Origin of the sequence: Neorhizobium galegae, from assembly GCF_017877055.1 — a bacterium.
Lineage (GTDB): Bacteria > Pseudomonadota > Alphaproteobacteria > Rhizobiales > Rhizobiaceae > Neorhizobium > Neorhizobium galegae_D.
In genome coordinates this window covers 341,534-397,452 of sequence record NZ_JAGIPG010000005.1, presented here as the reverse complement: position 1 = coordinate 397,452, position 55,919 = coordinate 341,534, and the positions used below count along the sequence as shown (strand labels likewise).

Here is a 55,919-nt window from a genome sequence, read left to right as displayed (position 1 = left end):
GAACCGCCGCGACGGCCGGCTGTTCCGGACGATTTTCGCGGCGGGGGCGTTCGCGCTGCTGGTCACGCTGTTCGCGGGGCTCCCGTTGTTCACGGGGTTCCCGCTGCTCGCGAGGCTCGCGCTGTTCCCGGCGAGGCTGCTGGTGCTGAGCCTGCGGCTGGGGTTGCGGCGCTTCGTCCATGGACGGCTGTTGCGAGTAACCGCTGTCCTCGCCCTCATTATTGTCCATGTCGTCCTGATCCTGAACGTTGCCGTCCCGATCCTGATAGTCGCCACGATTGTCGTGCTGGAACCTGTCCTGCATCTGCGCCTGTGCGGCGGCAATGATGCGGTTGTAGTGTTCGGCGTGCTGGAGATAGTTCTCCGCAATCACGCGGTCGCCGGAGCTTTGGGCATCACGGGCGAGCTGACTATACTTCTCGGCGATATGCTGGGCGGTTCCGCGGATCTTCACATCCGGTCCGGAGCTATCATAGGTGCGGCTAAGAGGATTGCCGCCCTTGCGGTTGAAGTTGTTATTTCCGCCGCCGCCGCTATTGTTATTATTGTTACTGCCGCGACCTCGACCGCGTTTGTTCTGCTGTCCTGGCCTCATCTATCTTTCACCAATTCTCTGTCTTCGCTGATAAGGGGCCACGCGGCCTGTCGGACAGAGCCGAACAAGACTTCGCGTGCCGCGCACAGGCCGATCAAAGCGTCCTGCCGCTTGTGAAAGTCAAATTAACTGATTCACGCACCGGGAATTGTTCAACCTTCGCAACTCTTCGAAAAGAGATGGATCAAAGGGTTGCCCTGTAACCCGAACGAATCGCTGTTCATTCCCAGCCGTCCCAGTGCGTATCTGCAAGCTATCCCGCTTCCTCCGGGAATCCAAGCCTTTTCTTTTGCCTGCAAAATCAAGGATGATTCACGGTAAATACGAGAACCCGATCATTATCGCCGTAGTCGCGCACCGCTTCCGCCAGCGTAAAGCCGGCGACACGGAAAATCGCGCTCACGGTTTCCTTCTGATCGAACCCGATCTCGACGCCGATAACGCCGTCTTTTTCGAGGAAATCTCCCGCACTCGCTGCAATCGCGCGATAGGCTTCGAGCCCATCCGGACCTCCATCTAGCGCTGCCAGCGGATCAAAATCCCGGACTTCCGGTTCCAGTGCGGGGATAACATCGCTTCGTATATAGGGCGGATTTGACACGATTATGTCGAAACACCCTGAAATTGCGTCGAACCAATGGCTGCGGATCGCCTGAAATCTTTCGGACATTCCCAACCGGGCGGCATTTTCTGTCGCCGTCAGCAGGGCATCCTCCGAGATATCGCTGCCGATCCCTTGAGCCTCCGGGCTCTCCTTGAGGAGCGCGAGAACGATCGCGCCGGTGCCGGTCCCAAGATCGAGAATACGCGCAAAACCCTTGTCTGCGACAATCTGCCTCACATAGGCAAGCATCGAATCCACCAGGATTTCGGTGTCCGGGCGCGGCTCCAGCGTTTCCTTCGAAATGAGGAGCTCCATGCCGTGGAATTCACGTGATCCTAATATGCGGTGCACCGGCTCCCGTTTCAAGCGGCGCTCGACCGCTTTCGAAATCCGGAAGGTTTCTTCCTCCGTCAGCAGCCGGTCGCCGCCGGTAAAGACTTCGGTGCTCGAAAGCCCGAGCAGCCCGCCGATCAGCAGCCGCGCCTCGATGGCCGCATCCGGCAGGCCCACCGCCGAAAACCTGGATCTGGCATCCGCGACGGCTGCGGAAAGTATCGTCATCCCTGTTGCTCGCCGAGCTGCGCCAGCTGGCCGGCCTGGTAGTCGGAAATCAGCGCATCGACCACTTCGTCGATATCGCCTTCCATCATCCGGTCGAGCTTGTAGAGCGTCAGGTTGATGCGGTGATCGGTTACCCGCCCCTGCGGAAAATTGTAGGTGCGGATGCGCTCGGAACGGTCGCCGGAACCGACCTGGCTCTTGCGGTCGGCGGATCGTTCGTTGTCTGCCTTCTGGCGCTCCATGTCGTAGAGACGGGTCCGCAGTACCTGCATCGCCTTGGCGCGGTTCTGGTGCTGCGATTTTTCCGAGCTGGTCACCACGATGCCGCTCGGCATGTGGGTGATGCGCACGGCCGAGTCCGTGGTGTTGACGTGCTGGCCGCCGGCGCCCGACGAGCGCATCGTATCGATGCGGATATCTTCCGGCCTGATTTCGATGTCGATCTCTTCGGCTTCCGGCATTACGGCGACGGTCGCAGCCGACGTGTGGATGCGGCCGCTCGCCTCCGTATCGGGCACGCGCTGCACCCGGTGCACGCCGGATTCGAACTTCAGCTTGGAGAAGACGCCGCGCCCGGTGACCGTCGCGATGATTTCCTTGTAACCGCCCGCTTCGCCTTCGCTGGCCGACAGCACCTCCACCTTCCAGCCCTTGGTCGACGCATAACGCTCATACATACGGAACAGGTCGCCGGCGAAAAGTGCGGCCTCGTTGCCGCCGGTGCCGGCCCGGATTTCGAGAATCGCACTCCTCTCGTCGGCCGCGTCCTTCGGCAGCAGCAGAAGCTGCATGTCCTTTTCGAGCCCCTCGAGCCGCTCCTCGGCCTCCGGCAGCTCCATTTCCGCAAGCTCGTGCATCTCGCGGTCGGTCGCCTTGTCGGAGAGCATGGCTCTGAGATCGGCCACTTCGTCGACCGTCTTCTGGTATTCGCGGATCTTGCGCACCACCGGCTGCAGTTCGGAATATTCGGATGCCAGCTTCACATAGACATCGGCGGCAGGGCCTTCCGCCATGCGCGCCTCGATCTCGCCGAACCGGCGTTCCAGCTCGCGCATCTTTTCGACAGGAAGCTTCGCCAATTATAAAACTCCAACTATGCCGTTCGTCATCCTCGGGCCTGTCCCGGGGATCTATCCACGCCGATAGGTAGCAGATCCTGGAGAAATCCTCGGACGTGATCCGTGGACCGAGGATGACGGTGAGAGCACATAGCTCGACCAATAGCCATCATTCAATCATCAAACCGGAATATTGTTGGCCGCGGCGAACCGCACAAGCAGCGCGCGGATCGGCTCCGACGACCTTGTATCGTCGAGCGCCGCGTTCAATTCTGCCGACAGCTGGTCGATGTCAAGCCCGAGCAGCATTGCCTTGACCGGCCCGATCGAGGTCGGGGACATGGAAACCGAGCGGAAGCCGACCCCGAGCAGTGCCATGGCCGAAAGCGGTTTGCCCGCCATCTCGCCGCACAGCGTCACCACCGTCTTGTTGCGTTCGCCGGCCCGCGCGATATCGCGCAGAATGCGCAGGAACGGCTTGCCGAGATTGTCGAAACGGTCGGAAACCCGAGCGTTGCCGCGGTCGGCCGCCATCGTGAACTGGAACAGGTCGTTCGAGCCAACCGAGACGAAATCCACTTCCGCCATCAGTTCGTCGAGCTGCCACATCAGCGCCGGCACTTCGAGCATCGCCCCGAACTGCAGCTTGCGCGGCAGGCTGTGGCCGAATTTCGAAAGATGCTGCACTTCCTTCTGCATGAGCTCGCGCACCGCATGGATTTCCGAAACCTCGGTCACCATCGGCAGCATCATCTTGAGCTCGGCGCCGGCGGCTGCCCTGAGCAGCGCCCGAAGCTGGGTGCGCAGAAGCCCGGGCCGGTCGAGCGACAGGCGGATCGCCCGCCAGCCGAGCGCCGGATTTTCTTCTTCCTGGGCCCGGAAATAGGAGACGACCTTGTCGCCGCCGATGTCGAGCGTCCGGAACGTCACCGGCCGGCCCGCCGCTTGCTTGATCACGTTGCGGTAGAAGCTCTCCTGCTCCTCGAGCTTCGGCATGGTCGAGGCGATCATGAACTGCAGTTCGGTGCGGAACAGGCCGATGCCATCCGCGCCGGATTCGACAAGCTGCGGCAGATCGACCAGCAGGCCGGCATTCATCTGCAGGCTGATGCGCTTGCCGTCCTTGGTCAGCGGCTCGACGTCTCGGAGCGCCCTGAACTGTTCCTGGCGACGGGCCCGCAGGCGTACCTTTTCCTCGTAGGCCTTCTGCAGGTCGAGGACCGGCCGCAGGTGAAGCTGGCCGTCGTCGCCATCGATGATGATCGCATCACCGTTTTCGGCAAGCGCCACCACGCCCGCCGCCTGTCCCACGACCGGAATGCCCATCGCGCGCGCGACGATCACCACATGGCTCGTCACTGCGCCGTCTTCGAGCACCAGGCCGCGCAGGCTGGCGCGCGGATAGTCGAGCAGCTCGGCGGCACCCATGGCGCGGGCGAGAATGATGGCGTCCGTCGGGAAACCTTCGTCGAAAGCGCGGCCGGAAAAGCCCGTCAACTGGCGCAGAAGCCGGTTGGCCAGATCGTCGAAATCATGCATCCGCTCGCGCAGATAGGGATCGGTCAGGCGCATCATCCGCGCCTTGGTGTCGCTCTGGACCTTCTCGACCGCGGCTTCCGCCGTCAGCCCGTTGTGGATCGCCTCTTCCATGCGGCGGACCCAGCCCTGGTCGTGGGCGAACATCCGGTAGGTTTCGAGCACCTCGCGATGCTCGCCTTCCTGGGAGACTTCCCGACGCGACAGCATGTCGTCGATCGAGATGCGCAGGGACCCGAGCGCTTCCGCCAGCCGCGTGACTTCCTTCTCCGCATCTTCATTCAGGAGATTGGTGACGACGATACGCGGTTCGTGCAGAACCACATGGCCGAGGCCGATGCCCTCGTTATAGGCGTCGGCCTCGATCGTGATGGCACGCGTCAGGTCCAGTTCGAGGCCGGGCCTGGTGATCTTCTTGAGCTCGCCGGTGGCGATCATCTCGGCGATCACCATCGCCGTGGTTTCAAGCGCCTCGACCTCATCCTCGCGATAGTTGCGGCTCGCCTTGTTCTGGACGACGAGAACGCCAAGCGTGCGGCCAGCCCGCAGGATCGGCACGCCGAGGAAGGAATGGTAGATCTCTTCGCCGGTTTCGGGGAGATAGCGGAAGGCCGGATGCGCCTGCGCATCCGAAAGATTGAGCGGCTGGGCGGAGGCGGCGATCGTGCCGACGAGGCCCTGGCCCATCTTCAGCTGCGAGGTGTGGACCGCCTCCTTGTTGAGACCTTCGGTCGCGTAGAGTTCGAGAACGCCGTCGGAGCGGAGCACATAGACCGAGCAGACTTCGGCCACCATGTTGCTGGCGATCTGGCGGACGATCCGGTCAAGGCGCTCCTGTGGCTCGAGCGGCTCCGCCATCAATTCGCGCAGCCGCTTCAACAGAACGCGCGGACCTGCCGACAGGTCTCTCATCGCCTATGTTCTCCCGAAACGAGGTCACCCCAGCCGCAAGACGGCGCCCATGACTGCCGGCGCGTCTAAACGGTTCATTCTCAACTCTTATCGAGACCGTAAGCGGAATGCAAAGTCCGAACAGCGAGTTCCGAATAAGCACCGTCGATCAGGATCGAAATCTTGATTTCCGAGGTGGTGATCGCCTTGATGTTGATGGATTTTTCGGCAAGTGCCTTGAAAGCGTGCGCGGCAACGCCGGCATGGCTGCGCATGCCGATGCCGATCACCGACACTTTCGCCAGGCCTGATTCGGTCTGGACGACATCGAAGCCGATCTTTTCCTTGTTGTCGTCGAGCACCTTCATGGCCTTCTGCACGTCGCCGGACGGCACCGTGAAGGTCATGTCGGTGCGCGAGCCGTCTTCCGACGTGTTCTGCACGATCATGTCGACATTGATATGCGCTTCGGCAAGCGGGCCGAAGATCGCAGCCGATACGCCCGGCCGGTCGGCAAGGCGCCGGAGCGAGATCTGCGCTTCATCCTTGGCATAGGCGATGCCGGTGACGACTTCCTGTTCCACGATTTCTTCCTCGTCGCAAATCAAAGTACCGGGCGGGTTCAAAAGGTCGCCCATGCCCGGTGCATCGGGATCCTCGAAACTGGAGCGCACGAAGGTGCGGACCTTGTGGACCATGGCGAGCTCGACCGAGCGCACCTGCAGAACCTTCGAGCCGAGCGATGCCATTTCGAGCATTTCCTCGAAGGAGACCTTCTTCATGCGCCGCGCCTGGGGCACGATGCGCGGGTCGGTCGTGTAGACGCCGTCGACATCCGTGTAGATATCGCAGCGGTCGGCCTTGACCGCGGCCGCGATCGCCACCGCCGACGTGTCGGAACCGCCGCGGCCGAGCGTCGCGATCCGGTTGTCGGGGCCGAGCCCCTGGAAACCCGCGACCACGGCCACCTGGCCCTCGCCCATCCGCTTGACGATCTCGGAACCGTCGATCTCCATGATCCTTGCTGCGCCATGGGCGCTGTCGGTGCGGATCGGGATCTGCCAGCCCTGCCAGGACCGGGCATTGATGCCCATCGACTGCAGCGCAATGGCAAGGATGCCGGACGTCACCTGTTCGCCGGATGCGACGACAGCGTCATATTCGCGCGCATCGTAAAAAGGCGAATTGGCGCCGGAAACCTTCGGCATGTCCTGGACCCAGCCGACAAGCTCGTTGGTCTTGCCGGACATGGCGGAGACGACGACTGCGACCTCGTGCCCGGCCTCTACCTCACGTTTCACATGGCGCGCGACGTTGTGAATGCGTTCGAGATTGGCGACCGAAGTGCCGCCGAATTTCATGACGATGCGAGCCATACCGACAAAAACCACTGTTTCGCCAAGAGGCTCGGGAGCCTTGGGCGCCTGCTTTCAAACCGCCTCGCAATCCCGTCGTTTATGACAGGATTATCGAGTTGCGGGGTCTCTTATCGAAAAGGCTGAAAAGGCGCAATGGTCAGAACATGGCCGAACGGTACGCTTCGGCGGCAGCGTGTCGCAATGCGGATACAAAAAAGGCCACCCGAAGGCGGCCTTTTGAATTCCTGAATGGGCCAGCGGTCGAACCACTGCAGCGGGCTAGGTCAACCGGGGTCCCGGTAGAAACGGTCACGGTCGCCGCGCCAGACCGGCGGACGGGGCGGCTGGGGGTCTCCCGGGCTCCAGCTGCGATCCCGATCCCAACGCGGGTCACCGTAACGATCCCAGCGTGGCGGCGCAGGCGGAGGCGGCGGAAGCCGCGCGTCGCGCCTCCAGTCGTAGCGGTCCCAACGATCGCGATCACGATAGAAGTCGCGGTTGCGATAGTAACGCCCCCAATAGTTGCCGACGTCAAACGTGACCATCGGAATGCCGAGGCCCTCGTAATAGTCGGGGGCAACATAGACTCGGTTGGAACGATAGGTCGCCTGCACGTAATTGCCCGACACCCAACCGCGTCCGCCGACGAAGGCGACGTCGCACCAGTTGACGCTGCTCATGCAGCCATAGATCGTGACCGGCGCGCCGACCGGAATGACGTCGACGGCCGGATAGCCGGTGCTTGGCCCGGACCGCATGTTGACATTGGTCGTGGCAACCCCGCGCACGGCCGCATCCGCAATCGACGGCGCCACGAACAGGGCGCAAAGTGCCGCAACGGACACCAGAACTTTCTTCACGGGCTTCCTCCTGAGAAACCGAATAACATGAACCGGACTTGACCATTTGCCGGGCGGATTTCGCCGGATGTCAATGTTCGAGACATCCGCATTGTTCCAGCACGGCGCTGAATGGTGCATGAATAACCGATTGTGCGGTGTCAACCTCTGGCCGGCCCGGTCGATTGGCGCTCGGCGATATGACAGGCAAGCTCTACCCGCCGCGCCGGATTTGCAAATCCCGTCATCCCGTCCCGCAGAAGATCGAGCGCCACGGCGCCGAGCTCGCGCATCGGAACATGCACGGTCGTCAGCGGCGGATTGAGGAAGGCGGCCTGCGGCAGGTCGTCCATGCCCATCACCGAAACGTCGCCCGGTACGGTATACCCCATCTGCTGCACGCCCATCATCGCACCGACTGCGAGACTGTCGCCCGCCGTCAGCACAGCCGTGAAATCGAGCCCGTTCCTGCGCAACCGCTCGCTGACCGCCTGGGCAGCAAGCTCCGGCAGCCAGTCCTCGACCGGCACGACGAGATCCGGAGGACAAGGCAGACCGTGATGTTGGAAGGCATCCTGCCAACCTTCGCGCCGCCGGTCGATCGTCCGCCGGCCGGGGCGCATCAGGAACAGGATGCGTCTGTGGCCCAGCCGGATGAGATAGTCGGTCGCAAGATGCGCGGCCGAGCGATTGCAGGGGGTTACGCTCGACAGCCGCATCATCGGATCGTCGCCGTTGATCAGCACCACCGGCTTGCCGAAACCGCGGGTGGCCTCGAGCATTCCTTCGTCATCGACGGTCAAGAACAGCAATCCCGCGACGTCGGGATCGACCAGCGCCTCCTCCAGAACCACCTTCTCCTCCGACTGGTCGGCGACCGCGCGGGTGACGATTTCAAACCCGAGAGCCTGCGCACGATCCCGCAGCCCTTCCAGCACATAGAGCGTGAACTGATTGCGCACGTAGTCGATCATCGCCGCGCTGGAGGCCGCCAGGATCACCTTCTTGCCGGCGACCGGCGTCGGCATTGCGTAATTGGCGTCTTTCGCTGCCTCCATGATCCGCTGGCGGATGTCCGCGCGCACGCCCTTCTCGCCGGCCAGCGCCCGCGATACGGTGGAGAGCGACACGCCCACCTTTCCCGCAATATCCTCCAGCCGCACCCGCCGGCTTTTCTTGCCGCGCTTGCCCGGCACGATCGTCGCTGCCATGGCATCCTCCGTTCATGAATGCGCACACTGCAAAAAATTTTCAGATTGCGCAATCAATTTTCAGATGTTTTCATAGAACTGCCGCTCGGGAGATGCGGATCGAAATGCTGCGCAGCAAATGCTGCTGCAAAGGGAGGAATTGAGACATGGGCCTTTCAGCCCGGGAGATCCGTGAAAAGCTTGACCGCCTCGTGACCGGCATGACCGGGCTTCGTGACGACGGTCGTTTCCACGAACCCAATCTCGACGGAACCGCCGGCGACTATATCTCTTTCGAAAGCTGGGAATGGCCGCAGGGCGTCGGCCTCTACGGTCTGATCCGGCTGTGGCTGTTCACTGGCCGCGACGATCTGAAGGCGCTGATCGAGAACTGGTACGTGGCCCGCATCGAAGCCGGCCTTCCCTCGCTCAACGTCAATACGACGGCGCCGATGCTCGGCCTGTCCGTTCTCTGGCGCGAAACCCGCGACCCGCGCTGGCAGCCGGTGCTGGACGCCTGGGCCGACCGGGTCATGAGCCAGATGGGCCGCACCGAGGAAGGCGCCTTCGAGCATCACGTCTCCGACAAGGTGAACGACGACGAACTCTGGGACGACACGCTTTACATGGTCGCTCTCTTCCTCGCCTCCTACGGCGAGGCGAGCGGCCGCCGCGAACTGGTCGATGAAGCGGCCCGCCAGTTCCTCGTCCACTCTCGTTATCTCGCCGACACCAAGACTGGCCTCTGGTTCCATGGCTGGACCTTCCAGGGCCGGCACAATTTTGCGCAAGCCCGCTGGGCGCGCGGCAACGCCTGGATCACCGCCGGCATGCTCGACCTTTTCGACCTCGCCGAGGTTTCGAAGCCGATAAAGGACTTCCTGCTCGGCGTGTTGACAGCGCAGGTCAACGCGCTGCTGCCGCTGCAGGCCGCTTCCGGCGCCTGGCGCACCTTGCTCGACGATCCGTCGTCCTACGAGGAAATCTCGGCGACGGCCGGCTTCGGTTACGGCCTGCTCAAGGGCTATCGCCTCGGGCTTGGCACCCACGAATGGCGCGTCGCCGGCCTCAAGGCTGTCGAAGCGGTGCTCGCCAATATCGACGAAACCGGCACCGTGCTCAACGTTTCCTATGGAACGCGTATGGGCCATGATCTGCAATTCTACAGGGACATTCCCATCCAGCCGACCGGCTACGGGCAGGCGCTTTCGATCCTCTGCCTCTCCGAAGCCATCCGGCATGTGGAAACGGGAGGCGAGACGGCATGACGATGAAAGTTCTCTACGGGGCCGGCCCCAACGACATCAAGGCTTACGACACCGCGCGCCTGCGCGCCGAATTCCTGATGGAAGATCTGTTCCAGGCCGACAAGGTCAGCTTCACCTATACCCATGTCGACCGCCTCATCGTCGGCGGCGCAGTCCCGGTATCGTCGACGCTGCGCTTCGGCTCCGGCGAAGACATCGGCACGCCCTTCCTGCTCTCGGCCCGCGAAATGGGCATCGCCAATCTCGGCGGCACCGGCGTCGTCTCGGTCGACGGCAAGAGTTTCACGCTCGAAAACCGCGACGTGCTTTATGTCGGCCGCGGCGCCCAGGACATCTCTGTCGCCAGCGCCTCGGCCGAAAAGCCGGCCCGGTTCTACATGAACTCCGTTCCCGCCGGCGCCGATATCCCCCACCGCCTCATCAAGCGGGCGGAATCCAAGATGCTGACGTTCGGCGATGCCAAGCGCGCCAACCTGCGGAACCTCAGGATGTACATCCATCCGGAAGTCACGCCGTCCTGCCTGCTTCTGCTCGGCATTACCGATCTCGCCGACGGCAGCATCTGGAACACCATGCCGCCACACCTGCATGAGCGCCGCATGGAAGCCTACTGCTATTTCGACCTGCCCGAGGAAGAGCGCGTCATCCACCTGATGGGCCGCCCGGAAGAAACGCGCCACCTCGTGGTCAAGAACCTCGACGCGGTTCTGTCGCCTGCCTGGTCGATCCATATGGGCGCCGGCACGGCGCAATACGCCTTCGTCTGGGGCATGACCGGCGAAAACCAGGAATATAACGACGTGGCCCCCGTGGCCCTTAGCGAACTGAAGTGAAGACGACCATGAATCCCGAAGCAAACTGGATGCGGAAAACCTTGAAGCCGGGCGAAGCCGTCCGCTACTGGCAGCTCGGCAGCATCGCGCAAGAGCGTTTCGACGTGCCCGACGCCCCGATGAAGGGCGAGATGGACCCGTTCTTCTTCCTGACCAAGGTCAAGAACTTCATCCCGCACGAATATCCCTGCCGCACCATCTTTGCCGAAACCTACCGCGGCAAGCGCCCGGATGTCCGCGGCTCTTTCGACGCGACCCGCTGGTGGCTGCCCTTCGGTTCGCCGCGGCTCGATCTGTCGGGCTTCTGGTTCCGCCCGACCCGTCTCGCCACCTGGACCCGCACCTATATCGAGGCGGAGACCGCCGGCACCGCGAAGATCCGCCTCGGCACCTGCGGCGGCGCGGTCATCTGGGTCAACGGCACGGAAGCCGGCTGGATGGCGCCCTATAGCCGCAATCTCGAAGCCAAGCAGGAATTCGAACTGCCGCTGGTCGCCGGTTTGAACGAGATCACCCTGTTCTTCGACGACCTCGCCGAGCGCGATGCCCGTTATTTCTACCAGTTCGACTATCTCTCCGGCCCGGCTGCCAGTGTCGCCCTGCCGGTCCCGGTCACAAGTGCCGTCGCCGCAAGCCTCGAAAAGGCGCTCGACACCATGTATTTCGACCGCCAGCATTATTTCGGCGGCGACATCACCTTGGCTCTCTCCGCGCCCCTGCCGGTCGAGGTTAAGGTCAATGTCGCGGTCGAGGGCGACTTCATGTCGCGCGAGCGCTTCGATTACGACTTCACCCTGGCAGCCGGCGCCACGAGCCTCAATATCGGCCCGTCGGAAAAGGCGCCCGCCGACTTCCGCCACTTCCGCATCACCCTCAATGCCGGCGGCTTCGTCGTGTCCCGTTCACTCGGCGTCGAGATCTGCCATGCCGAAAGCCAGGGTCAGGCTCCCGCGTCGCTGGGCGACCGCATCACCGAGACCCTGGCGCAAATTTCGGAAAATTCCGAGCGCGACACCGTGCGCGCCTTCGCCCGTCTCGCAAGCGGCCGTTCCGGTCCCGATACGGATGCGATGATCGAGGAAATCCTGCCCTCGATCGAAGACTGCCACGACTGCGCCGACTTCTCGCTGGTGCCGCTCATCTGGTCGCGCACCGTCTGGGGCAAGGACATCAACGAAAAGACCAGGAACCGCATCGACGGCGCCATCCTCAACTATCGTTACTGGATGGATGAGCCGGGCAATGACGTGCAGTGGTATTTCTCCGAAAACCACGCCCTGCTGTTCCATACTTCCGCCTATCTCGCGGGCAGCCTCCTCCCAGACGCCACCTTCGTCCGTTCCGGCCGCAAAGGTTCGGAGCAGGCGAAGGTCGGTGCCGCCCGCGTCCGCGCCTGGCTCGACCATTTCGAGCACTGGGAAATGGCCGAGTTCAACTCGGCGCCCTATTTCCCGATCGACCTCAAGGGGCTGACGGCGCTTGCCGCGCTCTCCCCGGACAAGGATATCGCCGACCGCGCCAAGGCGGGCATCGTCCGCCTCTGCGAAATCATCGCCCGCTCCGCCCATCATGGCATGGTCACCGCAGCGCAGGGCCGCTCCTACGAGCACACGCTCTGCGCCGGCCGCTCGCTGGAACTGTCCGGCGTCGCCCGCCTGCTCTGGGGCAAGGGCTGGTATGGCCGCCGCGTCCATTGCCTGCCGCAGATGGCCGTCTGCCTGCGCGATCATGGTCTCGAAATCCCGGCCGAGTTCGCCGCGATTGCCGATCACCGCGGCAGCCAGCACCAGGAATGGCGTTTCGCCCAGGGCGAAAACTCCTTCGCCGCTCTTTATCACTACAAGGGCGAGCACTTCGCCATGGGCTCGACGGTCCATTACCGCTGGGACGAATGGGGTTACCAGGAAACCGTCCTGCACCTGCGCCTCGGCGACAAGCCGGAAGCGGCGATCTGGATCAACCATCCGGGCGAAACCATCCAGTTCGGCTACGGCCGCCCGTCCTATTGGGGCGGCTGCGGCACCATCCCGCGCGCCCAGCAATATCGCGGCCTCGCCGTCCTCGAATTCACCACCTACGAGGAACAGCCGGATTTCACCCACGCCTGGTTCCCCAAGGCCGAGTTCGACGAAACACTCGTTTCCGGCGGCGTGGCGCTTGCCCGCTCCGGCAAGGGCGCCGTCATGCTGCTCAGCCCCTCGAAGCTGGAGGCCGTGACCGATGGACCGTCGGCAGGGGCTGAACTGCGCCAGTACGGCCGCAAGACCCGCTGGATCGTCCGCGTCTGCGAATCGGACAATCTCACGGCCGTAGAATACCGTTTCAGCGGGCTCGCCCCGAGGCAGGAATCCGACGGCGCCGTCGTTGTCGAGGACCCGGAATATGGTACCGTCCGCTTCAGGAAGGACGGCTCCGTGGAGGCCGAAGGCCGCGTGATCGCGCGGGCGGACTATACAGTAAAAGGCGAAGCAACAATGCTGAGCGCTTCGTGATCTAAAAACCGGACGGGTGGAGGCCCGTCCATTCAGAGGAGGAAATGACCATGAAAACCAAATCGCTTCTGGCGGGCGCAGCGCTCGCCCTTCTGATGTCGACGGCAGCCCATGCCGGCGACGTGCGGATTATGTGGTATTCGGACGGCGTCGAAGGCGACGTCATGAAGGACCTCGTTGGTCGTTTCATGAAGGAAAACCCGGGCATCAACGTCATCCTCGACAACGTTGCCTACAGCGTCATCAAGGACCAGCTGCCCGTCCAGCTCGAAGCCGGCAACGGCCCGGACATCGCCCGCGTCACGGCGATCAAGGACCTTTCCAGGCATTGGCTCGACCTGCGCCCGCTGGTCAAGGATGCCAAGTATTGGGACGACAATTTCGGCGCCCAGGCCGACTGGATGCGTCCGGACGGCTCCAAGCAGATCTCCGGCTTCATGACGCAGATCACGCTCACCGGCGGTTATGCCAACAAGACCCTGTTCGATCAGGCCGGCGTCCCGCTGCCGGGCCCGAAGGCCACCTGGGAAGAATGGGCGGCAGCGTCCAAGAAGGTGAAGGATAGCCAGAAGCTTCCGTTCGCCATGGCGATCGACCGTTCCGGCCACCGCCTCACCGCTCCGCTCCTGTCTTACGGCGCCAACTATGTCGGCCAGGACGGCAAGCCCGCTCCGCTCGACAAGGGCGCCAAGGACTTCCTGACCAAGTTCGTCGGTTGGGTCGGTGAAGGCTCCTTCGCCAAGGACGTCTGGGTCTCGGCGGCCGGCTCGACCTACCGCGCCGCGGCCGAAGACTTCATCAATGGCCAGCTCGCCTTCTATTATTCCGGTTCCTGGCAGGTGGCGAACCTCACCACCAAGATCGGCAACAGCTTTGACTGGGTCGCGACCGGCAGCCCCTGCGGCCCCGCTGCCTGCACCGGCATGCCCGGCGGCGCGGCACTCGTCGCTGTGAAATACACCAAGAACCCGAAGGACGTCGCAGCCGTCATGGACTGGTTCGCCCAGGAGAAGATCGTCAAGGAATTCTCCGAGCGCACCCTCTTCCTGCCCGGCCACAAGGGCGTCGTCGACAAGGGCGGCCTCGACTTCAAGACCGACAACGCCTTCGCCAAGGCGGCGTTGACCAAATATGTCGAGGCATCCAAGACCACCGCCGACACAGCCTTGAAGCTGCCCGGCTGGCGCTGGTCCGACACGGTCTATGCCGCGATCGTCACCCGCGTCGGTCAGACCCTTGCCGGCGAACTGAAGCTCGAAGACGCGTTCACCCGTATCGACGCCGACATCGCCCAGAAGGTCAAGGACAGCGGCCTCTGATGACAGCGTGGGTGAGAAACCTTCACCCCGCCTCTGCTCCGCTCGGCGCACCCTCTCCCCGCAAGCCGGGCGAGGGTGGACGGCGACGGCGCAGCATATCCCTTCTCCCCGCCTGCGGGGAGAAGGTTCCGGCAGGCGGATGACGGGCGAGCCTCGCCATCCGGACAAGAAGACAAGGAGGGATGGAATACCAACATGAGCACGACGTCTCTCACCGACCGCCTCGGCAGCCTCCTCATGGCGCCTGTACACCTCCTGATGCGCATCATCGACATACCGCTCCGCGCCGTCCAGAAGACGACCGGCATCGGCGGCATGGCGGCCGTATTCCTTGCCCCGAACATGCTGATCTTCGGCATTTTCGTGCTGCTGCCCCTCGTCATCAACTTCGTCTACTCGATGACCGGCGGCACCGCCTTTTTCCTCTCCGAGCGCCAGTTCGTCGGCACCGACCAATATGCCCGCCTGTTCCAGTGCGCCAACTACCTCGACCCGATGTCCTGCCAGGAGGATGCCTTCTGGACCGCCGTCGGCAACACGTTCTGGTTCGTGATCCTGCAGGTGGCGCTGATGATCGGCGTTTCGCTGATCACGGCATTGATCCTCAACCGCGATCTCGCCGCCCGCTCCTTCTGGCGCGCCGTGTTCTTCTTCCCGGTCCTGCTGTCGCCGGTTGTCGTCGGCCTGATCTGGAAATGGATCCTGCAGCGCCAGGGCCTCCTGAATTTCGGCCTCTACCAGTTCGGCATCGAGCCCTATACCTGGCTCACCGACCGCAACTGGACCTTCATCGCGACGATCGGCGTATCGATCTGGGCGCATATGGGCCTCTACACGCTGATCCTGCTCGCCGGCCTTCAGGCGATCCCCAAAGATCTCTATGAAGCCGCCGAAATGGACGGCACCAAGCCGGCGCGCGTCTTCCGGCGCATCACGCTGCCGCTTCTCATGCCCAATCTCCTGGTCGTCGTTGTCCTCGCACTGATCAAGGCCGTGCAGATCTTCGACGAGGTCTTCGTGCTGACCGGCGGCGGTCCCGGCACCAGCACGCTCTACCTCACGCAATATATCTACGAGACCGGCTTTGCTTCGGCGCTCCGCAATCCGGGCCTTGCCGCTGCCGCCTCGATCCTGATGGGCCTCGTGCTCGTGGTGCTTACTCTGGTCCAACTCGGTATTGGCCAGCGTAGCGAAAAGAAGGGGAAACGCTAATGGGTGTCGCCTCCCGCTTCATTCTGCGCCGCCGCGGCGGCAAAAGCTGGCACTGGACGGATATCGTCACCTGGGTCTGGCTCATCGGCGGACTGATCATCATGTTCGGCCCGGCCGTCTGGCTCGCCTTCTCGTCCTTCAAGACGCCGGCAGCGCTTGCCGAATTCCCGCCGTCGATCCTGCCCTATGTCACCAGCCAGGCGACCGTCCAGGGCTACGACAAGCCGCTGCAGCTCTTCGACGCCAAGATGCCGGATGGTTCGACCAAGGTGCTGGCCGAGGTGCGCCGCATCGGCCTCGTCGCCCAGATGGTCGATCCGAAGACGCCAGGCGAGATCGTCCGCGTCAACATCAACGATCGCACCCCGGTACGTTCGGTCTCGTTTGCCACGGAAAACTATACGACGCCCTTCACCCAGTTCGATTTCCTGCGCTACCTATGGAACTCGGTCTTCGTGACGGTGACGGCAACGCTGATCACCCTGATCGTCAATTCCATGGCCGCCTTCGCGCTGTCGAAATACGAGTTCAAGGGCCGCAGCCTCGCGATGCTGATCATCCTTGCGACGCTGATGGTGCCGCTTTCGGTCATCATGGTGCCGCTCTATTCGATCATCTCGTCGCTCGGGCTTTTCAACAGCCTCTGGGGTGTCATCCTGCCGACGGTGGCGACCCCGACCGGCGTCTTCATCCTGCGTCAGTACATGCTGACCATTCCCGACGAATTGATCGATGCGGCGCGCATGGACAAGGCGTCCGAATGGCAGATCTACTGGCGCATCGTCCTGCCGCTGACGGCACCGGCGCTCGCCGTGCTGGCGATCTTTTCGGTCGTCTGGCGCTGGAACGACTTCCTGTGGCCGCTGATCGTGCTGTCGCGCCGCGAGCTCTACACCCTGCAGGTGGGCCTCAGCATCTATTCCGGCGAGCTCAACGTCCAGTGGCACTTCATCCTGGCGATGACGGTCGTGACCATGATCCCGGTCGTGCTTGTCTTCATCTTCCTGCAGCGTTTCATCACCACCGGCATTGCCGGCACCGGCCTGAAGTAAGGATCCCCGATGGGCGAGATCACACTCACCAAAATCAAGAAATCCTTCGGCGCAGTCGACGTCCTGAAGGACATCGACCTCGATATCAAGGACGGCGAGTTCATCGTTTTCGTCGGCCCGTCCGGCTGCGGAAAGTCGACCTTGCTGCGCACCATCGCCGGCCTTGAAAAGGTCACCGGCGGCCAGATCGAAATCGACGGCAAGCGTGTCAACGAAGTCTCCGCCGCCGATCGCGGCCTTGCCATGGTCTTCCAGTCCTACGCGCTCTACCCGCATATGAGCGTGCGCCAGAACCTCGCCTTCGGCCTCGAAAACTCCAATATGCCCAAGGCCGAAGTGGCAGATCGCATTAACGAAGCCGCCCGCATGCTGGAGATCGAGCCCTATCTCGAGCGCCGGCCCGGCCAGCTTTCCGGCGGCCAGCGCCAGCGTGTCGCAATCGGCCGCGCCATCGTGCGTCGCCCGACCGCCTTCCTGCTCGACGAGCCGCTGTCGAACCTCGACGCCGAACTGCGCGTCTCGACCCGCGCCGAACTTGCGGCACTCCACGCCCGCCTCGGCTCGACGATGATCTACGTCACCCATGACCAGGTGGAGGCGATGACGCTTGCCCATCGCATCGTCGTCATGCGCGCCGGCAAGATCGAACAGGTCGGCACCCCGCTCGACCTCTACAACACGCCCGCCAACCGCTTCGTCGCCGGTTTCATCGGCGCGCCCCACATGAACTTCCTCGCCGGCGAGGTCGCCGAGTTGCAGACCGGCACGGTGACATTGGTGACATCGGGTGATCATCGCATGCTCGTACCATTCTCGGGCCATTCCCTGTCTGTCGGCGACAAGCTGACGATCGGCATCCGCCCGCAGCACATCACGATCGCCAACGATCCCGGCAGCCTCAAGGTCAAGGTCCGGCTGGTCGAAGCCCTCGGCTCCGAAACGGTCATCCACGCGGATCTGAACGGCGAAAAACTTCTCGCCGTCGTTCCCGGCCAGAAGCAGCTTTCTCCGGGAGACGAAGCCCATTTCTCCGTCGCCGGCGCCCCCTTGCACCTGTTCGACCGGAATGGACTGAGGGTGAAGGGGAGCTAGTCCCACCCCCCATTTCATCGAGCCCGCCTCAACCGGACGATGGAATGGCCGGCCGATTGCGCGAACGTTACAATCCCTCACCAACCGCAGCGGGAGGGGAGGTTCTGATGTTCCGTATTCTTGTGATTCTATTGTTGGCCGTGGTCTTCGTCGGACCGGCCACGGTGTCGCCGGCCAATGCCCAGACCAGAATGGTCAAGACCAAGCCGACGCCGGCGACGATGGCGGCCGGCGAGTCCGTCCTGTTCGACGACAAGAGCTGCCCCGCCGGCATGATCGCGCGATACACCAAGTCGCAGCGCAAGGAACAGATCGGCAAGAGGTGCGTGCATCTGAACGGCACGCGGTAGCTCCGGCGATCGCTGGAGAGATGGTTGCTGCCCGAAAAGACGCGGCCCGAAAGACGCTGTTCGTCTGAGAGATATCTTCAGAGATAGCTTTTGAAAAAGGCCAGCATCGCCCGTCGCATCGCCACTGTCTCGCGATGGCCGACGCCTGCCTCCGGCAGGAACACCAGCGCGCCGAGCGCTTCGGCCTTCAGATAAGCCGCCTCGGTCTCGGCAAAGGCGCGCTCCACCGCGTCAGGCGGCGTCAACGGGTCGTCCCAGCCGATGCAGATCAGCTGCGGCCGCGGCGCCGCCAGTCCGGCGATCTCGCCGACCGAGGTTTCCCTGAGCAGCCCCGGCACGGTCAGGTAATGGCCGTGCAGGTCGTGGGCGCCGGTTTCGACCAGGGTCGCGAAATCCGCGTAACAGCATAAGTGCGCATTCGCCTTCGCCCGCGAATCGAGCGCCGCGAGGAAATAGGCAAGCGTCGCGCCCATCGACAGCCCCGCGACGCCGATCCTTTGCGGATCGACCTCCGGCCGCCCTGCAAGCCAGGTCAGCGCCGCAGCCTGTTCGGACAGCATCTGCCCGAACAGCGTTTTCCCGTGCCAGAGCGCCGCCTTGGTCGCCGCATCTTCCGTTACCCCTGCGCGTTCGCCGAAGGTTGGCATGTCGATGCACAGAACCACATATCCCTCGCGCGCCAGCGCCGGCCCCGGCGCATCGAGCAGAGCCGGCCGGCCGTCGATCAGTTCGGAGGCGCCGATATCCCACCGGGCGCCATGCGCATGGGCATGCAGGATCGCCGGACCTGTGGTCAGGAAGCCTTCGCTCGGCCTGGTCAGGAAGCCGCGCACTTCCGTCCCGTCGCCCAAGCGAAACCGCAGCCTCTCGAGAATATAGCCGTCCCGGAATTCCGTGGAACTGTCCGTAAGCGTCAGGACGACCTCCTCGAAGGCAAGCAACTCCTTCAATCGCTCAACCGTGATCGCCATCGTCCCTCCTCCCGGCTCGCCATCCTGCCCTCCAAGCGAGGATGACTGCCTTTTGTGCCCTACGGCTTTTCAAAGACATAGACGAAAACTCCTTCCCTCGCATCCCCGCCTTACGATCCATGCCTACAATCGACCCGTCCCGTCTCGGCTACACCGGTCCGCATAACCGGCGAGATGGGACCGGTGATCTGGCGAACCCCCGTTATGCAAGCGGGTTGCCAGGGGCTGCGCAGAAAATGGTCCCCTCTCGCCTTAAGGCGGGGCGTGCGTGTGTCGCACACAACCCGGTATGGCATCCGTGCTCATTTCCACGGAGTTAAATTCCATATCGCCGCAGAGGGACCGGAATTGCGCGGAAAAACACACCGAACGGGACACGTCGCGTGTCACTATTAAAATTTCAATCGAGGCACACGACGTGTCCCGGCCGATCCTCGGGTTCGACCCGAAACTGAAATGACTGGCATCACCAAGAACGGACTCCGTCTTGCAGGAGGTTCACGGAAGGACATGGATAAATCGGGTTTGAGCGACTACGAAAAGCTTCGCGCCGAACAGCATGAGGAATTATGCCGCGCCACGGCGTCGCTCGGCTTTCTGGGCAACGGCTTCTGCCGTTTGCGCGCCTGCCGCCGCCGGCGTGTCTGCAGCGGCCCGATGCTGCCGTCGATCCATAAGATCCGGAAAGTCCGCGCCCAGCAGGAAATCGGCCTGAGCGGCAAGGCTTGCGCCGATCTTCCGCTTTGTATCGCCAATCGCGACCCGGAATATTATGAACTTTTCAGACAGACCATGCAGGAGCTTCAACAGGCCGCGACGGAAGAACCGAATGTCGACCTGCTGCGCGTCTGCATCTGGACTGCGGCAAGGCGGCGCCCTGCGAGAAACATCTCTTGACTTCTCGTCAGCTCCATCCGACTTCAACGATAGAACAAGGAGCAGGACCATGACAGAAGTCGCCCGCAGCACGATCGACCAGAGCGAAGTGGATCGGTTTTCCGCCATGGCCGCGGAGTGGTGGGACCCGACCGGCAAGTTCAAGCCACTCCACAAGTTCAACCCCGTGCGGCTCGCCTATCTCCGCGACCGAATCTGCGAAAATTTTGGCCGCGATCCCCATAGCCACCTTCCCCTTTCCGGCCTGCGCATCCTCGATATCGGCTGCGGCGGCGGCCTGCTCTCCGAGCCGATCGCGCGCATGGGCGCGACTGTCGTCGGCGCCGACCCGTCGGAAAAGAACATCGGCATCGCCTCGACCCATGCGGCGGAAACCGGAACCTCGGTGGACTACCGCGCCGTCACCGCCGAACAGCTCGCCGAAGCCGGCGAGACTTTCGATGTCGTGCTGAACATGGAAGTGGTGGAACACGTCGCGGACGTCAATTTCTTCATCACCACCTGCGCCAACATGGTCCGCCCCGGCGGCCTGATGTTCGTCGCCACCATCAACCGCACCTTCAAGGCCGGCGCGCTCGCAATTTTTGCCGCCGAAAACATCCTGCGCTGGCTGCCCCGCGGCACCCATCAATACGAAAAGCTGGTCCGCCCGGACGAGCTCGAAAGACCGATCTCCTCAGCCGGCATGGACATCATCCACCGCACCGGCGTCTTCTTCAACCCTCTCCAGGACCGCTGGAACCTGTCGCCGGACATGGACGTCAACTACATGATGCTGGCCAAGCGCCCGGCGTGAGGAACTTCCGCGGCCTGCCGTTTCTGTGATAAGCTTTGGAGCTTTCTTCTGGAGAGACCAATGGCCGAGGCCGTGAAAATCACCGTGACACGGGAGCCGGACATCCAGGATTTCGTTCGCGATCAAATGGAGCGCGGCTCCTTCACGTCCTCTGGCGAATATATCGAGACGGTACTGCGCGAGCGTTACGAGCGCGAACGTGCCCGCGAACGGCTGGACGCAAAGTTGCAGAAGGGGCTCGACGATGTTCGGGCCGGCCGCGTAGTCCCGATCGACGAAGCATTTGCGGAAGTCCGTAAACGGCTAGGCATAGCCAAAAGCGGGCACAGTACCAGCGCCGGCCACTAGCTCAGGCCGCCAGCCGTTTCGCCGCCCCGATCATTCAGTTCGTGTCTTCGGGGATGACCGGCAGCGGTGCGACCTCGATGCCTTCGTCGAGAAGGTCGCGCACCTCGCCGAGGCTCGCCTGGCCGATGATGCCGCGGGCATCCGCCTCGCCGTAATGGATCTTGCGGGCTTCCTCGGGGAATTTTTCGCCCACGTCCTCGGCATTGGCCTTGATCGCTGCAACCGCTTCCTTGAGCTTGGCGATCGCTTCCTGGCGGGCCAGGTCCATCACCATCGCCTGCTTCTCTTCCTTTTTTCGGGCGGTCGAAACAGAAGGCGTCATCAGCGTTTTGGAGACCGAGGCGGAATTGCAGACCGGACAGGTGAGGAACCCGCTCGCTACCTGCCGGTCGAAATCGGCGCTTTCCGAAAACCAGCCTTCGAACGTGTGGGCATTGTCGCAGATGAGCGAATACTTGATCAAGCGGCCACCTCTCCCGCCGCGTCGGGAACCGCATCGAGCGAGAACTCGCGGGCGTTCTTCAGGTTCGGGATCTTTCCCCGTGCCGCAGCGACTGCGGCGATGTCGATATCGGCCAGCACGACGCCCTCGCCGTTGCCGCCGGCGGATGCCAAGACCTTGCCCCAGGGATCGACGATCATCGAATGGCCAAATGTCTCGCGGCCGTCCTCATGCACGCCGGCCTGGGCGGCGGCAATCACGAAGGCGCCGTTCTCGATCGCCCGGGCACGCAGCAGGATCTCCCAATGAGCCTCGCCGGTCTGGCGGGTAAAGGCGGCCGGCACGGTCAGGATCTCGGCCCCGGCCAAGGCTTCCGTGCGGAAAAGCTGCGGGAAACGCACATCGTAGCAGATCGCGAACCCAAGCTTGCCGAAGGGCAGGTCCGCGACACGGGCTTCGCTGCCCGGCTCATAGGCCGAGCTCTCGCGCCAGCTCTCGCCATTGTCCAGATCGACATCGAACATATGGATCTTGTCATAGGTGCAGATCTGCCGGCCGCACGGCGCGAACAGGAAGGCGCGGTTGGCGATCTTGCCGCCATCGACGGCAATCGCCGTCGAGCCGATATGCAGATGGATGCCGAGTTCGCTCGCGAGGCTCCGGGCGGTCGAAACGATGATGTCTCCCGCCTCGTCGCGCAGCACGGCGCGCATGGCCTTGCGGTCCCGCTGCAGGAAGCCGGTCATCTCCGGGGTCTGAATATAGACCGCACCGTGCGCCGCGGCTTCACGCACCAGCCGGGCCATGTCGGCGGCGTTCCTTTCCGGATCGACGCCGGAACACATCTGGATGGCAGCAACCTTGAAAGCCATGCAAGATACCTCTCAGTTCGCCAGCATCGGGTCCAGCTTGCCCGCTCTGTCAAGTGCGTGCAGATCGTCGCAGCCGCCGACATGCGCGCCGTCGATGAAGATCTGCGGGAAGGTCGAACGACCGTTCGCCTTGCCGATCATCTCCTGGCGCAATTCCTGCGAATAGGTCGCGTCATGCTCGGTATAGGAAACGCCTTTCGTCTCCAGCAGTGCCTTGGCGCGTGCGCAGTAACCGCAATATTCGCGGGTATAGATAGTGACCTCTGCCATGATCGTCTCCGGGCGCGGCCCAGGGGGAAGGAAGTCGGAGATAGGCCGCGCGCAATAATGTCTTCTTCTGTCATATAGGCGCGGCAACAGCCATTGCAAAGGTCAAAACCGTGACCTCCGCGGCGCCTGCTTTCTTCAATGCGCGGGTGGCGGATGAAACTGTCGCACCGGTCGTATAGACATCGTCGATCAGCACCAGCCGCTTACCGAATATGCGATCCTCATGGCCCGGAGCGATCGCGAAAGCCGCCCGCACGTTGTCCTCGCGAGCCCGCGCCGAAAGCCCCACCTGCCGGTTCGTGCGCTTGACGCGGATGAGGGTGGAGGCGAGGAACGGCCGCCCGGATTTCTGTGACAGATGCCGGGCGAGCTCCGCCGCCTGGTTGAATTTCCGTGAGGCGAAACGGGAGCGATGCAGCGGTACGGGCAGGATGGCGTCGCAGGCGGCAACATGCCCGTCCGAGGCGCGCAGCATCCAGCCGGCCATCATGCCCGCAAGATCGGTGCGGTCGCGGTATTTCAGCGAATGGACGAGGTCACGGGCCGCGCCCTCGAAGATTGCTGCCGAACGCAGGCGGTCGAAGACCGGTGGTTCGGCAATGGCTTGGGCCGACAGGATGCCGGGCCCCGGATCATACGAAAACGGCAGACCAAGCTTTTCGCAATAAGGCCGCTCGATGAAACGGATCTCCCGCCAGCAGGTGGGGCAAAAACCCTGATGCGCCCCAGTCCGCACCCCGCAGCCCGGACAGATCGGCGGATAGACGAGATCGCCCACCCATCTCGTCCACCCCACGGTAAACGATGTTAAAAGTCGCAGGGCATTGACGTAGGGCTCGGCGGACATGACTTGACAATAGCGGACGGAGCGCGCCTTTGCGACGGCAGAATACGAGTGGACGGCCATGGAAATTCTTTTCGACGAACAGCTGGTGAGCGCACGGCGCAGACGCGCGATAACCACCCGGGACAGCAACGCCGCCTTCCTCCTCGACATCGCCGGACGCGAGCTTGCAGACCGGCTGTCGGTCGTCGAACGGAAGTTCGAGACAGCGGTCGAACTCCACGGCGGAACCGGCATCGCCGCCCGCGAGGCGCTCGCCACCGGCAAGATCGGCACCTTAAGCCGCGTCGAGACGGATGCCGCCTTTGCCCGACCTGGAGATGCCTTCACAGCGGCGCCATTGGAAGATGTGCCCTTGGAACCCGGTTCCGTCAATCTGGTCCTGTCGCCGCTGTCGCTGCATCTGGTCAACGACACGCCCGGCACGCTGATCCGCATCCGCCGGGCGCTGAAGCCCGATGGGCTTTTTCTGGCGGCGATCCCCGGCTCCGGCACGCTCCAGGAAATGCGCGACGTCCTTCTGTCCGCAGAGGCTGAACTAACGGGCGGCGCGAGCCCTCGCGTCATTCCGTTCGCCGATGTGCGCGATGTCGGCGCCCTCTTGCAACGGGCCGGCTTCTCTTTGCCGGTCGTCGACGCCGAGACCTATACGGTGCGTTACGACTCGCTTTTCCCGCTGATGCGGGACCTGCGCGCCATGGGCATGACCAATCCCCTCGCCGGCCGCAGCCGCGTGCCGGTCGCAAGGCGTTTCTTCGTAAGGGCTGCAGAGCTTTATGCGGAACGTTATTCCGATCCGGACGGCCGCATCCGCGCCACGTTCTCGATCATCTACGCATCCGGCTGGGCGCCGCACGAAAGCCAGCAGAAGCCGTTGAAGCCGGGCTCCGCCAAGATGCGGCTGGCCGACGCGTTGCGCAGGGAAACGGAATAACAGCGTTAGCGGGTAGCGTCCTCGTAGGTATTCGCGATACCGCCGAACATGTTGTTCATCAGGTCGTAATAGCCACCGAGCGCCGTAAACAGCGTTACCGCCAGAATGGAAACGATGAGGCCATATTCCACGGCCGTTGCGCCGCTGTTATCATTCAGAAGGAATCTGAAAAGGCGCATGGAAAATCCTTCAAACCAAAATATGCGGTCCTAAAAGGCCCGGGTATCAGCAGTCGCTGCCGACGCCGTAGCCCTGCACGATGCAGACAGAGCCGGGCGTTTCCTGCAGCACGCTGCGCCGGATCGTATAATGTCTTGCGCCCTTTTCGCCGGGCTTGATGGAGCCCGTACTGATCAGGTCGAAATCTTCCTGGACATGCGCCAGTCGGCGCTCATCATTGCGGCTGGCAAGCATCGGCGTCACGATCAGCGAAAGCGCGATTGCGGCCGTCCCGAACAGGAGTGCGATATTGAGCGCGCCGGTTTTGCCGGAGCCATGCGTCGTCCGCTGACGGACCCGCACAGTTTTCCAGAATTCCTCGTCCATGCCTTCTAAAGCCTCATCAACGCGTTACCGGATAAGCCTTGAAGGTGCCACAATCGGCTAAACGATCCCTTAACGCCGTATAAATCCGACGGCTCCAATTTTACCGATCAGAGCAGGTCCTGCAGGATCGGGATCAGCGGCTCGTCGGCCGGCGGCATCGGGTAATCCCTGAGTGCGTTCGGCCGCACCCACTTGATCGCCTGCCCTTCCCTGCCCGTCGGAATGCCTTCGAAGCGACGGCAGATATAGAGCGGCATCAGCAGGTGGAAGGTTTCGTAGGTGTGGCTGGCGAAGGTGAGCGGCGCAAGGCAGGGAATCCTGGTGACAATGCCCAATTCTTCCTCGAGCTCGCGCACCAGCGTCTCCTCGGGCGTCTCACCGGACTCGACCTTGCCGCCGGGAAACTCCCAGAGGCCGGCCAGCGACTTGCCTTCGGGACGCTGGGCCAGAAGGATGCGGCCGTCGGTATCGATCAGCGCGCAGGCGGCGACGAGCAGGATCTTGCGGGGGGTGTCGCTCATGCCCGGCTTTCCTGCCGCCAGTAACGGTACTCGTAGGCCTTGCGGAAGCCGAACTTCCGATAAAGCGCCATCGCCGGTTCGTTGGTCGAAACCACTTGCAGCCAGGCCGAACGCGCACCGCTGATGCGAGCCCAGCGCAGCGCCGAGGAGAGGATTTCGGTGCCCACACCCTCGCGCCGATGCTCTTTGGCCACGGCAAAGGAGATGATGCCGGCAAGATCGTTGTCCTGGACGCAGAGCGCCACGGCGGCGGCCCCTTCCTGCGGATTCTCCTTGATGAAGAAGCCGGAAGTCGGCTTGATCGAACTCAGAATCTCGGCAAGCGCCGGCTTTAGAGCCGGATCCTCGCTATCAACCGCAAGGCTCGCATCGCAGAACCGGCCGATATCGTGGCTCGGCAGGTGATCGAGCGTGTCCGGCAGTTCCAGTTCGGTGAGGTTGACGCTCAGGACGTCGACGGTTTCGAACACCCGCCAGCCGGCGGCATCGAGATGGTCGATGAGCTTGGGAGGAGCGAGCGGCGTCTCCCGGACGACCAGCTGACGGCCGTAATTCTCGAACCGCTTGCGCGCCTTCTCGAGCCGCATCGCCATGTCGCGGTGATCGGAGGGATCAAGCGGCACGATGCAGTTCAATCGCTTGGAAGGGTGGCCGCCCGTCAGCCGCACCTGCCAGCTTCCGTCATAAACGACGGACGCCGCCGGCCAGGCCCGAAAGCCCACGGCTTCGAGCCGCCTGACCAATGGCAGATCGTTCTGAGGAGAAGATGCTTCGTTCAATTCCTGTCAGCTCCGGTAGTCGCCGTTGATGGCAACATATTCCTTGGTGAGGTCGCAGGTCCAGACGGTCGCCCGGCCGTTGCCAAGACCGATATCGACCTTCACCGGAATGTCCTGTTCCTTCATGACGGCGGTGGTCGCGGCTTCGGAATAGGCCGGATCACGCTCGCCGTCGACGGCAACGCGCACGTCGCCGAACCAGATCGCCAGCCGGTCGCGGTCGGCCATTTCGCCCGACTTGCCGACGGCCATGACGATGCGGCCCCAATTGGCGTCTTCGCCGGCGATCGCGGTCTTGACCAGCGGCGAGTTGGCGATCGAAAGAGCGATCGTCTTCGCTGCTGCATCGCTTTCGGCACCGGTGACGGTGATTTCGACCATCTTGCGGGCGCCTTCGCCGTCGCGGACGACCTGCAGCGCCAGATCCTTGAGCAGATCGTTGAGCGCCGCGCGGAAGCTCGTCAGACGCGGGTCGTCGGCGGTTTCGACGCGGGCCTGGCCGTCCGCGGCGGCAGCACTGGTCGCAAACAGCATCAGCGTGTCGGAGGTAGACGTGTCGCTGTCGACGGTGACCGAATTGAAACTCGGGCCGACGCCGGCGGAAAGCAGGCTCTGCAGAACCGGCGACGCGATGTCGGCATCGGTCGCCACGAAGGACAGCATCGTCGCCATGTCGGGCGCGATCATGCCCGCACCCTTGGAGATGCCGTTGATCGTCACCTTGACGCCACCGATCTCGGCGGTGCGGGTCGCGACCTTCGGATAGGTGTCGGTGGTCATGATCGCTCGTGCCGCTTCCAGCCAGAAGTCGCCGGTGGCGCCGGTGTTCATGTCGCCGAGCACGCCCGCGAATTTCGTCGCGTCCAGTGGTTCGCCGATCACGCCGGTCGATGCCAGATAAACCTCGTTTTCGCCGCAGCCGACCGCTTCGGAGGCCGATTTCGCGGTAAGCGCCGTCGCAGCCTTGCCCTTGATGCCGGTAAAGGCATTCGCGTTGCCGGAATTGACGACCACGGCGCGGGCGACCCCGTGCGACAGATTGGCGCGGCAGAAATCGACCGGCGCCGAAGGGCATTTGGAGCGGGTGAAGACGCCGGCGACGGTCGCCGGCTCGTCGAACACCATCAGCAGCACGTCGGTGCGGTTCTTGTACTTGATCCCGGCGGCGGCGGTCGCCATCCGCACGCCGCGGATCGCCGGCATGTCGGGATAGGATTTCGGAGCAAGCGGCGAAACGGAATCGGACATCGGAAAACTACCTGGCTCAAATAGGAAAAGGGCCTGGAAGAACCAGGCCCGTTGTCAAAGCTTACTTCTGGACCGGCGCGTCGCCCGCGTCCTGCATCTTGCTGACATCGTCATAACCCTTCCTGAGGGCCTCATCCTTGATGTCGATCTTCTGTTCGCTCTTGGCCTTGGTGATGAGAGCGACATACTTGTCGCGCATCACCAGCTGCTTGACCTGGTCCTCGACCTGCTCGAAAGCCGGTGCCGGAGCATCGCGCTTGTCTTCGAGCTTGATGACGTGATAGCCGAACTGTGACTTGACCGGGGTCTTGGTGTATTCGCCCTTCTTCAGCGCGAAAGCGGCTTCCTCGAATTCCGGAACCATGCGGCCGCGGCCGAACCAGCCGAGGTCGCCGCCTTCGTCCTTGTTGCTGTCCTGCGACTTTTCCTTGGCGATCGCGGCGAAATCCTTGCCCTTGTCGAGATCGGCGATGACCGCCTTGGCCTCGTCCTCGGTCTTCACGAGGATGTGGCGGGCATGCACTTCTTCCTGCTTCGGCAGGGAAGCGATTTCCTTGTCGTAACGGGCCTTGATCTCTGCAGGGGTGGTGGCGTCGATCACATGCTTGCGGAAATAGGCGTTATGCAGTTCGCGGTCGGCGATATAGTCCATCCGCTTTTTGAAGTCGGGGGTGTCCTTGATGCCTTCGGCGAGAGCGCCCTTGGCGAGCAGCTTGACGTCGATGGCGCCGGAAAGGGCTGCGACCTTCTTCTGGTCGTCGGGAAGCTGGGCGAGCTGCGGGTCGAGGTTCTGGACCGCAATATCCAGTTCCGACTGGTGGATTTCCAGCTCACCGACCTTGGCAACGACCGGATCTTCCGCCGCAAAGGCAGGAGCCTGGCAGAGGATCGCAGCGGCCAGCGCGGCCGTCATGAGAAATTTGTGGCGCAACATCGATAAAGACCTTTCGATAAGGGAACCGGTTTCAGAACGTCTGATTCCGGCCAGAAAACCTTCACAAACACCGGATTGTGGCCATTCTGTATCGGCCGCCACCGTTGACATCATTCGACCCCCCTCTTATCTGTCACGCAACTTGGCGTCCAGCAGAGTTTCCGGGCGTGACGGGTCATTTTATCGGCATCAGAAACCGATGGTTCGACCGGTCCCACGCCCCCATGGGACAGATTTCAGAAAGGACCATTCGTATGGTCAGCCTTGGCGGCATCGCCCGCAAATTGTTCGGTTCGGCAAACGATCGCCGCGTGCGCAGCTATCAGCCGAGCATCGACGCTATCAATGCGATCGAGGAGAAGACCAAGGCTCTCTCCGACGAACAGCTTGCAGCCCAGACCGTGGAGTTCAGGAAACTGCTCGCCGACGGCAAGACGCTCGACGACCTCCTGATCCCGGCCTTTGCGGTCGTGCGCGAGGCGTCCCGCCGCGTGCTCGGCATGCGCCCGTTCGACGTGCAGCTGACCGGCGGCATGATCCTCCACGATGGCGCGATCGCCGAGATGAAGACCGGTGAAGGCAAGACGCTGGTGGCGACCCTGCCCGTCTATTTGAACGCGCTCGCCGGCAAGGGCGTGCATGTGGTCACCGTCAACGACTACCTCGCCCAGCGCGACGCCCACACGATGGGCAAGCTCTACGGCTTCCTGGGCCTGACCACCGGCGTCATCGTCCATGGCCTCGACGACGACCAGCGCCGCGCCAACTACGCCTGCGACATCACCTACGCCACCAACAACGAACTCGGCTTCGATTATCTGCGCGATAACATGAAGTACGAGCGCAGCCAGATGGTCCAGCGCGGACACAATTACGCGATCGTCGACGAAGTGGACTCGATCCTGGTCGACGAGGCGCGCACGCCGCTGATCATCTCCGGCCCGCTCGACGACCGTTCGGAACTCTACAACACGATCGACGCCTTCATCCCGGTCCTGACGCCGGAAGACTACGAGATCGACGAAAAGCAGCGCTCCGCCAACTTCTCCGAAGCCGGCACCGAGAAGCTCGAAAACCTGCTGCGCCAGGCGGGCCTGCTGAAGGGCGAATCCCTCTACGACGTCGAGAACGTCGCGATCGTCCACCACATCAACAACGCGCTGAAGGCCCACAAGCTCTTCACCCGCGACAAGGATTATATCGTCCGCAACGACGAGATCGTCATCATCGACGAATTCACGGGCCGCATGATGCCCGGCCGCCGGTATTCGGAAGGCCAGCATCAGGCGCTCGAAGCCAAGGAAAAGGTGCAGATCCAGCCGGAGAACCAGACGCTCTCCTCGATCACCTTCCAGAACTATTTCCGCATGTACGGAAAGCTCGCCGGGATGACCGGTACGGCGCAGACCGAGGCGGAAGAGTTCGGCAACATCTACAAGCTCGAAGTGGTCGAAGTGCCGACCAACCTGCCGATCCAGCGTATCGACGAGGACGACGAGGTCTACCGGACCTTCGACGAAAAGTTCAAGGCGATCATCGCCGAGATCAAGGACGCCCATGAGCGCGGCCAGCCGGTTCTCGTCGGTACCACCTCGATCGAGAAGTCGGAATTGCTGGCGACCATGCTTCGCCAGTCCGGGTTCACCAACTTCCAGGTCCTGAACGCCCGTTACCACGAGCAGGAAGCCTATATCGTGTCGCAGGCCGGCGTGCCGGGCGCCGTCACGATCGCCACCAACATGGCTGGCCGCGGCACCGACATCCAGCTCGGCGGCAATATCGACATGCGCCTCGAGCGCGAGCTCGAAGGCATGGAGCCGGGTCCGGAGCGCGATGCCAAGGAAGCGGCAAGCCGCGAAGAAGTCAGGCAGCTCAAGGAAAAGGCGCTTGCCGCCGGGGGCCTCTACGTCATCGCCACGGAACGCCACGAAAGCCGCCGCATCGACAACCAGCTGCGCGGCCGTTCCGGCCGTCAGGGCGACCCGGGCCGCTCGAAATTCTACCTGTCGCTCCAGGACGACCTGATGCGCATCTTCGGCTCCGACCGCATGGACAGCATGCTGCAGAAGCTGGGCTTGAAGGAAGGCGAGGCGATCGTCCACCCCTGGATCAACAAGGCACTCGAACGCGCCCAGAAGAAGGTCGAAGCCCGCAACTTCGACATCCGCAAGAACCTTCTGAAATACGACGACGTCACCAACGATCAGCGCAAGGTGATCTTCGAGCAGCGCATCGAGATGATGGACTCGGAAGACGTATCCGAGACCGTCGAGGACATGCGCAACGAGGTGATCGAAGTTCTCGTCGCCAAGCATATTCCCGAACGCGCCTATGCCGAACAGTGGAATGCCGCAGGCCTTCGCGAAGACGTCGGCCGTATGCTCAACCTCGACCTGCCGATCGAGGACTGGGTCAAGGAAGAAGGCATCGGCGAGACCGATATCCGCGAACGCATCACCGAGGCTGCCGACAAGGCTGCCGCCGATCGCAAGGAGCGTTTCGGTGCCGAGATCATGACCTATGTCGAGCGCTCGGTGCTGCTCCAGACGCTCGACCATCTGTGGCGCGAGCATATCGTCAATCTCGACCATCTTCGCTCGGTCATCGGCTTCCGCGGTTACGCCCAGCGTGACCCGCTGCAGGAATACAAGGCGGAAGCCTTCGAGCTGTTCCAGGCCCTGCTCGCCAACCTGCGCGAGGCGGTCACCGCCCAGCTCATGCGCGTCGAGTTGGTGCAGAACCCCGAGCCGCCGCAGCCGCCGGCGATCTACGACGAACAGCATGTTGATCCGACGACCGGCCTCAATCAGGTGACCGGCTTCGACAGCGAGAACTTCATTGCCGCCCCGGAAGACCGCCGTCCGGAAGACCAGTCCACCTGGGGCAAGATCGGCCGCAACGAGGCCTGCCCATGCGGATCCGGCAAGAAATACAAGCATTGCCACGGCGCTTTCGAACAGGCCTGAGGCATCTGCTAGAACTTGATGATACGAACGCCGCCCTGCGGGCGGCGTTTTCGTTTCCGCCTTCCGGAAGGAACGGATCAGCCGCCGGCTGGAAATCCGGCGCAGACTTCCCGAACACATGTCCGCAGCCACCGGTGAGCCGGATCGGCATCCAGCCGCGGATGCCATAGCAATGACACAGTGATCTCGGGCACCGCGACCGGCAGGGAGAAACTGAACATTCCGGCACGCAGGTTGCCGCTGTGTCGCTCGGGAATGCTGGCGATCAGATCCGAGGACCGGGCGAGAACCAGCGCCGTGGCAAAACCATCGACGATCGTCACGATCCGCCGTTCCAAGCCCGACGCAGCCAGGGTCTCGTCGATCGCCCCTTTTTCCAGCCCCCTTCGCGAAACCAGGATATGACCGCCCGCCGCGTATCGCCGAGCCGATATCTCGCCCTCGCTCAGCGGATGCCCGCTGCGCACGACGCCGATGAAACGGTCCCGGAACAGCGCCTGAGCCCGCACTTCTGGACCGATCGTCCCGCTGACGACCCCGGTTTCCAGATCGACGCTTCCGTCGCGAAGCGAGGCGCTGTCCTTGTCCGACTTGCGGATGAACCGCAGCCGCACGCCGGGCGCCTGAGCGCTGACGCGGACGATGAGGCCAGGCCCGAAATTCTCGACGAAACCCTCGCTGGTGCGCAGCGTGAACGTCCGGACAAGCTTACCGAGATCGAGCAACTCGAGCGGCCGCAGGACCGCTTCCGCGTCCTGCACGAGGCCGCCAACCCGTTCGCGTAGCTCGATCGCCCGTGGCGTTGGCACCAGACTTCGGCCGGCCCTCACCAGCAACGGGTCACCGGTCGTCTCGCGCAATCGCGCCAGCGCCCGGCTCATGGCGGATTGGCTGAGCTGCAGCCGTTTGGCCGCCCGCGCCACGCTGCCTTCCGCCAGCAGGACGTCGAGAGTGAAAAGCAGGTTGAGATCGGGTCTGGACATGCGCGCAGGATAACACAGGCTCTTCGATATGACATGGCGTTCAACGCATTAAATTGATGCAAATGATGCGCCTTCCGCCATGTCTGTCCGTGAGATAGCCATCGAACAGCAATTTCTGGAGGTTTTCCCATGATACCCGCACGACGAATGCCCGTCATTTTCAGCCGTGTTCCTTCCAGCCCGATGTCCTCGCTTGTCTCCGGCGTCTCCACACTCCGAAACGCAGGGCTGACAGACGGCTTCTTCGGGATCTGGATGGGAGCATGGCTCCCCTCCAGCATCATCGCTGTTCCGGTCGCGCTGGCTGTCGCGCCGCCTGCGGGCCGCATCGCAAACAACCTCGCGAAGCCGGCCGTGAAACCGGCGGAGGGCGAAAAACGATGACCTCTGCTGCCCACGATCCGGTTCCGCGATCGGCAGAACGGACGAGTACCTTCCGTGGGGCGCTCGCCGGCCTTTCGCTCTCGATGCTGCTCTCTTCCCTCGGCACCAGCGTCGCCAATGTCAGCTTGCCGACATTGGCGCAGGCATTCGGCGCCCCCTTCCAGCAGGTCCAATGGGTGGTCATTGCCTATCTTCTCGCAATCACCACCCTGATCGTCAGTGTCGGGCGGCTTGGCGACATTTCCGGGCGTCGCCGGCTCCTGCTCGCCGGGATCACCCTTTTCACGGTAGCCTCGCTCGCCTGCGGAATTGCACCGACGCTGGGGTTCCTGATTGCCGCACGGGCGGCGCAAGGTCTCGGAGCCGCCACCATGATGGCGCTCACCATGGCTTTTGTCGCCGACTTATTTCCCAAGGCACGTACGGGCGCCGCCATGGGATTGCTCGGAACCATGTCGGCAATCGGCACCGCGCTCGGCCCTTCCCTGGGCGGCCTTCTGATTGCCGGCGCCGGCTGGCGGACGATCTTCCTGATCAACGTGCCGCTGGGCCTGCTGGCGCTCCTTCTCGCCTTTCGTTATCTGCCTGCCGATCTTCGGCGTGAAAAACCGGACCAGAGACCGAGCTTCGACATTGCAGGCACGCTGCTGCTTGCCATGGTGCTTGCAGCCTATGCACTCGCCATGACGGTCGGCCGCGGCAGTCTTGGCCAGATCAACGCCGCTCTGCTGCTGCTGGCTGCCGTCGGAGCCGGCCTGTTCATTCTTGTCGAAGCGAGAGCGGCGTCGCCTCTGATCCGATTTGCGATGTTGCGCGACCCAACCTTGAGCACGGGGTTGATAACCAGCGCGCTTGTCTCGGCGGTGATGATGTCGACGCTGGTGGTCGGGCCGTTCTATCTTTCGCATTCGCTCGGTCTCGATGCGGCTCTGGTCGGGTTCGTGATGTCGATTGGGCCGATTGTTTCCACATTCAGCGGCGTACCGGCCGGCCGGCTCGTCGACCGCCTGGGCGCGGGGACCGCTGTCATTATCGGTCTTGTCGGAATGGTGGCCGGCTCGCTTGCCCTCACCCTGCTTCCCGGAACGTTCGGCATTGGTGGTTACGTCGCTGCCATCGCGGTGCTGACGCCCGGCTATCAACTGTTCCAGGCAGCCAACAACACCGCTGTCATGGTGGACGTCGGTGCCGAGCAGCGCGGCGTCGTTTCCGGTCTGCTCAACCTGTCGCGCAATCTCGGCCTCGTCACCGGCGCCTCGCTGATGGGTGCCGTGTTCGCAATGGCCTCGGGAACGGGCGATGTCGCGACGGCACCTCCGCAAGCCGTGGCCGCCGGCATGTCGTTCACCTTCGCGATTGCTGTCGTGATGATCGCCGTCGCACTTGCCATTGCCGCCGTTCACCGGAGTGTTCCGGCCGTCCGCAACCTCTTGAGCCGTTCTTCCAAGAAGCCCTGAAGTTCATGGTTCGTGAAGTCATCGGCGCCCGGGCGAACCCTTTCTTAACCCTGCTGTGGCAACACTTTTGCCCATTGTTCCCGTCTCCGTTAGAGTATTGCGTGCCCATCATGGCGGTTATCGAAACAGCGGAAAGATTGCTTCCGCCTGGTCTGAGGACCCGGCTGGCACCGCTGACCCGCAAGCTCGAAAAGATACTTACCGACGACGACGAGACGGCACGCGCCCAGCGCCGGGCCCTGATCGCCTTCGTGATCCGCGTCGCCAGCGCCGCCATCGCCTTCGTCTCGCAGATCGTGCTCGCCCGCCTGATGGGTGAGTTCGAATACGGCATATTCGCCTTCGTCTGGGTCCTGGTCGTGCTTGCCGGCAATCTCTCCTGCCTCGGTTTCCACACTTCCGTCATCCGCTTCCTGCACCAGCACAAGGCGCGCGACGAGGTGGCGACGGTGCGCGGGCTCAATCTCGCCGTCCGCCTGGTGGCGCTCGTTTCGGCAAGCACGGTGGCCGGCCTCGGCTTCCTGTTCCTGAATACCTATGGCCACATGGTGGAGGCCTACTATCTCGTGCCGGTGTCGCTCGCCTTCTTCACCCTGCCGATGATCGCGCTCGGCGACGTGCTCGACGGCACGGCCCGCTCGAACGGCTGGACGGTGACGGCGCTCAGCCCGACCTACCTGATCCGCCCGACCCTGATCCTCGCCTTCATGCTGGCCGCTCTCTGGTTCGGCGCGCCGCAGACAGCGGTCACCGCCATGCAGGCGGCTCTTGCCGCAACCTATGTGACGACGCTTTTGCAGCTGCTGCGCCTGACGCTACGCCTGCGCCGCCTCTACGGCGCCGGCCCGATGCAGTTCGAGATCGGCGCCTGGTTCCGTTACTCCCTGCCGCTCTTCCTCGTCGACGGCATCGGCTTCCTGCTCACCAACGCCGACGTGGTCGTCGTCGGCCTCTACCTGCCGCCGGACCAGGTCGGCATCTATTACGCCGCCGCAAAGACGATCGTGCTGGTGCAGTTCGTCTACTTCTCCATCAAGGCGGCCGCCGGCCCCCGCTTTTCCGCCATCATGGCGGAGGACGACATGACGGCGCTGGCCGCCTTTGCCGGACAGACCGCGCGCTGGAGTTTTTGGCCCTCGCTTGCCGTCGGGCTCCTTGCGCTGGCATCCGGCGAACTGCTTCTGTCGCTGTTCGGCAGCGCCTTCACGGCCGGCTACTGGCTGATGGCGATCCTGTTCTGCGGCATCCTCGCCAAGGCCATGGTCGGCCCCGGCGAGGTGCTGCTCAGCATGGCTGGTCGCCAGAAGCTCTGCGTCCTGCTCTACGCCGTCACGCTATTGGCGAGCATCGCTCTTAACATCGCGCTGATCCCCCGCTTCGGCCTGACCGGCGCGGCCATGGCGACGGCGACGGCGATGATGATCGAGGCGATCCTCCTGCATATCACAGTCCGCCGCACGCTCGGCATCGTGCTCTTCGCCTTTGCCGATCCGACGCCCTCTGCTCCTTCAAAGGCTTCCTGACCATGGCGCAACCTCCGTTCAGCAGCGAATTCGAGGGCAATGGCGGCGGCCGGGCGAGCATGATCCCGGCCTTCCGCGCCGAGCGGCCGGATGCCGACGCGCATCTCCAGGTCGGCCGGCCGGGCCGCGAACTCTGCCTCTATCCCGCCGCCTTCGGTTACGACCTGCAGGAAGAGCTGGAATTCCTCTCCAACCGCGCGCTCGAGCCGAACATCTTCTTTTCGGCCCGGCTGCTCGCCCCCGCCATGCCGCGGGTCGAGGACAAGCAGGTCCGCCTGGCGCTGATCCGCGACGAGACGGGCATGCGCAGCCGGATGCGGCTCTTGATGCCGTTCACGGTCGAAAAGCCGGGCTTTTCCGTCGGCGCCTCGATCATCCGTGCCTGGGCGAACCCGTTCGGACCGATCGGCACCCCGCTCGTCGATGCGGAGGACTCGGCCGAGACGATCGACAACCTTTTCGAGGCGCTGAGCATGCGCGAGGCCCGCCTTCCCTCGGTGCTGGTCATGCCGGACGTGCGCCTCAACGGCCCGTTCGCGCAGCTCGCCAAGGCGGTCGCCATCGGCCGCAACCTGCCGGTCACCGTCACGGATCCCAATCTGCGGCCAATGCTCGAAAGCCTGCTCGACGGCGAGGCCTATCTGAAACATTCGATCTCGTCGCACCACTACCGCGAAATGCGCCGCCTGTGGCGCAATCTGGGAAACAAAGGCTCGCTCAGCTATTCGGTCGCCCGCCAGCCGGAAGAGATCCGACTGCGGATGGAGGAATTCCTGGCGCTCGAAGCCAAAGGCTGGAAGGGCCGCAAACGCTCGGCCCTGATCAACGACCGCTACCGCGCCGCGTTTGCCCGCGAAGCGATCACCAACCTTGCGGAAATCGACGCGGTCCGCATCCACACGATCGATTTCGACGGCCGCGCGATCGCTTCGCTCATCGTCTTCATCATGGCCGGCGAGGCCTATACGTGGAAGACCGCCTATGACGAGAGCTTCGCCCAGTTCTCGCCCGGCAAGCTCTTGATGGTGAAACTGACCGAATGGCATCTCGAAGACGCCAACATCATGCGCACCGACAGCTGCGCGGTTCCCGATCACCCGATCATGAGCCGCTTCTGGGAAGAGCGCGAGGAAATGGGCACGCTGGTGATCGGCCTGAGGCAGAACGGCGACCGCGACGTGCGCCAGGTGGCAGCCCAGCTTCACCTCTACCGCAACACCCGCAACATGGCCCGCATGCTCCGGGAAAAGATCATGTCGCTCGCCGGCCGTGCGGAATAATCACTGCGTAACGATCACTCGGCGGCGGCCTTGTCGCGCAGCAGCCGGCGGATGACCTTGCCGCTGGTCGTCAGGGGGATATCGTCCACGAACGCCACTTCACGCGGATATTCGTGCATCGATAGCCGCGTCTTCACCCAGTCGCGGATCTCTGCCGCAAGCTCGTCGCTCGGGCGATAGCCGGGCGCGAGCGCAATATAGGCCTTGACGATCTCGGTGCGGATCGGGTCCGGCTTGCCGACCACGGCCGCCAGCCGCACCGCCGGATGGCCGCTCAGGCAGTCCTCGATCTCGCTCGGGCCGATGCGGTAACCCGACGAGGTGATGACATCGTCATCGCGACCGATGAACTCCACATAACCATCGCGGTCCTTCCGGCCGAGATCGCCGGTGATCAGCCAGTCGCCGACAAACTTCGCCTCTGTCGCCACCTCGTCGTTCCAGTAGCCGAGGAACATCACCGGGTCCGGACGGCGGATGGCGATCTGCCCCATCTTGCCGACCGGAAGCTCGATCCCCCTGCCATCGACCACCGCCACGTGATGGCCAGGCACCGCCCGCCCGATCGCCCCGCCGCGCGATACGCCGAGATTGGCAGCCGAGGACAGCACGAAATTGCACTCGGTCTGACCGTAGAACTCGTTGACCGTCAGCCCCAGCGCCGCCTTTGCCCAGTCATAGGTCTCGCGTCCGAGCGCCTCGCCGGCCGACGCGATCGTCCTGAGCTTGAGATCGTATTTTTCGAGCGGCTTTTCGACGGATTTCAGCAGCCGCAGCGCCGTCGGCGGAATGAAGGCGTTGCGCACATCCATCTCGGACATGATGCGGAAGGCCATGTCCGCATCGAATTTCTGCGCCGGCGAGGACACGACCGGAATGCCGAGCATCAGCGCCGGCAGCAGCACGTTGAGCAGGCCGCCCGCCCAGGCCCAATCGGACGGCGTCCATATCCGATCACCCTCCTGCGGCGCGAATTCATGCGCCAGCTGGAAACCCGGGATATGGCCTGCCAGCACCCGATGACCATGCAGCGCCGCCTTCGGCGGGCCGGTCGTGCCGGAGGTAAAGATCATCAGCGCCGGATCGTCCGGACCGGTATCGGCGACCTCGAATACGGGCGGGTGGGCGGCAATCAGCGCGTCGAGCGCCAGAAGGTTTTCGCCGGCGGGCATCCCACCGGTGACGATCACATGCCGCAAGTCCGGCAGCTTTTCACGCAGATCGGCCAACCGAGACAGGCCAAAGGGATTGGTGACGATCGCCGTCGCACCCGATGCCTTCAATCGGTATTCGAGCGCCTCGGCCCCGAACAGCAGCGCCAGCGGCAGGGCGATGCCGCCCATCTTGTAGATCGCCACATGCGCGATCACCGTCTCGAAACTCTGCGGCAGCAGCAGCGCCACCCGATCCCCGGGCTTCAGGCCGAGCGCGACGAAGGCATTGGCAAGCGAGGCGGACCGCTTGGACAGCGCGCCATAGGTCAACGCCCGATGGTCGCCATCCGGGCTGAAATGCTGGAGACAGACACGATCCGGAAATCTCGCCGCCCAGCCATCGCTGACCACTTCCCCCATGTTGAAACGCCGCGGAATCTCCCAGGCGAAATCGTCAACAAGCTCTTCATAGGAGGTGCGGGCAGGCAGTTTCATCGGCAGCGCTTCTATTTTTGCTGCACCAGCTAACATCCGCGATGCTGAAAATACAAGGGGGACATCGGAGGGGACCTGACATGACGAAGCCTTCCACCATTGCGGCCCCCCGAAACTGATCTCCAGACCGCACACATGTTGCAGACGGTACCAACGAACGGCGATCTGCCGGTAAGGACTGGAAAAAGTGACATCGCACTGTCCTGATCCGAGGCAATCTTACAGGCGTGAAGCACCTGGGACGAGAGCCTCACTTCATCCTTGCATGCCGGTGCGAGGCCGTGATAGAGCGCATACCGCTACCCGAGTGCCCCGTTGGCGGAATTGGTAGACGCGCCTGACTCAAAATCAGGTTCCGAGAGGAGTGCTGGTTCGATTCCGGCACGGGGCACCACAATTTTCAAGATCTTTGATAGGGTTGCGGCGGTCCGGCGCAGTGACGGCGTGCGCGTGGAACACCCCGACTGGGTCGCGATTGAGTTCGGTTCAAATATGGGGAAGGTGGCGCACCCGACAGGATTCGAACCTGTGACCTTTGGAATCGGAATCCAACACTCTATCCAGCTGAGCTACGGGTGCTAACCTGAGAGACGATGACTCGCCTCCGTCCGATGGTGGTTCTTAACTCAGGATGTAGCCCGCATCAATCGCCAATTTGCGATGGGCACAAATCATCCGATGGCGGCAGTCTGTTTTCGTTGCGGCCGCGTCGTCGCGGCTTCCGGCCCCGCGGGCGACAAGGCGCCAAGTTCAAGATAATTTGTCTTACCGAGCCGGCACATCTGCTCTAAGTGAGGCCATGGCGTCCAGGCCGGTCGAAACCAATCAGGAGAAGCGCATGGCGCTGACAGCTTCCACACCCCGTTCCCGCACCGGTATCGGCTATGCCATCGTCCTGACCCTCGGCATGGCGGCGACCGTCGGCGGGGCGCTCGCCTTTCAATATATCGGCGGCTACATCCCCTGCGCGCTCTGCCTGCTGCAGCGCAATCCCTATTATTACGGCATTCCGGTCGGCATTCTGGCGATCGTCGTCTCGGCGGTCGGCCTGCCCGCCTGGGTCACCCGCGCCCTGCTCGTCGTCATCGGCGTGATGATGCTGGTCGGTGCCGGCATGGGCGTCTATCACTCGGGCGTCGAATGGGCGTTCTGGGAAGGTCCGGCAAGCTGCGGCGGCGGCGCGGGCGTCACCACCAATGCCGGGAGCCTGCTTTCGGACCTCAACACCGTGCACGGCCCGTCCTGCACGGAGGCCGCCCTTCGCGTGCTCGGCCTCTCGTTTGCCGGTTGGAACGTGATCGCCAGCGTCATCCTCGCCGCCATCGCATTCGTCGGCGCAAAAAAGGCCGCGTAAAAAGCGGCCTTCGTCACAGGCGATCCCAGGCACGAGCCGTACCCTCTTATGGCTGCAGTTCCGTATCCCAGTAGAGATAGTCCATCCAGCTCTCGTGCAGATAGTTCGGCGGGAAGAGCCGGCCGTTATTGTGCAGGTCCTGCACCGTCGGCTGATAGGGCTTCTGGTGCGGAAACATGGCGGCCTGCTTCGGCAGCTTGCTGCCTTTCCTGAGATTGCAGGGCGAGCAGGCGGCCACGACATTTTCCCAGGTCGTCTCGCCGCCGTGGGCGCGCGGGATGACATGGTCGAAGGTCAGGTCGTCATGTTCGCCGCAATACTGGCACTCGAACTTGTCGCGCAGGAAGACGTTGAACCGGGTGAAGGCGGGGTTGCGGGTCGGCTGGACGTAGGTCTTGAGGCTGACGACGCTCGGCAGCTTCATCGAGAAGCTCGGCGAGCAGACCGAGTGATCGTATTCCGCGATGATGTTCACACGGTCGAGGAAAACCGCCTTGATCGCGTCCTGCCAGGACCAAAGCGACAAGGGATAATAACTCAGCGGCCGGTAGTCAGCGTTCAGGACGAGCGCCGGCAGGGCCTGCGGGGAGACTGCAATCGTCAAGTGACGCTCCTACCCGATTCGGCATCTGTACTTTCTATATTAGGTCCGTTGTTACAGGATTGTGAAGCCCAATAAATGCAGTGGGATACTCTGGCCCGCCTTCAGGTCAAAGGTGTGACATCGCGACGCATTTTCGCCGCGTAATAGGCCCAGAAAAGCCGTGCCGCGACGGAACGCCACGGGCTCCAGATAGCGGCCGCGGCTGCCAGGTTTTTGGAAGAAGGCCGGGCTTCCAGGCTGAAAGCGTGGGCGACCGCCGCCTGCAGCGCCACGTCGCCCGCGGGAAAAATGTCGGCATGGCCACCGCAGAACATCAGGTAAACTTCCGCCGTCCATGGGCCGATGCCGGGCAGTGCCGTCATCTTACGGATCGCCTCACCCGTTTCGAGTAAAGACACGGACGCGAGATCGAAATGCCCTTCCGAAATTGCTGTGGACAAATGCAGAAGCGTCGCCGCCTTGGCCCGCGACAGGCCGAACGTCGCGACGATTTCGGGAGCAAGCGCGCGATATCCTGCCGCGGTGACCGGGCCGGCGGCCGTTATCCTCCGCCAGATCGCCTCCGCACTCGCCCTCGACACCATCTGCGACACGACGATCGAGGCAAGGCCCGAAAAGCCCGGCTCGTTCAGCCGGAGCGGCACCGGGCCGGACACCTCGACGATCGCCGCAAGCCGCGGGTCCAGCGCGATCAGCGCCTCCAGCCCCGCCTGGATGTCGGAATGATCGCGGATGATGGACACCTCTCGCCTCTCCCATGGCCGTTTTTCAAAAAGCGTGGCAGAAGAAATCATGCCCGCTCCGCCTTCTGATAAACCGGTCTATCGTTTCGCGCCAAGCCCGAACGGGTTCCTGCATCTCGGCCATGCACTGTCGGCGCTGCTCAATCACGACATGGCGGCGGCAAGCGGCGGCCGTTTCCTGCTGCGCATCGAGGATATCGACCTGACGCGCTGCACCCCGCAATTCGAAGCGGCGATCTATCGCGATCTCGCCTGGCTGGGGCTCGATTGGGAAGAACCTGTGCGGCGGCAATCCGACCATTTCGACGCTTACCATGCGGCGCTCGATCGATTGACCGAGATGGGTCTGGTCTACCCGGCCTTCCTGACCCGCGGCGAGGTGAAGGCCAAAGTCGCGACTTGCGAGGCGAGCGGAAAAAGCTGGCCGCGCGATCCGGATGGCTCGCCGCTTTATCCCGACGACGACCGGCACCGCAGCCAGACGGAGCGGCGCAAGCTGATCGCCGACGGCGTCCGGCATGCCTTTCGCCTCGACATGCAAAAGGCCCTCGGCCTGATCGTGGCACCCTTGCACTGGACCGAGACCGGCGACGGAGACCGCGGAGAGATCCCTGCCGATCCGTCGGCCTGGGGCGATGTCGTCCTCTCCCGCTCGGATGCTCCGTCGAGCTACCATCTGTCGGTAACGGTGGACGACGCGGCGCAGGGGGTCACCCATGTGGTGCGGGGGCTCGACCTTTTCGAGGCGACGGCCGTGCACCGGCTGCTGCAGGAACTGCTGGGGCTAACGCCGCCGGTCTATCATCACCACCGGCTGGTCGTCGGGAAGGATGGCAGGAAGCTGTCGAAAAGCGAGGGCTCAACCGGGCTCGCGGCGCTTCGCGACCAGGGCCTCTCGATCAGTGACATCCGTCGCCTCGTTGGCCTTTGACAGCGCTTCGCCGCGTTGGCGACGCTCCCTCCGGAACCGGTTGAAGACCGAGTAGATCCGGTACTTCATCAGCGCGGCATTGAACTCGGCGCCGAGAATGAAGATCACGCTGATCATGTAGAGGAAGACCAGCACGATCATGATCGACGCCAGTCCCGCATAGGTCGCCGCATAGTTGGCGAAGGTCGAGAGGTAGGAGGCGAAACCGAGCCCGAAGGCGGTCCAGATAACGATCGTCAGCGTCACGCCCGGCAGCACGTCGATAATCCGCCGATGCCCTGCCGGCAGCCATTTGTGCGAGAGCAGCAGGCCGATCATGAGCAAGAGAGCTGTACCATAGAGGCCCCAGTTCGCAGCCCGCGTCAGGTCGCCGATCAGCCACGGAAACCGCGTTTCGGCAAAGCGGAGCGCCACCGGCACTGCGACGAGCAGGATGCTGATCACCGCGAAGATGACGACGGCGACGATCACATAACCAAGACTGGCGAGACGGGTCACGTACCAGGGCCGGGTCTCCGTCACGCGGTAGGCACGGTTGAGGGAAATCCTCAGCGCCTCGACACCGTTGGAGGCGAAATAGGCAGCGGCGAGAACCGAGATGGTCAGCAGTCCGCCGCGCGGGATTTCCAGCACCTGGCGGATCTCCGATGCGATAGGTGCGGCGATGTTCGCCGGCCAGGTGTCGAACAGCAGATGCACCGCCGTTTCCGAAAAACCGCCGGCTCCCAGGAAACCGGCAAGCGCGGTGCCGAAGATCAGGAACGGAAATAGCGCCAGCAGGCCGGAAAGCGCCACATGGCTCGCCATGGCCCAGCCATCGTCGTCCGAGAAGTGCCAATAGGCGTCCCAAAGAACCTTGAAGGCGAGGCGATACCACCGGACGGGGCGGTTTTCTTCGGGCAAGGGCAACTCCGTTGTGACGTGGCGGGAAATATGGGAGGAACTCTATCGATTGTACAGGGAACCTTATTCAATGGCCGAAAATAGAACGATCATCGTTACCGGCTGTTCCTCCGGTATCGGCGACCATTGCGCCCGGGCTCTGAAGGCGGACGGCTGGCGGGTGTTCGCGACGGTTCGCAAGGCAGCCGATCTCGCATCCCTCGAAGCGGACGGCATTGAAGCTCTGCTGATGGATTATACCCAGCCGGACACGATCTCAGCCTTGGTGGAAACAGTGCTGGCGCGCACCGGCGGACGCCTCGGCGCATTGTTCAACAACGGCGCCTACGGCCAGGCGGGCGCGGTGGAGGATTTAAGCACCGACGTACTGCGCGAACAGTTCGAGACCAATTTCTTCGGCTGGCACGAGCTGACGCGGTGGGTGATCCCGGTCATGCGCGCTCAAGGCCACGGCCGCATCGTCAACTGCTCGTCAATATTGGGCCTCCTGCCCTATCGTTACCGCGGCGCCTACACCGCCTCGAAATACGCGCTCGAGGGCCTGACGATCACCATGCGCATGGAGCTCGAAGGCAGCGGCATTGGCGTGAGCCTCATCGAGCCCGGGCCGATCACGTCGCGCTTCACCGCCAACGCGCTTACCAAGATCCGGGAGAATGTCGATCTCGAAGGCTCGGTGCATGCCAAGCAGTACGAACGGCAGATCAAGCGCCTCGACGGGCGAGGCCAGGTCAGCCGCCATAAACTTGGGCCCGAAGCGGTCTATGAGGTGTTGACTCATGCCTTGACCGCGGCTCGTCCGAAGCCACATTATCTGGTAACGAAGCCCGCCAAGCAGGGCGCTTTCCTGAAAAGAATACTCCCGGCCGCGCTCTTCTACAAATTGATGCGCCGGCTGGACTGAGCAAAAGGCAGCAATCCGACAATGTCCACTTTCACCACCGTCCTTGCCCTGATCGTCATGGGCCTCGTCGTGCTCGTCCTGATCCGCGGGCTGTTCAACATGATGAAGGGCACCGACGCCAACAAATCCAACAAGCTGATGCAATTGCGTATTCTCTTGCAGGCGATTGCAATCGTCCTCATCATGCTCACTCTCTGGATTACGGGCGGCGGTCGCCCGACCTGATTGATGATGACGCCGGATGGTAAAGCTCAACAAGATCTACACACGCACCGGCGATGACGGCACCACGGCGCTGGTCTCAGGCCCACGCCGCGACAAGCATGACCTGCGCGTCGAAGCCTATGGCACCGTCGACGAGACCAATTCGACGCTCGGGCTCGTCCGCCTGCATACCGCCGGCATGGCCGAACTCGACGCCATGCTGTTCCGCATCCAGAACGACCTTTTCGATCTCGGCGCCGACCTGGCCACACCCGATACCGGCGAAAAGCTGGACTACGAGCCGCTTCGCATCGTCGAAGCCCAGGCGACGAGGCTGGAAACGGAGATCGATGCGCTCAACGCCCATCTCGACCCGCTGACGTCCTTCGTGCTGCCGGGCGGCTCGGCCGCCGCCGCCTATCTCCACCTCGCCCGTACTGTATCGCGCCGCGCCGAGCGGCTGATGGTCGAGCTGTCGCGAAGCGAGACCGTCGGTGCTGCCGCACTGAAATATATCAACCGGCTTTCCGACTTCCTGTTCGTGGCGGCGCGTTTCGCCAATGACGGCGGCAAAGCTGATATACTCTGGGTCCCGGGCAAGAACCGGTAACCGCGCGGCGGAGGAGCCACAGCATGTTCATTCCGCTGCACGACGCTGTCGAACTCAAATACATCCGCGTCCAATATGTGACGATCAGCATCATCGCCATCAACGTGCTGATATGGCTGTTTACAAATTTCTCCGCACCTGAAGTGGCCGAACGCGCTTCGCTCGGGCTCGGCTTCATTCCAGCGGTGATCTTCAACTATGCGACCCTCGACCCGTCGCTGGTGATCGTGCCGGACGACCTGACCTTCGTCACCTATGCCTTTCTGCACATGGATTTCTGGCACCTCGCCTCGAACATGCTGTTCCTCTGGGTGTTTGGCGACAATGTCGAGGATGCGCTGGGGCATGTGAAGTTCCTCGTCTTCTATCTCCTCTGCGCGGCGGCGGGCGCCGCTCTCCATGGCGTCGTTGCATCGAGTTCGGAAGGTCCGCTGATCGGCGCATCCGGGGCAATCTCGGGCGTCGTTGCGGCCTATTTCCTGCTGCACCCTCGCGTGCGGGTCTGGGTGCTGGTGCTCTTCCGAATTCCGCTGCCGCTGCCGGCCTTCATTCCGCTGGCGCTCTGGATCGTCCAGCAGTTCGCCATGCTGGTGCTCGATCTCGACGGCATGGTCTCCTGGGGCGCGCATGTGGGCGGCATCGTCGCGGGCGCCATCCTTGTGCTGTTCATGCGCCGCAAGGGCGTGCCGCTGTTCGACCGCAACATCGTGACCCCGAAGGCAGTCGAGCTCAAGCCGGACGTTCGCCAAGCCGCTGCGGCTACCGAATAGAACTATGAGAAAACGGCAATGCCCGGCGGCAAATCCGCGTTGTAATCGCGCGAAAAATGCGTATCCATGTCGCCCACTGACAAATGAGGAAGCAGCAAATGTCGCAATTTGCGGCTGGAGATAGTCAAGGAAGGACCCCATGAAGATCCTGGTGCCAGTCAAGCGAGTGGTCGATTACAACGTGAAGATCCGGGTGAAGCCGGACGGCACGGGTGTCGAACTTGCCAATGTGAAGATGTCGATGAACCCCTTCGACGAAATCTCCGTCGAGGAGGCTTTGCGGCTGAAGGAAGCGGGCAAGGCGGAAGAAGTGGTCGTCGTGTCGATCGGCCCGGCCAAGGCCGAAGAGACGCTGCGCACCGCGCTCGCCATGGGCGCCGACCGGGCGATCCTGGTCGAGACCGACGACGTGGTCGAGCCGCTGGCCGTCGCCAAGATCCTGAAGGGCATCGTCGATGCCGAACAGCCGGGCCTGATCATCGTCGGCAAGCAGGCGATCGATGACGATTCGAACCAGACCGGCCAGATGCTGGCAGCGCTCCTCGGCTCCGCCCAGGCGACCTTCGCCTCGAAGATCGAACTCGCAGACGGCTCCGCCAAGGTGACCCGCGAAGTCGACGGCGGCCTGCAGACGATCGAAGTCAAGCTTCCGGCCGTCGTGACCACCGACCTTCGGCTGAATGAGCCGCGTTACGCCTCGCTGCCGAACATCATGAAGGCGAAGAAAAAGCCGCTCGACAAAAAGACGCCTGCCGATTTCGGCGTCGATACCGCGTCGCGCCTGAAGGTGCTGAAGACGGAAGAACCGGGCGGCCGCAAGGCCGGCATCAAGGTGAAGACGGTCGAGGAATTGGTCGGCGCCCTGAAGACCGCCGGCGTTCTGTAAGGAAAGGGAGAACATCATCATGGCCATTCTTCTTCTGGCAGAACACGACAATGCGAGCCTCAACGACCAGACCGCCAAGGCGCTGACCGCCGCCTCCAAAATCGGCGGCGACGTGCATGTGCTGGTCGCGGGCTCCGGTGCCAAGGCTGCCGCCGATGCCGCCGCAAAGCTTGCCGGCGTCTCCAAGGTGCTGCTTGCCGACAGTGCCGACTATGCCAACAACCTCGCCGAGCCGCTTGCGGCTCTGATCGTCTCGCTGGCCGGTTCCTACGACACGATCATCGCCGCCGCGACCGCATCGGCGAAGAATGTCATGCCGCGCGTCGCAGCCCTGCTCGACGTCATGCAGGTCTCGGAAATCATCGAGGTCATCTCGGCGGATACGTTCAAGCGGCCGATCTATGCCGGCAACGCCATCCAGACAGTTCAGTCGACCGACGCCAAGAAGGTCATCACCGTGCGCACCGCCTCCTTCCAGGCAGCCGGTGACGGCGGGTCCGCCCCGGTCGAGACGATCTCGGCTGCGGCGAACCCGGGCGTGTCGAGCTTCGTGTCGGATGCTCTCTCCTCGTCGGAACGTCCGGAACTGACGTCAGCCAAGATCATCATCTCCGGCGGCCGGGCGCTTGGCTCGTCTGAAAAATTCCAGGAAGTCATCCTGCCGGTCGCCGACAAGCTCGGTGCCGCCGTCGGCGCATCGCGCGCTGCGGTGGACGCCGGTTACGCGCCGAACGACTGGCAGGTCGGCCAGACCGGCAAGGTGGTCGCGCCGGCGCTCTACATTGCGGTCGGCATCTCGGGCGCCATCCAGCACCTCGCCGGCATGAAGGACTCGAAGGTTATCGTCGCCATCAACAAGGACGAGGAAGCACCGATCTTCCAGGTCGCCGATTACGGCATCGTCGGCGATCTCTTCGAAATCCTGCCGAAGCTCGAAAAGGCGTTGTAAGGCCTTGCGCATTTCGCAAGCGCGAAAAATGCTGGCAAAACGACAGGTAGCGGAATAACAATCTGCCGGACTGCATACATGCAGTCCGGCATTTTCATGAAATCGGCGTACGCTGGAGAGAGCGTAAACGCCCAGGGAGCGAAACCATGGGTCTGGTCATCAAAAGCATCGGCGTCATCGGAGCAGGCCAGATGGGCTGCGGCATTGCACATGTTTCGGCTCTCGCCGGTTACAAGGTGCAGATGTACGACGTGTCCAAGGACCGGATCGAGGCAGCGCTCGCAACCATCAATGGCAATCTCGCCCGCCAGGTCTCCCACGGCAAACTCGGCGATGACGAGCGCAAGGCAGCCCTTGCACTGATCTCCGGCTCTTCCGACCTCAACGACCTCGCGCCGATGGACATGGTGATCGAGGCCGCGACCGAAGACGAGAGCGTCAAGCGCAAGATCTATTCGCAGGTCTGTCCGGTCCTGAAGCCCGAAGCCCTGCTCGCCACCAACACCTCGTCGCTTTCCATTACCCGTCTCGCTTCCGCCACCGACCGTCCGGAGCGCTTCATGGGTATACATTTCATGAACCCGGTTCCGGTCATGAAGCTCGTCGAACTGGTGCGCGGCATCGCCACCGACGAGCCGACCTTCCGGGCCGCCAAGGACTATGTGACCGCGCTCGAAAAGACCGCGACGGTCGCCGAGGATTTCCCGGCCTTCATCGTCAACCGCATCCTGTTGCCGATGATCAACGAGGCGATCTACACGCTTTATGAAGGCGTCGGCTCGGTCGAGGCGATCGACACCGCCATGAAGCTCGGCGCCAACCATCCGATGGGGCCCCTGCAGCTCGCCGACTTCATCGGCCTCGACACCTGCCTGTCGATCATGCAGGTCCTGCACGACGGCTTGGCGGACAGCAAATACCGCCCCTGCCCGCTTCTGGTGAAATATGTCGAAGCCGGCTGGCTCGGCCGCAAGGCCGGCCGCGGGTTCTATGATTATCGCGGCGAAGTGCCGGTGCCGACGCGGTAGACGACCGCTACCTTAGCCTTGCCTTGTCAGAAAAGGTATTTCGGACTATATTGACGGAGTGAGAGGCGAGCTTTCGCCCGCCTCTCTGGTTTATTTTTGGAATGTGACCCGCACGCTTGCCTGCCAGCTCGTGCGGGTTTTCCGTAAGATAAACGTGATGCTAAATGGCATGAGCCACAAAGTTCACTCTCCAGTCGGATGGCGAGGCCTTCGCCGGGTCGGAGGAGCCTATCTCCTCCGATGCGCCTGACAGGGGCGCGTCTGCTTTGGCCATCACAACCAAAAGCAGCATAAAGTAGCGATTTACATTATTTCAATTGGAAATTGCGGATTAACGCCCCTTGGCCGCCGTGATCAGCGCCTTCGCATCCGCGCTGTCCCAGGCCGCCGGGCCGTTCATCGCGGAAATCAGGCAGCCTTGTCTGTCCATGACCAAGGTCACCGGCAGGCCGAAGGCAAGGCCTTCCTTCTTCAGAGAATTGAAGACGCCCATCGAACTGTCACGGTAATAACCGAGCGTATCGACGCCGTATTCAGCAAGGAAGGCCTTGGGCTTCTCGTCGCTGCCGATATCGATATTGACCGCCACGACCTCGAAATCCTGCCCGCCCATCCCCTTCTGCAACGCATTCAGCGCCGGCATTTCTTCCCGGCACGGGCCACACCAGGTGGCCCAGAGGTTGAGCAGCACCGTCTTGCCGGCGAAATCGGCGGTCTTGAGGTCCCGGCCGTCCGGTCCCTTGAAGCTGAGATCGAGCGGACGCGGCGGCTGGGCGGCGACCATGGCGGCGACCTGGCCCCTGGAGAACCGCGAGACCGACTTCACCGTCTCGACTGCACCCTCGCAGGCGCCGGAGGGTTGGGCGAGAAGCCCGCTCTCACCATTGCCAGACCCCACATTCCTCACGTATACCGCCACGGCGCCGGCGAGTATCCCCGCGACGGCGGCAATCACGATCAATCTGGCGGTAGGAAGGCCGAAAGGTCTTTTGGTCGTCATCAATTACTCCAGGACTAGCATCATGGCTGACGGCACGAAGGACGCAGTATCCTCCAACCAGATGTGGGGCGGACGCTTCGCTTCAGGGCCGGATGCGATCATGGAGGAGATAAATGCCTCGATCGGTTTCGACAAGAAGCTGTTCGCCCAGGATATCCGCGGCTCAATAGCGCATGCGACGATGCTTTCGGAAAAGGGCATTATTTCGGGCGAAGATAAAGACAAGATCGTGTCCGGCCTGAACACGATCATGTCAGAGATCGAAACCGGAAAGTTCGAATTTTCGCGCAAGCTCGAAGACATTCACATGAACATCGAGGCGCGGCTGGCCGTGCTGATCGGCCCCGCCGCCGGACGCCTGCACACCGCCCGCTCGCGCAACGACCAGGTGGCGCTCGATTTCCGCCTCTGGGTGAAGGAAGAACTGGTCAAGACGGAAGCGATGCTGACCGACCTGATCGCCGCCTTCCTTGACCGTGCCGAGGAACATGCCGACACCGTCATGCCCGGCTTCACCCATCTCCAGACCGCCCAGCCGGTCACCTTCGGCCATCACTGCATGGCCTATGTGGAAATGTTCGGCCGTGACCGCGCCCGTGTCCGCCATGCGATCGACCATCTCGACGAAAGCCCGATCGGCGCCGCGGCGCTTGCCGGCACGCCCTACCCGATCGACCGCCATATGACGGCGAAGGCGCTCGGCTTCCGCGAGCCGACCCGCAATTCGATCGACACCGTCTCCGACCGCGATTTCGCACTGGAATTCCTGTCGGTGGCGGCGATCTGCGCCGTGCACCTGTCGCGTCTCGCCGAAGAGATCGTCATCTGGTCGACGCCGCAGTTCGGCTTCGTGCGCCTGTCGGATGCGTTTTCGACCGGCTCGTCGATCATGCCGCAGAAGAAGAATCCGGATGCCGCCGAACTGGTGCGCGCCAAGACCGGCCGCATCAACGGCTCGCTGGTGGCGCTACTGACCGTGATGAAAGGCCTGCCGCTCGCCTATTCCAAGGACATGCAGGAAGACAAGGAACAGGTCTTCGACTGCGCCGAGAACTTGGAACTGGCCATCGCCGCCATGACCGGCATGATGCGCGACATGACGATCCGTGCCGACAAGATGCGCGCCGCCGCCGGAGCCGGGTATTCGACCGCGACGGACCTCGCCGACTGGCTGGTGCGCGAAGTCGGCCTTCCCTTCCGCGAGGCCCATCACGTCACCGGCCGCGCCGTGGCGCTCGCCGAAGAGAAGGGCTGCGACCTTTCCGAACTGTCGCTGGAAGAACTGCAGTCGATCAATCCTGCGATCACCGACAAGGTGTTCGACGTCCTGTCCGTCGACGCCTCGGTCGCCAGCCGCACCAGCTTCGGCGGCACCGCGCCGGCGGAAGTGAGGAAGCAGATCGCCTGGTGGCGCGCCCGGAATTGATGTCGGCCGCGGCGAACGCTTGAGAAGTGATGCCGGATAGTGACTGCACAAGGGCGCGGAACTTCGCTATGAAAGTTCCGCAGCCGTGCCGGAGAAGGAATAGAATGTCGAAGTCCCTGGTAAAAATCGCCCGCATCACTCTTGTGCTGAGCCTCGCCGGCGTTGTTGTCGTCGGCTGCGGCCGCAAGGGTAGCCTCGACCGCCCGAGCACGCCGGTGGAGCAGCAGAACATCCGCAAGAGCGGCAAGCCAGGCGAGCAGAAAGCCGAGCCGGTTGCCGACCGGCCTTTCCTGCTCGACCCGCTCCTGTAATTTCCGAGTTTTACCGTGAATCATTTTCATTACATCGACGGCGTGCTGCACGCCGAGAACGTGCCGATCCCCGAAATCGCCAAGGCGGTCGGGACCCCTTTCTACGTCTATTCGACGGCCACCCTGGAACGTCACTACAAGGTTTTCGCCAAGGCGTTCTCCGATGTGGACGCGATGGTCTGCTACGCGATGAAGGCGAATTCCAACCAGGCGGTGCTGAAGACGCTCGGCCGGCTCGGAGCCGGCGTCGATGTCGTCTCGGGCGGAGAGCTGCGTCGCGCGCTGGCGGCCGGCATTCCGGCAAGCCGCATCATGTTCTCGGGCGTCGGCAAGACGGTGCAGGAAATGGATCTGGCTCTATCGGCCGGCATCTACTGTTTCAACGTCGAGTCCGAACCGGAGCTGGAAGTCCTGAACCTGCGCGCCCTGAAGGCCGGCAAAAAGGCGCATGTCTCCTTCCGCATCAATCCGGACGTCGATGCCGGCACGCATGCCAAGATCTCGACCGGCAAGAAGGAAAACAAGTTCGGCATCGCCTATGAGCGCGCCCGAGACGTGTATGCCCATGCCGCGACGCTTGGCGGCATCGATGTCACCGGCATCGACATGCATATCGGCAGCCAGATCACCGAGTTGCAGCCGTTCGAGCACGCCTTCCGGCTCTTGCGCGAACTGGTCGATACGCTCCGCACCGACGGCCACCGCATCGACCACGTCGATATCGGCGGCGGCCTCGGCATCCCCTACCGCGAGGACAACAACCCGCCCCCGCTACCCGATGCCTATGCGGAAACGGTGAAGCGCCAGCTGCGGTCGCTGAACTGCAAGATCGTCACCGAGCCCGGCCGGCTGATCGTCGGCAATGCCGGCATCCTGGTAACCGAGGTCATCTACGTGAAGGACGGCGGCGAGAAGGCCTTCGTGATCGTCGATGCAGCGATGAACGACCTGATCCGCCCGACGCTCTACGACGCCTATCATATGATCCGACCGGTCGTGGTTCCGCCGGCCGATGCTCCGCGCATTAAGGGGGATGTGGTCGGCCCCGTCTGCGAAACCGGCGACTATCTGGCGCTCGACCGCGAGATGGCGGAACCGAAGCCCGGCGACCTGATCGCCGTCTCTTCGGCAGGCGCCTATGGCGCCGTGCAGGCGGGCACCTACAACACCCGCCTGCTGGTGCCGGAGGTTCTGGTGAAGGGATCGGAGTTCCACGTGGTGCGCCCGCGCGGCAGCTACGAAGACCTCATCGGCCTGGATTCCGTGCCCGCATGGCTTGGATGAACATCTGACGCGACGTTCACTTTTGCGGGAAAGCCCGGAAAATATGGGGGCTAATTGCCCCCTGCCCTCGTCTTCGCCACAAACATCGTTATCTTGAAGGCTTGATTTGCGCCGCCACGACTGGAGACGGACCGCATGAGCCTCATCCGCAAAGGTGCCTTCGAATCGCATCCTGAGCTTGCGCGCCGCGTTGCGCTGAAGCGCTCCTTCGCGCGGATCGTTTTGTTTTTCGAATGGATTTTGCCGCTGCTGCTCGCACCCCTCGGGATCGCGGCGCTCTTCCTTTCGGTCGCCTGGTTCGGGATTTTCCGGATCGCACCGGACTGGGTGCGCTGGATCCTGGTCGGCGGCTTCGCCTTTGCCTTCGTGTATGCTCTGCTGCCGTTCAGTCGCCTGCGCTGGCCGGCAGTGGCTGAAGCCGACCGGCTTCTCGAAGTCCGCAACAACCTGCCCCACCAGCCGGTCGGCGTCCAGGATGACCATCCGGCTTTCGAAACCCCCTTCTCACGCGCGCTCTGGAAGGAACACCAGATCCGCATGGCCGAGCGTATCGCAGCGCTCGATGCAGGCCTGCCGCAGCCCGATATCGCCCGGCACGACCGGTTCGCTCTGCGCGCCATCCCGGCCCTGGTCTTCGTCGTCGCGCTCGGTTATTCATTCTCAAACGGCGGCGGCTCGCCTGCCGACGCCTTCCGGCCCGCGCCGCCGGCGCCGAGCATCAACCCGGACTTGCGCATCGACGCCTGGCTGACGCCGCCGTCCTATACCGGTCGCGCCCCGGTATTCCTGACCGGCCGCGAGGTCACCACCACCGTTGCCGCCGTATCGATCCCGCAGAATTCAGCGCTGACCGTGCGCGTCACCGGTGGCGAAGGCGGCGAGGCCGTGGTTTTCGCGCCGAAAGCCGGCGGGCAGCCATCGACATTGATCACCGAGGAAGCCAAGAAGGCGGCTGAGGCCGCCGCGCAGCAGCCCCGGCAGACTGCCCCGGGACAGCAGACGGCTCAGGCACCGGCCCAGCCTGGCACCCTGCAGCAGCCCAACCAGCCGCGGCCGCCCCGCACCTATGCGCTGAACGTCGCCGAGAGCGGCAGCCTCACCGTCAACGGCCAGACCTGGGCTTTCGACGTGATCCCCGACCGGCCGCCGGAAATCGCCTTCGAGGGCCAGCCGAAGCCTTCCGTCAACGGCGCCCTCGAAATCGGCTTCACCGGCAAGGACGATTACGGCATCCGCGAAGCGCATGCCCTGATCGAACCGGTCGATCAGCAGGCTCCCGGCGCTACCCCGCTTTATCCGCCGCCGGACTACCGGCTCGACCTGCCGCGCCAGAACAGCCGGGAGGTCAAGGGCCTGACGAGCCGCAGCCTCATCGAGCATCCGCTCTCCGGCAAGCGGGTCAGGATCACCCTGATCGCCAAGGACGGCGCCGGCCAGACCGGCCGCAGCCCGGCCCATGAAATGGTGCTGCCCTCACGCGGCTTCTCCGAGCCCCTCGCCGCAGCCGTTGCGGAAGAGCGCCAGGTCTTCGCGCTCGACACGCGCCAGATGCCCCGCGCCATAGAACTCAACGAGGCGTTGGCGATCCGCCCCGACGAAACCATTCCGAACCTCAGCCATTTCCTGCTGATCCGCTCGGCGCTCGAGCGCATGAAGCTCGCCCGCAACGAGGAACAGCTGAAGGATACCGCCGAATATCTCTGGGAGATCGCGCTGGGCATCGAGGACGGCGACCTGTCGCAGGCCGAGCGCCGCCTGCGCGACGCCCAGCGCAATCTCGCCGAGGCGCTGCAGAACAAGGCCTCCGACCAGGAAATTGCCAAGCTGATGCAGGAACTGCGCGAAGCCATGCAGCAGTTCATGAACGAACTGGCGCAACGGATGCAGAACGCCCCGCAGGCACCCAACAACATGCAGTCTCAGAACGTCATCCGTCAGCGCGATCTGCAGAACATGATGGACCAGATCGAAAACCTCGCCCGGTCCGGCAACCGCGATGCCGCCCAGCAGATGCTCAACGAATTGCAGCGGATGATGAACAACCTGCAGGCCGGCAGGCCGCAGCGCGGGCAACAGGGCCAGCAGCAGCAGAACAGCCAGATGCGCCAGCAGATCGACAAGCTTGGCGAGATCATGCAGGAACAGCAGCGTCTGATGGACCAGACCTTCAAGCTGGACCAGGCACTGCGCGACCGCATGCAGCGCGGCGATCCCAGCGGGCGGCCCGGCGATCAAAGCCAGCAAGGGCAACAGCAGCAGGGCCAGCAACAGCAAGGTCAGCAGGGCCAACAGGGCCAGCAAGGGCAGCAGAACACCGACCAGATGACCGCCGAGCAGCTTCGCGAAGCCTTGAAGAACCTCCGTGCCCAGCAGGAAGGCCTCGGCAAGAAACTGGAAGAGCTGCAGCAGGCGCTGAAGGGCCTCGGCATGCAGCCCGGCGAAGGTTTCGGCAAGGCTCAGAGCGAAATGGGCAATGCCGGCAAGGCCCTCGGCGAAGGCCAGGGCGAGCAGGCGGTCCAGGGACAGGGCAATGCGCTGAGCGCCTTGCGCCAGGGCGCCCAGAACATGATGCAGCAGATGATGCAGGCCATGCAGCAGCAAGGCCAGGGTCAGGGCCAGGAGCGCGGCGGCCCGGGCGAAAACATGACCTCGCAGGGTGGACAGAACGGGCGCGATCCGCTCGGGCGCCCGCGCGCCACGTCAGGCCCGGATTTCGGCGATCAGGTAAAGGTGCCTGACGAGATCGACGTCCAGCGTGCCCGCGAAATCCTCGAAGCAATCCGCGAAAAGCTCGGCAACGCGCTCTCCGGCGAGGCGGAGCGGCAATATCTGGAACGGCTTCTGGATATTCGTTGAGCGATCAGGCGGCCTGGCAGTTTCCAGCCGCCAGCGCCGAGGCGACGGCCCGACGGATATCGGGCAGCGCAAACGGCTTCTGCACCACGTCAATCACCTTGGCTACGAGATCGTCGGCGCGCTCCCGCTGCTCGGCATAGCCGGTCATCAGCAGGATCTTGAGGTCGGGAAACCTGGCGGAAGCCTGGTGCACCAGTTCGATGCCATCCATGACCGGCATGCGGATATCGGACAACAGCAGATCGAACGGACCTTCGCTCAG

Annotated in this window: 53 protein-coding genes, 2 tRNA genes and 2 pseudogenes (2 of these 57 running past the window's edge); 31 read left to right on the top strand and 26 right to left on the bottom strand. The window is 63.1% G+C overall.

Going from position 1 to position 55,919, the window contains the following annotated elements; translation table 11 throughout:
- The 7 genes and pseudogenes from J2857_RS28245 to J2857_RS28215 all read right to left on the bottom strand — a co-directional run.
- Window positions 1-595: the 5' portion of a DUF4167 domain-containing protein gene (locus J2857_RS28245; RefSeq protein ID WP_210013380.1), read on the bottom strand. It extends 260 nt beyond the left edge of the window; 595 of the gene's 855 nt are visible here — the first part of the coding sequence; its start codon is at window positions 593-595; its stop codon lies beyond the left edge, outside the window.
- A 301-nt stretch (window positions 596-896) separates the two neighbouring features.
- Window positions 897-1,760, bottom strand: a complete 864-nt coding sequence (prmC, locus tag J2857_RS28240) for a peptide chain release factor N(5)-glutamine methyltransferase (protein WP_210013379.1) — start codon at window positions 1,758-1,760, stop codon at window positions 897-899.
- Window positions 1,757-2,839, bottom strand: a complete 1,083-nt coding sequence (gene prfA / locus J2857_RS28235) for a peptide chain release factor 1 (RefSeq protein WP_210013378.1) — start codon at window positions 2,837-2,839, stop codon at window positions 1,757-1,759. The genes prmC and prfA overlap by 4 nt, the downstream gene beginning before the upstream one ends.
- Window positions 2,840-2,998: 159 nt before the next feature.
- Window positions 2,999-5,266, bottom strand: a complete 2,268-nt coding sequence (gene ptsP / locus J2857_RS28230) for a phosphoenolpyruvate--protein phosphotransferase (RefSeq protein WP_210013377.1) — start codon at window positions 5,264-5,266, stop codon at window positions 2,999-3,001.
- 80 nt (window positions 5,267-5,346) lie between these two features.
- Entirely contained in the window at window positions 5,347-6,621 is a 1,275-nt protein-coding gene (locus J2857_RS28225) for an aspartate kinase (RefSeq protein WP_046605362.1), read from the bottom strand.
- Between the two features lie 275 nt (window positions 6,622-6,896).
- Window positions 6,897-7,463: pseudogene (locus J2857_RS31150) on the bottom strand (SH3 domain-containing protein); the annotation flags it as partial.
- Between the two features lie 140 nt (window positions 7,464-7,603).
- Window positions 7,604-8,653: a LacI family DNA-binding transcriptional regulator gene (locus J2857_RS28215; RefSeq protein ID WP_210013375.1), complete on the bottom strand. Its 1,050-nt coding sequence runs from the start codon at window positions 8,651-8,653 to the stop codon at window positions 7,604-7,606.
- Window positions 8,654-8,799: 146 nt separating this feature from the next.
- On the opposite strand from J2857_RS28215, the gene J2857_RS28210 reads away from it, so the two are divergent.
- From J2857_RS28210 to J2857_RS28175, 8 genes are all read left to right on the top strand, one after another.
- Window positions 8,800-9,900: a glycoside hydrolase family 88/105 protein gene (locus J2857_RS28210; protein WP_210013374.1), complete on the top strand. Its 1,101-nt coding sequence runs from the start codon at window positions 8,800-8,802 to the stop codon at window positions 9,898-9,900.
- Complete coding sequence (kduI, locus tag J2857_RS28205; protein WP_210013373.1) at window positions 9,897-10,733, top strand: 5-dehydro-4-deoxy-D-glucuronate isomerase; 837 nt, start codon at window positions 9,897-9,899, stop codon at window positions 10,731-10,733. The genes J2857_RS28210 and kduI overlap by 4 nt, the downstream gene beginning before the upstream one ends.
- Before the next feature lie 8 nt (window positions 10,734-10,741).
- On the top strand, window positions 10,742-13,225 hold the full coding sequence (locus J2857_RS28200; protein ID WP_210013372.1) for a hypothetical protein: 2,484 nt from the start codon (window positions 10,742-10,744) through the stop codon (window positions 13,223-13,225).
- Window positions 13,226-13,275: 50 nt separating this feature from the next.
- The gene (locus J2857_RS28195; RefSeq protein ID WP_373426846.1) at window positions 13,276-14,544 is read left to right on the top strand and encodes an ABC transporter substrate-binding protein; all 1,269 of its coding nucleotides are present in this window, start codon (window positions 13,276-13,278) and stop codon (window positions 14,542-14,544) included.
- A 195-nt stretch (window positions 14,545-14,739) separates the two neighbouring features.
- A complete protein-coding gene (locus tag J2857_RS28190; RefSeq protein ID WP_210013370.1) occupies window positions 14,740-15,756 on the top strand; it encodes a carbohydrate ABC transporter permease in 1,017 nt (338 codons plus the stop codon).
- On the top strand, window positions 15,756-16,808 hold the full coding sequence (locus J2857_RS28185) for a carbohydrate ABC transporter permease (RefSeq protein WP_210013369.1): 1,053 nt from the start codon (window positions 15,756-15,758) through the stop codon (window positions 16,806-16,808). The genes J2857_RS28190 and J2857_RS28185 overlap by 1 nt, the downstream gene beginning before the upstream one ends.
- Before the next feature lie 9 nt (window positions 16,809-16,817).
- Complete coding sequence (locus tag J2857_RS28180; protein ID WP_210013368.1) at window positions 16,818-17,900, top strand: ABC transporter ATP-binding protein; 1,083 nt, start codon at window positions 16,818-16,820, stop codon at window positions 17,898-17,900.
- A gap of 107 nt (window positions 17,901-18,007) precedes the next feature.
- Window positions 18,008-18,250: a DUF6719 family protein gene (locus J2857_RS28175; RefSeq protein ID WP_210013367.1), complete on the top strand. Its 243-nt coding sequence runs from the start codon at window positions 18,008-18,010 to the stop codon at window positions 18,248-18,250.
- A gap of 77 nt (window positions 18,251-18,327) precedes the next feature.
- On the opposite strand, the gene J2857_RS28170 is transcribed toward J2857_RS28175, so the two are convergent.
- Window positions 18,328-19,221, bottom strand: a complete 894-nt coding sequence (locus tag J2857_RS28170) for an alpha/beta hydrolase family protein (protein ID WP_210013366.1) — start codon at window positions 19,219-19,221, stop codon at window positions 18,328-18,330.
- Between the two features lie 510 nt (window positions 19,222-19,731).
- Between J2857_RS28170 and J2857_RS28165 the strand changes: the two genes are divergently transcribed.
- The 3 genes from J2857_RS28165 to J2857_RS28155 are packed head-to-tail and all read left to right on the top strand — an operon-like array spanning window position 19,732 to window position 21,262.
- Window positions 19,732-20,118 (top strand): hypothetical protein, encoded by a 387-nt coding sequence (locus J2857_RS28165; protein ID WP_210013365.1) that lies wholly within the window; start codon window positions 19,732-19,734, stop codon window positions 20,116-20,118.
- A 49-nt stretch (window positions 20,119-20,167) separates the two neighbouring features.
- Window positions 20,168-20,914 carry a bifunctional 2-polyprenyl-6-hydroxyphenol methylase/3-demethylubiquinol 3-O-methyltransferase UbiG gene (gene ubiG / locus J2857_RS28160; protein ID WP_210013364.1) on the top strand — a complete coding sequence of 249 codons (747 nt, stop codon included), beginning with the start codon at window positions 20,168-20,170 and terminating at the stop codon, window positions 20,912-20,914.
- Between the two features lie 60 nt (window positions 20,915-20,974).
- Window positions 20,975-21,262, top strand: coding sequence for a ribbon-helix-helix domain-containing protein (locus J2857_RS28155; protein ID WP_210013363.1), 288 nt, complete (start codon window positions 20,975-20,977; stop codon window positions 21,260-21,262).
- A 34-nt stretch (window positions 21,263-21,296) separates the two neighbouring features.
- Here the strand turns inward: J2857_RS28155 and J2857_RS28150 are convergent, their stop codons facing one another.
- From J2857_RS28150 to J2857_RS28135, 4 genes are all read right to left on the bottom strand, one after another.
- A complete protein-coding gene (locus J2857_RS28150) occupies window positions 21,297-21,725 on the bottom strand; it encodes a DUF1178 family protein (RefSeq protein ID WP_210013362.1) in 429 nt (142 codons plus the stop codon).
- Window positions 21,722-22,576 carry a carbon-nitrogen hydrolase family protein gene (locus J2857_RS28145; protein ID WP_210013361.1) on the bottom strand — a complete coding sequence of 285 codons (855 nt, stop codon included), beginning with the start codon at window positions 22,574-22,576 and terminating at the stop codon, window positions 21,722-21,724. The genes J2857_RS28150 and J2857_RS28145 overlap by 4 nt, the downstream gene beginning before the upstream one ends.
- A gap of 12 nt (window positions 22,577-22,588) precedes the next feature.
- The gene (gene grxC, locus J2857_RS28140) at window positions 22,589-22,846 is read right to left on the bottom strand and encodes a glutaredoxin 3 (protein WP_210013360.1); all 258 of its coding nucleotides are present in this window, start codon (window positions 22,844-22,846) and stop codon (window positions 22,589-22,591) included.
- Window positions 22,847-22,916: 70 nt separating this feature from the next.
- On the bottom strand, window positions 22,917-23,693 hold the full coding sequence (locus J2857_RS28135; RefSeq protein WP_210013403.1) for a ComF family protein: 777 nt from the start codon (window positions 23,691-23,693) through the stop codon (window positions 22,917-22,919).
- 58 nt (window positions 23,694-23,751) lie between these two features.
- Here J2857_RS28135 and J2857_RS28130 point away from each other — a divergent pair, with 58 nt between their 5' ends.
- On the top strand, window positions 23,752-24,624 hold the full coding sequence (locus J2857_RS28130; RefSeq protein ID WP_210013359.1) for a class I SAM-dependent methyltransferase: 873 nt from the start codon (window positions 23,752-23,754) through the stop codon (window positions 24,622-24,624).
- A gap of 5 nt (window positions 24,625-24,629) precedes the next feature.
- On the opposite strand, the gene J2857_RS28125 is transcribed toward J2857_RS28130, so the two are convergent.
- The 6 genes and pseudogenes from J2857_RS28125 to J2857_RS28100 form a co-directional block, all read right to left on the bottom strand.
- On the bottom strand, window positions 24,630-24,803 hold the full coding sequence (locus tag J2857_RS28125; protein WP_210013358.1) for a Flp family type IVb pilin: 174 nt from the start codon (window positions 24,801-24,803) through the stop codon (window positions 24,630-24,632).
- 46 nt (window positions 24,804-24,849) lie between these two features.
- On the bottom strand, window positions 24,850-25,170 hold the full coding sequence (locus J2857_RS28120) for a hypothetical protein (protein WP_038540203.1): 321 nt from the start codon (window positions 25,168-25,170) through the stop codon (window positions 24,850-24,852).
- 107 nt (window positions 25,171-25,277) lie between these two features.
- Window positions 25,278-25,691 carry an 8-oxo-dGTP diphosphatase MutT gene (gene mutT, locus J2857_RS28115; RefSeq protein ID WP_210013357.1) on the bottom strand — a complete coding sequence of 138 codons (414 nt, stop codon included), beginning with the start codon at window positions 25,689-25,691 and terminating at the stop codon, window positions 25,278-25,280.
- A pseudogene (locus J2857_RS28110) lies at window positions 25,688-26,508 on the bottom strand (GNAT family N-acetyltransferase). Before J2857_RS28110 ends, mutT begins: the two are co-directional and overlap by 4 nt.
- Window positions 26,477-27,718 carry a bifunctional glutamate N-acetyltransferase/amino-acid acetyltransferase ArgJ gene (gene argJ, locus J2857_RS28105; protein ID WP_210013355.1) on the bottom strand — a complete coding sequence of 414 codons (1,242 nt, stop codon included), beginning with the start codon at window positions 27,716-27,718 and terminating at the stop codon, window positions 26,477-26,479. The pseudogene J2857_RS28110 and the gene argJ overlap by 32 nt, the downstream one beginning before the upstream one ends.
- A gap of 61 nt (window positions 27,719-27,779) precedes the next feature.
- On the bottom strand, window positions 27,780-28,652 hold the full coding sequence (locus tag J2857_RS28100; protein ID WP_210013354.1) for a peptidylprolyl isomerase: 873 nt from the start codon (window positions 28,650-28,652) through the stop codon (window positions 27,780-27,782).
- Between the two features lie 254 nt (window positions 28,653-28,906).
- Here J2857_RS28100 and secA point away from each other — a divergent pair, with 254 nt between their 5' ends.
- Entirely contained in the window at window positions 28,907-31,618 is a 2,712-nt protein-coding gene (gene secA, locus J2857_RS28095) for a preprotein translocase subunit SecA (protein WP_210013353.1), read from the top strand.
- A 77-nt stretch (window positions 31,619-31,695) separates the two neighbouring features.
- On the opposite strand, the gene J2857_RS28090 is transcribed toward secA, so the two are convergent.
- Window positions 31,696-32,601, bottom strand: coding sequence for a LysR family transcriptional regulator (locus J2857_RS28090; RefSeq protein ID WP_210013352.1), 906 nt, complete (start codon window positions 32,599-32,601; stop codon window positions 31,696-31,698).
- A 129-nt stretch (window positions 32,602-32,730) separates the two neighbouring features.
- Between J2857_RS28090 and J2857_RS31585 the strand changes: the two genes are divergently transcribed.
- From J2857_RS31585 to J2857_RS28070, 4 genes are all read left to right on the top strand, one after another.
- Window positions 32,731-32,985: a DUF2798 domain-containing protein gene (locus J2857_RS31585; protein WP_373426845.1), complete on the top strand. Its 255-nt coding sequence runs from the start codon at window positions 32,731-32,733 to the stop codon at window positions 32,983-32,985.
- The gene (locus tag J2857_RS28080) at window positions 32,982-34,442 is read left to right on the top strand and encodes an MFS transporter (protein ID WP_210013350.1); all 1,461 of its coding nucleotides are present in this window, start codon (window positions 32,982-32,984) and stop codon (window positions 34,440-34,442) included. The genes J2857_RS31585 and J2857_RS28080 overlap by 4 nt, the downstream gene beginning before the upstream one ends.
- A 101-nt stretch (window positions 34,443-34,543) precedes the next feature.
- Complete coding sequence (locus J2857_RS28075) at window positions 34,544-35,965, top strand: lipopolysaccharide biosynthesis protein (protein ID WP_348635729.1); 1,422 nt, start codon at window positions 34,544-34,546, stop codon at window positions 35,963-35,965.
- A gap of 59 nt (window positions 35,966-36,024) precedes the next feature.
- The gene (locus J2857_RS28070) at window positions 36,025-37,245 is read left to right on the top strand and encodes a GNAT family N-acetyltransferase (protein WP_245363956.1); all 1,221 of its coding nucleotides are present in this window, start codon (window positions 36,025-36,027) and stop codon (window positions 37,243-37,245) included.
- Window positions 37,246-37,259: 14 nt separating this feature from the next.
- On the opposite strand, the gene J2857_RS28065 is transcribed toward J2857_RS28070, so the two are convergent.
- Window positions 37,260-38,894 carry an AMP-binding protein gene (locus J2857_RS28065; protein WP_210013347.1) on the bottom strand — a complete coding sequence of 545 codons (1,635 nt, stop codon included), beginning with the start codon at window positions 38,892-38,894 and terminating at the stop codon, window positions 37,260-37,262.
- A 309-nt stretch (window positions 38,895-39,203) separates the two neighbouring features.
- On the opposite strand from J2857_RS28065, the gene J2857_RS28060 reads away from it, so the two are divergent.
- Window positions 39,204-39,288, top strand: a tRNA-Leu gene (locus tag J2857_RS28060).
- Window positions 39,289-39,396: 108 nt separating this feature from the next.
- Here the strand turns inward: J2857_RS28060 and J2857_RS28055 are convergent.
- Window positions 39,397-39,473: transfer RNA gene (locus J2857_RS28055), tRNA-Arg, on the bottom strand.
- A 259-nt stretch (window positions 39,474-39,732) separates the two neighbouring features.
- On the opposite strand from J2857_RS28055, the gene J2857_RS28050 reads away from it, so the two are divergent.
- The gene (locus J2857_RS28050) at window positions 39,733-40,248 is read left to right on the top strand and encodes a disulfide bond formation protein B (protein ID WP_210013346.1); all 516 of its coding nucleotides are present in this window, start codon (window positions 39,733-39,735) and stop codon (window positions 40,246-40,248) included.
- Window positions 40,249-40,294: 46 nt separating this feature from the next.
- On the opposite strand, the gene J2857_RS28045 is transcribed toward J2857_RS28050, so the two are convergent.
- Together J2857_RS28045 and J2857_RS28040 are read right to left on the bottom strand one after the other, a co-directional pair.
- Window positions 40,295-40,852 carry an HNH endonuclease gene (locus J2857_RS28045; protein WP_210013345.1) on the bottom strand — a complete coding sequence of 186 codons (558 nt, stop codon included), beginning with the start codon at window positions 40,850-40,852 and terminating at the stop codon, window positions 40,295-40,297.
- 101 nt (window positions 40,853-40,953) lie between these two features.
- A complete protein-coding gene (locus tag J2857_RS28040; RefSeq protein ID WP_210013344.1) occupies window positions 40,954-41,646 on the bottom strand; it encodes a DNA-3-methyladenine glycosylase family protein in 693 nt (230 codons plus the stop codon).
- Here J2857_RS28040 and gluQRS point away from each other — a divergent pair.
- Window positions 41,645-42,526: a tRNA glutamyl-Q(34) synthetase GluQRS gene (gene gluQRS, locus J2857_RS28035; protein WP_245363932.1), complete on the top strand. Its 882-nt coding sequence runs from the start codon at window positions 41,645-41,647 to the stop codon at window positions 42,524-42,526. The genes J2857_RS28040 and gluQRS overlap by 2 nt on opposite strands.
- Here gluQRS and J2857_RS28030 read toward each other — a convergent pair.
- Window positions 42,455-43,429 (bottom strand): YihY/virulence factor BrkB family protein, encoded by a 975-nt coding sequence (locus J2857_RS28030; RefSeq protein ID WP_210013342.1) that lies wholly within the window; start codon window positions 43,427-43,429, stop codon window positions 42,455-42,457. The genes gluQRS and J2857_RS28030 overlap by 72 nt on opposite strands.
- A 70-nt stretch (window positions 43,430-43,499) precedes the next feature.
- On the opposite strand from J2857_RS28030, the gene J2857_RS28025 reads away from it, so the two are divergent.
- From J2857_RS28025 to J2857_RS27995, 7 genes are all read left to right on the top strand, one after another.
- Complete coding sequence (locus J2857_RS28025) at window positions 43,500-44,333, top strand: SDR family oxidoreductase (protein WP_210013341.1); 834 nt, start codon at window positions 43,500-43,502, stop codon at window positions 44,331-44,333.
- Window positions 44,334-44,354: 21 nt separating this feature from the next.
- Window positions 44,355-44,558 (top strand): twin transmembrane helix small protein, encoded by a 204-nt coding sequence (locus tag J2857_RS28020; RefSeq protein ID WP_210013340.1) that lies wholly within the window; start codon window positions 44,355-44,357, stop codon window positions 44,556-44,558.
- Between the two features lie 16 nt (window positions 44,559-44,574).
- Window positions 44,575-45,147, top strand: a complete 573-nt coding sequence (locus tag J2857_RS28015; protein WP_210013339.1) for a cob(I)yrinic acid a,c-diamide adenosyltransferase — start codon at window positions 44,575-44,577, stop codon at window positions 45,145-45,147.
- A gap of 23 nt (window positions 45,148-45,170) precedes the next feature.
- The gene (locus J2857_RS28010; RefSeq protein ID WP_210013338.1) at window positions 45,171-45,917 is read left to right on the top strand and encodes a rhomboid family intramembrane serine protease; all 747 of its coding nucleotides are present in this window, start codon (window positions 45,171-45,173) and stop codon (window positions 45,915-45,917) included.
- A gap of 139 nt (window positions 45,918-46,056) precedes the next feature.
- The gene (locus J2857_RS28005; protein ID WP_210013337.1) at window positions 46,057-46,803 is read left to right on the top strand and encodes an electron transfer flavoprotein subunit beta/FixA family protein; all 747 of its coding nucleotides are present in this window, start codon (window positions 46,057-46,059) and stop codon (window positions 46,801-46,803) included.
- A gap of 19 nt (window positions 46,804-46,822) precedes the next feature.
- Window positions 46,823-47,752, top strand: coding sequence for an electron transfer flavoprotein subunit alpha/FixB family protein (locus tag J2857_RS28000; protein WP_210013336.1), 930 nt, complete (start codon window positions 46,823-46,825; stop codon window positions 47,750-47,752).
- 146 nt (window positions 47,753-47,898) lie between these two features.
- A complete protein-coding gene (locus tag J2857_RS27995; protein WP_210013335.1) occupies window positions 47,899-48,780 on the top strand; it encodes a 3-hydroxybutyryl-CoA dehydrogenase in 882 nt (293 codons plus the stop codon).
- Between the two features lie 331 nt (window positions 48,781-49,111).
- On the opposite strand, the gene tlpA is transcribed toward J2857_RS27995, so the two are convergent.
- The gene (gene tlpA / locus J2857_RS27990) at window positions 49,112-49,780 is read right to left on the bottom strand and encodes a thiol:disulfide interchange protein TlpA (RefSeq protein WP_210013334.1); all 669 of its coding nucleotides are present in this window, start codon (window positions 49,778-49,780) and stop codon (window positions 49,112-49,114) included.
- 22 nt (window positions 49,781-49,802) lie between these two features.
- On the opposite strand from tlpA, the gene argH reads away from it, so the two are divergent.
- The 4 genes from argH (at window position 49,803) to J2857_RS27970 (ending at window position 55,657) form a co-directional block, all read left to right on the top strand.
- On the top strand, window positions 49,803-51,206 hold the full coding sequence (argH, locus tag J2857_RS27985; RefSeq protein ID WP_210013333.1) for an argininosuccinate lyase: 1,404 nt from the start codon (window positions 49,803-49,805) through the stop codon (window positions 51,204-51,206).
- A gap of 104 nt (window positions 51,207-51,310) precedes the next feature.
- Window positions 51,311-51,517: an LPS translocon maturation chaperone LptM gene (gene lptM, locus J2857_RS27980; RefSeq protein WP_210013332.1), complete on the top strand. Its 207-nt coding sequence runs from the start codon at window positions 51,311-51,313 to the stop codon at window positions 51,515-51,517.
- Window positions 51,518-51,532: 15 nt separating this feature from the next.
- On the top strand, window positions 51,533-52,801 hold the full coding sequence (lysA, locus tag J2857_RS27975) for a diaminopimelate decarboxylase (RefSeq protein WP_210013331.1): 1,269 nt from the start codon (window positions 51,533-51,535) through the stop codon (window positions 52,799-52,801).
- Between the two features lie 135 nt (window positions 52,802-52,936).
- Entirely contained in the window at window positions 52,937-55,657 is a 2,721-nt protein-coding gene (locus J2857_RS27970) for a TIGR02302 family protein (RefSeq protein WP_210013330.1), read from the top strand.
- Window positions 55,658-55,661: 4 nt separating this feature from the next.
- Here J2857_RS27970 and J2857_RS27965 read toward each other — a convergent pair whose 3' ends face one another.
- Window positions 55,662-55,919, bottom strand: partial view of a response regulator gene (locus tag J2857_RS27965; RefSeq protein WP_210013329.1) — the 3' portion only. Its footprint extends 120 nt past the window's final position; only the last 258 of its 378 coding nucleotides appear in the window; the start codon falls outside the window, past its right edge; the stop codon is at window positions 55,662-55,664.

Excerpts from the sequence above, each read along its gene's own strand:
- J2857_RS28155 (WP_210013363.1), top strand. The coding sequence starts at position 20,975 with ATGGCCGAGGCCGTGAAAATCACCGTGACACGGGAGCCGGACATCCAG.
- J2857_RS28010 (WP_210013338.1), top strand. The coding sequence starts at position 45,171 with ATGTTCATTCCGCTGCACGACGCTGTCGAACTCAAATACATCCGCGTC.
- J2857_RS28040 (WP_210013344.1), bottom strand. The coding sequence starts at position 41,646 with ATGATTTCTTCTGCCACGCTTTTTGAAAAACGGCCATGGGAGAGGCGA.
- J2857_RS28000 (WP_210013336.1), top strand. The coding sequence starts at position 46,823 with ATGGCCATTCTTCTTCTGGCAGAACACGACAATGCGAGCCTCAACGAC.
- J2857_RS28125 (WP_210013358.1), bottom strand. The coding sequence starts at position 24,803 with ATGCGCCTTTTCAGATTCCTTCTGAATGATAACAGCGGCGCAACGGCC.
- mutT (WP_210013357.1), bottom strand. The coding sequence starts at position 25,691 with ATGAGCGACACCCCCCGCAAGATCCTGCTCGTCGCCGCCTGCGCGCTG.
- J2857_RS27970 (WP_210013330.1), top strand. The coding sequence starts at position 52,937 with ATGAGCCTCATCCGCAAAGGTGCCTTCGAATCGCATCCTGAGCTTGCG.
- J2857_RS28200 (WP_210013372.1), top strand. The coding sequence starts at position 10,742 with ATGAATCCCGAAGCAAACTGGATGCGGAAAACCTTGAAGCCGGGCGAA.
- J2857_RS27995 (WP_210013335.1), top strand. The coding sequence starts at position 47,899 with ATGGGTCTGGTCATCAAAAGCATCGGCGTCATCGGAGCAGGCCAGATG.
- J2857_RS28190 (WP_210013370.1), top strand. The coding sequence starts at position 14,740 with ATGAGCACGACGTCTCTCACCGACCGCCTCGGCAGCCTCCTCATGGCG.
- J2857_RS28015 (WP_210013339.1), top strand. The coding sequence starts at position 44,575 with ATGGTAAAGCTCAACAAGATCTACACACGCACCGGCGATGACGGCACC.
- J2857_RS28175 (WP_210013367.1), top strand. The coding sequence starts at position 18,008 with ATGTTCCGTATTCTTGTGATTCTATTGTTGGCCGTGGTCTTCGTCGGA.
- J2857_RS28225 (WP_046605362.1), bottom strand. The coding sequence starts at position 6,621 with ATGGCTCGCATCGTCATGAAATTCGGCGGCACTTCGGTCGCCAATCTC.
- kduI (WP_210013373.1), top strand. The coding sequence starts at position 9,897 with ATGACGATGAAAGTTCTCTACGGGGCCGGCCCCAACGACATCAAGGCT.
- J2857_RS28065 (WP_210013347.1), bottom strand. The coding sequence starts at position 38,894 with ATGAAACTGCCTGCCCGCACCTCCTATGAAGAGCTTGTTGACGATTTC.
- secA (WP_210013353.1), top strand. The coding sequence starts at position 28,907 with ATGGTCAGCCTTGGCGGCATCGCCCGCAAATTGTTCGGTTCGGCAAAC.
- J2857_RS28025 (WP_210013341.1), top strand. The coding sequence starts at position 43,500 with ATGGCCGAAAATAGAACGATCATCGTTACCGGCTGTTCCTCCGGTATC.
- ubiG (WP_210013364.1), top strand. The coding sequence starts at position 20,168 with ATGACAGAAGTCGCCCGCAGCACGATCGACCAGAGCGAAGTGGATCGG.
- J2857_RS28165 (WP_210013365.1), top strand. The coding sequence starts at position 19,732 with ATGGATAAATCGGGTTTGAGCGACTACGAAAAGCTTCGCGCCGAACAG.
- grxC (WP_210013360.1), bottom strand. The coding sequence starts at position 22,846 with ATGGCAGAGGTCACTATCTATACCCGCGAATATTGCGGTTACTGCGCA.
- tlpA (WP_210013334.1), bottom strand. The coding sequence starts at position 49,780 with ATGACGACCAAAAGACCTTTCGGCCTTCCTACCGCCAGATTGATCGTG.
- J2857_RS28100 (WP_210013354.1), bottom strand. The coding sequence starts at position 28,652 with ATGTTGCGCCACAAATTTCTCATGACGGCCGCGCTGGCCGCTGCGATC.
- J2857_RS28005 (WP_210013337.1), top strand. The coding sequence starts at position 46,057 with ATGAAGATCCTGGTGCCAGTCAAGCGAGTGGTCGATTACAACGTGAAG.
- J2857_RS31585 (WP_373426845.1), top strand. The coding sequence starts at position 32,731 with ATGATACCCGCACGACGAATGCCCGTCATTTTCAGCCGTGTTCCTTCC.
- ptsP (WP_210013377.1), bottom strand. The coding sequence starts at position 5,266 with ATGAGAGACCTGTCGGCAGGTCCGCGCGTTCTGTTGAAGCGGCTGCGC.
- J2857_RS28180 (WP_210013368.1), top strand. The coding sequence starts at position 16,818 with ATGGGCGAGATCACACTCACCAAAATCAAGAAATCCTTCGGCGCAGTC.
- J2857_RS28145 (WP_210013361.1), bottom strand. The coding sequence starts at position 22,576 with ATGGCTTTCAAGGTTGCTGCCATCCAGATGTGTTCCGGCGTCGATCCG.
- J2857_RS28080 (WP_210013350.1), top strand. The coding sequence starts at position 32,982 with ATGACCTCTGCTGCCCACGATCCGGTTCCGCGATCGGCAGAACGGACG.
- J2857_RS28070 (WP_245363956.1), top strand. The coding sequence starts at position 36,025 with ATGATCCCGGCCTTCCGCGCCGAGCGGCCGGATGCCGACGCGCATCTC.
- J2857_RS28130 (WP_210013359.1), top strand. The coding sequence starts at position 23,752 with ATGGAAATTCTTTTCGACGAACAGCTGGTGAGCGCACGGCGCAGACGC.
- J2857_RS28120 (WP_038540203.1), bottom strand. The coding sequence starts at position 25,170 with ATGGACGAGGAATTCTGGAAAACTGTGCGGGTCCGTCAGCGGACGACG.
- argH (WP_210013333.1), top strand. The coding sequence starts at position 49,803 with ATGGCTGACGGCACGAAGGACGCAGTATCCTCCAACCAGATGTGGGGC.
- prmC (WP_210013379.1), bottom strand. The coding sequence starts at position 1,760 with ATGACGATACTTTCCGCAGCCGTCGCGGATGCCAGATCCAGGTTTTCG.
- argJ (WP_210013355.1), bottom strand. The coding sequence starts at position 27,718 with ATGTCCGATTCCGTTTCGCCGCTTGCTCCGAAATCCTATCCCGACATG.
- lptM (WP_210013332.1), top strand. The coding sequence starts at position 51,311 with ATGTCGAAGTCCCTGGTAAAAATCGCCCGCATCACTCTTGTGCTGAGC.
- J2857_RS28210 (WP_210013374.1), top strand. The coding sequence starts at position 8,800 with ATGGGCCTTTCAGCCCGGGAGATCCGTGAAAAGCTTGACCGCCTCGTG.
- gluQRS (WP_245363932.1), top strand. The coding sequence starts at position 41,645 with ATGCCCGCTCCGCCTTCTGATAAACCGGTCTATCGTTTCGCGCCAAGC.
- J2857_RS28135 (WP_210013403.1), bottom strand. The coding sequence starts at position 23,693 with ATGTCCGCCGAGCCCTACGTCAATGCCCTGCGACTTTTAACATCGTTT.
- J2857_RS28185 (WP_210013369.1), top strand. The coding sequence starts at position 15,756 with ATGGGTGTCGCCTCCCGCTTCATTCTGCGCCGCCGCGGCGGCAAAAGC.
- J2857_RS28090 (WP_210013352.1), bottom strand. The coding sequence starts at position 32,601 with ATGTCCAGACCCGATCTCAACCTGCTTTTCACTCTCGACGTCCTGCTG.
- J2857_RS28020 (WP_210013340.1), top strand. The coding sequence starts at position 44,355 with ATGTCCACTTTCACCACCGTCCTTGCCCTGATCGTCATGGGCCTCGTC.
- J2857_RS28195 (WP_373426846.1), top strand. The coding sequence starts at position 13,276 with ATGAAAACCAAATCGCTTCTGGCGGGCGCAGCGCTCGCCCTTCTGATG.
- J2857_RS28215 (WP_210013375.1), bottom strand. The coding sequence starts at position 8,653 with ATGGCAGCGACGATCGTGCCGGGCAAGCGCGGCAAGAAAAGCCGGCGG.
- J2857_RS28170 (WP_210013366.1), bottom strand. The coding sequence starts at position 19,221 with ATGGCGATCACGGTTGAGCGATTGAAGGAGTTGCTTGCCTTCGAGGAG.
- J2857_RS28050 (WP_210013346.1), top strand. The coding sequence starts at position 39,733 with ATGGCGCTGACAGCTTCCACACCCCGTTCCCGCACCGGTATCGGCTAT.